This window comes from Escherichia sp. WS1368 (genome assembly GCF_046487485.1).
In the GTDB taxonomy this organism is placed as follows: domain Bacteria; phylum Pseudomonadota; class Gammaproteobacteria; order Enterobacterales; family Enterobacteriaceae; genus Escherichia; species Escherichia coli.
Genome location: NZ_JBJQJI010000001.1, coordinates 519,044 through 573,620 on the forward strand (window position 1 = coordinate 519,044; position 54,577 = coordinate 573,620).

The 54,577-nt window shown below is 49.9% G+C and carries 67 protein-coding genes and 1 riboswitch (2 of these 68 cut by a window edge); of the genes, 55 read left to right on the forward strand and 12 right to left on the reverse strand.

What is annotated here, in order from left to right; all coding sequences use genetic code 11:
* The 3 genes in view from ACJHYD_RS02325 to ACJHYD_RS02335 are tightly spaced (at most 15 nt apart) and all read left to right on the forward strand, a layout consistent with a single transcriptional unit that may run on beyond the window.
* Window positions 1-441 carry the 3' portion of a fimbria/pilus periplasmic chaperone gene (locus tag ACJHYD_RS02325; protein WP_001551341.1) on the forward strand. The gene continues 234 nt to the left of window position 1, outside the view, so the window shows 441 of its 675 coding nt (coding positions 235-675); the start codon falls outside the window, past its left edge; the stop codon is at window positions 439-441.
* A gap of 15 nt (window positions 442-456) precedes the next feature.
* Window positions 457-2,937, forward strand: coding sequence for a fimbrial biogenesis outer membrane usher protein (locus tag ACJHYD_RS02330; RefSeq protein ID WP_001551340.1), 2,481 nt, complete (start codon window positions 457-459; stop codon window positions 2,935-2,937).
* 10 nt (window positions 2,938-2,947) lie between these two features.
* On the forward strand, window positions 2,948-3,982 hold the full coding sequence (locus tag ACJHYD_RS02335) for a fimbrial protein (protein WP_001551339.1): 1,035 nt from the start codon (window positions 2,948-2,950) through the stop codon (window positions 3,980-3,982).
* A gap of 81 nt (window positions 3,983-4,063) precedes the next feature.
* Here the strand turns inward: ACJHYD_RS02335 and rcnB are convergent, their stop codons facing one another.
* Entirely contained in the window at window positions 4,064-4,402 is a 339-nt protein-coding gene (gene rcnB, locus ACJHYD_RS02340; RefSeq protein ID WP_000153073.1) for a Ni(II)/Co(II) efflux transporter accessory subunit RcnB, read from the reverse strand.
* A 218-nt stretch (window positions 4,403-4,620) separates the two neighbouring features.
* The gene (rcnA, locus tag ACJHYD_RS02345) at window positions 4,621-5,445 is read right to left on the reverse strand and encodes a nickel/cobalt efflux protein RcnA (protein ID WP_000134572.1); all 825 of its coding nucleotides are present in this window, start codon (window positions 5,443-5,445) and stop codon (window positions 4,621-4,623) included.
* Window positions 5,446-5,565: 120 nt separating this feature from the next.
* Between rcnA and rcnR the strand changes: the two genes are divergently transcribed.
* From rcnR to ACJHYD_RS02370, 5 genes are all read left to right on the forward strand, one after another.
* A complete protein-coding gene (rcnR, locus tag ACJHYD_RS02350) occupies window positions 5,566-5,838 on the forward strand; it encodes a Ni(II)/Co(II)-binding transcriptional repressor RcnR (protein WP_000019944.1) in 273 nt (90 codons plus the stop codon).
* A 91-nt stretch (window positions 5,839-5,929) separates the two neighbouring features.
* Window positions 5,930-6,026, forward strand: a riboswitch (TPP riboswitch).
* Window positions 6,027-6,060: 34 nt separating this feature from the next.
* The gene (gene thiM / locus ACJHYD_RS02355) at window positions 6,061-6,849 is read left to right on the forward strand and encodes a hydroxyethylthiazole kinase (protein WP_001551337.1); all 789 of its coding nucleotides are present in this window, start codon (window positions 6,061-6,063) and stop codon (window positions 6,847-6,849) included.
* A complete protein-coding gene (thiD, locus tag ACJHYD_RS02360) occupies window positions 6,846-7,646 on the forward strand; it encodes a bifunctional hydroxymethylpyrimidine kinase/phosphomethylpyrimidine kinase (RefSeq protein WP_000822274.1) in 801 nt (266 codons plus the stop codon). The genes thiM and thiD overlap by 4 nt, the downstream gene beginning before the upstream one ends.
* A 64-nt stretch (window positions 7,647-7,710) precedes the next feature.
* Window positions 7,711-8,529 (forward strand): glycoside hydrolase family 25 protein, encoded by an 819-nt coding sequence (locus ACJHYD_RS02365; RefSeq protein WP_001551336.1) that lies wholly within the window; start codon window positions 7,711-7,713, stop codon window positions 8,527-8,529.
* Window positions 8,530-8,580: 51 nt separating this feature from the next.
* Entirely contained in the window at window positions 8,581-9,327 is a 747-nt protein-coding gene (locus tag ACJHYD_RS02370) for a GntR family transcriptional regulator (RefSeq protein ID WP_000434044.1), read from the forward strand.
* On the opposite strand, the gene ACJHYD_RS02375 is transcribed toward ACJHYD_RS02370, so the two are convergent.
* The 3 genes from ACJHYD_RS02375 to ACJHYD_RS02385 are packed head-to-tail and all read right to left on the reverse strand — an operon-like array spanning window position 9,301 to window position 12,541.
* The gene (locus ACJHYD_RS02375; protein ID WP_001551335.1) at window positions 9,301-10,266 is read right to left on the reverse strand and encodes a carbohydrate kinase family protein; all 966 of its coding nucleotides are present in this window, start codon (window positions 10,264-10,266) and stop codon (window positions 9,301-9,303) included. The genes ACJHYD_RS02370 and ACJHYD_RS02375 overlap by 27 nt on opposite strands.
* A complete protein-coding gene (locus ACJHYD_RS02380) occupies window positions 10,263-11,267 on the reverse strand; it encodes an ADP-ribosylglycohydrolase family protein (protein ID WP_000846217.1) in 1,005 nt (334 codons plus the stop codon). The genes ACJHYD_RS02375 and ACJHYD_RS02380 overlap by 4 nt, the downstream gene beginning before the upstream one ends.
* Window positions 11,264-12,541 carry a nucleoside permease gene (locus ACJHYD_RS02385; RefSeq protein WP_001551334.1) on the reverse strand — a complete coding sequence of 426 codons (1,278 nt, stop codon included), beginning with the start codon at window positions 12,539-12,541 and terminating at the stop codon, window positions 11,264-11,266. Before ACJHYD_RS02385 ends, ACJHYD_RS02380 begins: the two co-directional genes overlap by 4 nt.
* Window positions 12,542-12,797: 256 nt before the next feature.
* Here ACJHYD_RS02385 and fbaB point away from each other — a divergent pair, with 256 nt between their 5' ends.
* The 8 genes from fbaB to ACJHYD_RS02425 all read left to right on the forward strand — a co-directional run bounded on the left by fbaB (window position 12,798) and on the right by ACJHYD_RS02425 (window position 20,329).
* A complete protein-coding gene (gene fbaB / locus ACJHYD_RS02390; RefSeq protein WP_000129551.1) occupies window positions 12,798-13,850 on the forward strand; it encodes a class I fructose-bisphosphate aldolase in 1,053 nt (350 codons plus the stop codon).
* A gap of 230 nt (window positions 13,851-14,080) precedes the next feature.
* A complete protein-coding gene (gatY, locus tag ACJHYD_RS02395; RefSeq protein WP_001551333.1) occupies window positions 14,081-14,935 on the forward strand; it encodes a tagatose-bisphosphate aldolase subunit GatY in 855 nt (284 codons plus the stop codon).
* Between the two features lie 28 nt (window positions 14,936-14,963).
* Window positions 14,964-16,226, forward strand: a complete 1,263-nt coding sequence (gene gatZ / locus ACJHYD_RS02400; RefSeq protein ID WP_001551332.1) for a tagatose-bisphosphate aldolase subunit GatZ — start codon at window positions 14,964-14,966, stop codon at window positions 16,224-16,226.
* A 9-nt stretch (window positions 16,227-16,235) separates the two neighbouring features.
* On the forward strand, window positions 16,236-16,688 hold the full coding sequence (gene gatA, locus ACJHYD_RS02405; protein WP_001551331.1) for a PTS galactitol transporter subunit IIA: 453 nt from the start codon (window positions 16,236-16,238) through the stop codon (window positions 16,686-16,688).
* Window positions 16,689-16,718: 30 nt separating this feature from the next.
* Window positions 16,719-17,003: a PTS galactitol transporter subunit IIB gene (gatB, locus tag ACJHYD_RS02410; RefSeq protein WP_000823282.1), complete on the forward strand. Its 285-nt coding sequence runs from the start codon at window positions 16,719-16,721 to the stop codon at window positions 17,001-17,003.
* Window positions 17,004-17,006: 3 nt separating this feature from the next.
* Entirely contained in the window at window positions 17,007-18,362 is a 1,356-nt protein-coding gene (locus ACJHYD_RS02415) for a PTS galactitol transporter subunit IIC (RefSeq protein WP_000490663.1), read from the forward strand.
* Window positions 18,363-18,409: 47 nt separating this feature from the next.
* A complete protein-coding gene (gene gatD / locus ACJHYD_RS02420; RefSeq protein WP_001551330.1) occupies window positions 18,410-19,450 on the forward strand; it encodes a galactitol-1-phosphate 5-dehydrogenase in 1,041 nt (346 codons plus the stop codon).
* Window positions 19,451-19,555: 105 nt separating this feature from the next.
* A complete protein-coding gene (locus tag ACJHYD_RS02425; RefSeq protein WP_001295426.1) occupies window positions 19,556-20,329 on the forward strand; it encodes a DeoR/GlpR family DNA-binding transcription regulator in 774 nt (257 codons plus the stop codon).
* 81 nt (window positions 20,330-20,410) lie between these two features.
* On the opposite strand, the gene yegS is transcribed toward ACJHYD_RS02425, so the two are convergent.
* A complete protein-coding gene (gene yegS / locus ACJHYD_RS02430; RefSeq protein ID WP_000807371.1) occupies window positions 20,411-21,310 on the reverse strand; it encodes a lipid kinase YegS in 900 nt (299 codons plus the stop codon).
* A 413-nt stretch (window positions 21,311-21,723) separates the two neighbouring features.
* Between yegS and yegR the strand changes: the two genes are divergently transcribed.
* Window positions 21,724-22,041 carry a protein YegR gene (gene yegR / locus ACJHYD_RS02435; protein WP_001303579.1) on the forward strand — a complete coding sequence of 106 codons (318 nt, stop codon included), beginning with the start codon at window positions 21,724-21,726 and terminating at the stop codon, window positions 22,039-22,041.
* Window positions 22,042-22,305: 264 nt separating this feature from the next.
* On the opposite strand, the gene ACJHYD_RS02440 is transcribed toward yegR, so the two are convergent.
* The gene (locus tag ACJHYD_RS02440) at window positions 22,306-23,319 is read right to left on the reverse strand and encodes a site-specific integrase (RefSeq protein WP_000985262.1); all 1,014 of its coding nucleotides are present in this window, start codon (window positions 23,317-23,319) and stop codon (window positions 22,306-22,308) included.
* Between the two features lie 115 nt (window positions 23,320-23,434).
* A complete protein-coding gene (locus ACJHYD_RS02445) occupies window positions 23,435-23,734 on the reverse strand; it encodes a helix-turn-helix domain-containing protein (protein WP_001306384.1) in 300 nt (99 codons plus the stop codon).
* Window positions 23,735-23,848: 114 nt separating this feature from the next.
* On the opposite strand from ACJHYD_RS02445, the gene ACJHYD_RS02450 reads away from it, so the two are divergent.
* The 12 genes from ACJHYD_RS02450 to ACJHYD_RS02505 all read left to right on the forward strand — a co-directional run bounded on the left by ACJHYD_RS02450 (window position 23,849) and on the right by ACJHYD_RS02505 (window position 31,828).
* On the forward strand, window positions 23,849-24,124 hold the full coding sequence (locus tag ACJHYD_RS02450; RefSeq protein WP_000043869.1) for a regulatory phage cox family protein: 276 nt from the start codon (window positions 23,849-23,851) through the stop codon (window positions 24,122-24,124).
* A 10-nt stretch (window positions 24,125-24,134) separates the two neighbouring features.
* A complete protein-coding gene (locus ACJHYD_RS02455) occupies window positions 24,135-24,305 on the forward strand; it encodes a hypothetical protein (protein ID WP_001005162.1) in 171 nt (56 codons plus the stop codon).
* Window positions 24,302-24,802: a replication protein B gene (locus tag ACJHYD_RS02460; RefSeq protein WP_137484449.1), complete on the forward strand. Its 501-nt coding sequence runs from the start codon at window positions 24,302-24,304 to the stop codon at window positions 24,800-24,802. The genes ACJHYD_RS02455 and ACJHYD_RS02460 overlap by 4 nt, the downstream gene beginning before the upstream one ends.
* 63 nt (window positions 24,803-24,865) lie before the next feature.
* A complete protein-coding gene (locus ACJHYD_RS02465; protein ID WP_000557703.1) occupies window positions 24,866-25,090 on the forward strand; it encodes a DUF2732 family protein in 225 nt (74 codons plus the stop codon).
* Window positions 25,090-25,392, forward strand: coding sequence for a DUF5405 family protein (locus ACJHYD_RS02470; protein ID WP_001515551.1), 303 nt, complete (start codon window positions 25,090-25,092; stop codon window positions 25,390-25,392). Before ACJHYD_RS02465 ends, ACJHYD_RS02470 begins: the two co-directional genes overlap by 1 nt.
* Window positions 25,392-25,616 (forward strand): TraR/DksA family transcriptional regulator, encoded by a 225-nt coding sequence (locus ACJHYD_RS02475; RefSeq protein WP_001113273.1) that lies wholly within the window; start codon window positions 25,392-25,394, stop codon window positions 25,614-25,616. Before ACJHYD_RS02470 ends, ACJHYD_RS02475 begins: the two co-directional genes overlap by 1 nt.
* Window positions 25,613-25,888, forward strand: coding sequence for a DUF5405 family protein (locus ACJHYD_RS02480; RefSeq protein ID WP_000027672.1), 276 nt, complete (start codon window positions 25,613-25,615; stop codon window positions 25,886-25,888). The genes ACJHYD_RS02475 and ACJHYD_RS02480 overlap by 4 nt, the downstream gene beginning before the upstream one ends.
* Window positions 25,878-28,142, forward strand: a complete 2,265-nt coding sequence (locus ACJHYD_RS02485; protein ID WP_137484448.1) for a replication endonuclease — start codon at window positions 25,878-25,880, stop codon at window positions 28,140-28,142. The genes ACJHYD_RS02480 and ACJHYD_RS02485 overlap by 11 nt, the downstream gene beginning before the upstream one ends.
* Window positions 28,143-28,643: 501 nt before the next feature.
* Window positions 28,644-28,835, forward strand: coding sequence for a hypothetical protein (locus ACJHYD_RS02490; protein ID WP_001403151.1), 192 nt, complete (start codon window positions 28,644-28,646; stop codon window positions 28,833-28,835).
* Between the two features lie 11 nt (window positions 28,836-28,846).
* Entirely contained in the window at window positions 28,847-29,410 is a 564-nt protein-coding gene (locus ACJHYD_RS02495) for an ABC-three component system protein (RefSeq protein WP_001403150.1), read from the forward strand.
* Entirely contained in the window at window positions 29,404-29,904 is a 501-nt protein-coding gene (locus ACJHYD_RS02500) for an ABC-three component system middle component 5 (protein ID WP_001610015.1), read from the forward strand. The genes ACJHYD_RS02495 and ACJHYD_RS02500 overlap by 7 nt, the downstream gene beginning before the upstream one ends.
* Complete coding sequence (locus tag ACJHYD_RS02505; protein ID WP_001403148.1) at window positions 29,891-31,828, forward strand: AAA family ATPase; 1,938 nt, start codon at window positions 29,891-29,893, stop codon at window positions 31,826-31,828. The genes ACJHYD_RS02500 and ACJHYD_RS02505 overlap by 14 nt, the downstream gene beginning before the upstream one ends.
* Before the next feature lie 321 nt (window positions 31,829-32,149).
* Here ACJHYD_RS02505 and ACJHYD_RS02510 read toward each other — a convergent pair whose 3' ends face one another.
* Together ACJHYD_RS02510 and ACJHYD_RS02515 are read right to left on the reverse strand one after the other, a co-directional pair.
* Window positions 32,150-33,184, reverse strand: coding sequence for a phage portal protein (locus ACJHYD_RS02510; protein WP_072647742.1), 1,035 nt, complete (start codon window positions 33,182-33,184; stop codon window positions 32,150-32,152).
* Window positions 33,184-34,956 (reverse strand): terminase ATPase subunit family protein, encoded by a 1,773-nt coding sequence (locus tag ACJHYD_RS02515; protein ID WP_410228797.1) that lies wholly within the window; start codon window positions 34,954-34,956, stop codon window positions 33,184-33,186. The genes ACJHYD_RS02510 and ACJHYD_RS02515 overlap by 1 nt, the downstream gene beginning before the upstream one ends.
* A 173-nt stretch (window positions 34,957-35,129) precedes the next feature.
* Here ACJHYD_RS02515 and ACJHYD_RS02520 point away from each other — a divergent pair, with 173 nt between their 5' ends.
* The 18 genes from ACJHYD_RS02520 to ACJHYD_RS02605 all read left to right on the forward strand — a co-directional run bounded on the left by ACJHYD_RS02520 (window position 35,130) and on the right by ACJHYD_RS02605 (window position 46,603).
* Window positions 35,130-35,984, forward strand: coding sequence for a GPO family capsid scaffolding protein (locus tag ACJHYD_RS02520; protein WP_001085948.1), 855 nt, complete (start codon window positions 35,130-35,132; stop codon window positions 35,982-35,984).
* A gap of 58 nt (window positions 35,985-36,042) precedes the next feature.
* Window positions 36,043-37,116 (forward strand): phage major capsid protein, P2 family, encoded by a 1,074-nt coding sequence (locus ACJHYD_RS02525; protein ID WP_001774099.1) that lies wholly within the window; start codon window positions 36,043-36,045, stop codon window positions 37,114-37,116.
* A 3-nt stretch (window positions 37,117-37,119) separates the two neighbouring features.
* Window positions 37,120-37,863, forward strand: coding sequence for a terminase endonuclease subunit (locus ACJHYD_RS02530; protein ID WP_001593490.1), 744 nt, complete (start codon window positions 37,120-37,122; stop codon window positions 37,861-37,863).
* A 99-nt stretch (window positions 37,864-37,962) separates the two neighbouring features.
* Window positions 37,963-38,472: a head completion/stabilization protein gene (locus ACJHYD_RS02535; protein ID WP_000988633.1), complete on the forward strand. Its 510-nt coding sequence runs from the start codon at window positions 37,963-37,965 to the stop codon at window positions 38,470-38,472.
* Window positions 38,472-38,675 carry a tail protein X gene (locus tag ACJHYD_RS02540; RefSeq protein WP_000846409.1) on the forward strand — a complete coding sequence of 68 codons (204 nt, stop codon included), beginning with the start codon at window positions 38,472-38,474 and terminating at the stop codon, window positions 38,673-38,675. Before ACJHYD_RS02535 ends, ACJHYD_RS02540 begins: the two co-directional genes overlap by 1 nt.
* Window positions 38,676-38,678: 3 nt before the next feature.
* Window positions 38,679-38,960, forward strand: a complete 282-nt coding sequence (locus tag ACJHYD_RS02545; protein WP_000123124.1) for a phage holin family protein — start codon at window positions 38,679-38,681, stop codon at window positions 38,958-38,960.
* On the forward strand, window positions 38,960-39,457 hold the full coding sequence (locus ACJHYD_RS02550) for a glycoside hydrolase family 104 protein (protein ID WP_001144101.1): 498 nt from the start codon (window positions 38,960-38,962) through the stop codon (window positions 39,455-39,457). Before ACJHYD_RS02545 ends, ACJHYD_RS02550 begins: the two co-directional genes overlap by 1 nt.
* Before the next feature lie 14 nt (window positions 39,458-39,471).
* Window positions 39,472-39,897: a DNZ54_00345 family protein gene (locus tag ACJHYD_RS02555; protein ID WP_087605436.1), complete on the forward strand. Its 426-nt coding sequence runs from the start codon at window positions 39,472-39,474 to the stop codon at window positions 39,895-39,897.
* Complete coding sequence (lysB, locus tag ACJHYD_RS02560) at window positions 39,885-40,310, forward strand: Rz-like lysis system protein LysB (protein ID WP_001374011.1); 426 nt, start codon at window positions 39,885-39,887, stop codon at window positions 40,308-40,310. The genes ACJHYD_RS02555 and lysB overlap by 13 nt, the downstream gene beginning before the upstream one ends.
* Window positions 40,192-40,455, forward strand: coding sequence for an Rz1-like lysis system protein LysC (lysC, locus tag ACJHYD_RS02565; protein WP_225089389.1), 264 nt, complete (start codon window positions 40,192-40,194; stop codon window positions 40,453-40,455). Before lysB ends, lysC begins: the two co-directional genes overlap by 119 nt.
* Window positions 40,418-40,885, forward strand: coding sequence for a phage tail protein (locus ACJHYD_RS02570; protein ID WP_001461852.1), 468 nt, complete (start codon window positions 40,418-40,420; stop codon window positions 40,883-40,885). Before lysC ends, ACJHYD_RS02570 begins: the two co-directional genes overlap by 38 nt.
* Window positions 40,878-41,330: a phage virion morphogenesis protein gene (locus tag ACJHYD_RS02575; protein WP_001001795.1), complete on the forward strand. Its 453-nt coding sequence runs from the start codon at window positions 40,878-40,880 to the stop codon at window positions 41,328-41,330. Before ACJHYD_RS02570 ends, ACJHYD_RS02575 begins: the two co-directional genes overlap by 8 nt.
* A gap of 66 nt (window positions 41,331-41,396) precedes the next feature.
* Window positions 41,397-42,032: a phage baseplate assembly protein V gene (locus ACJHYD_RS02580; protein WP_064503032.1), complete on the forward strand. Its 636-nt coding sequence runs from the start codon at window positions 41,397-41,399 to the stop codon at window positions 42,030-42,032.
* Window positions 42,029-42,376, forward strand: a complete 348-nt coding sequence (locus ACJHYD_RS02585) for a GPW/gp25 family protein (protein ID WP_000127164.1) — start codon at window positions 42,029-42,031, stop codon at window positions 42,374-42,376. Before ACJHYD_RS02580 ends, ACJHYD_RS02585 begins: the two co-directional genes overlap by 4 nt.
* A 4-nt stretch (window positions 42,377-42,380) precedes the next feature.
* Window positions 42,381-43,289, forward strand: a complete 909-nt coding sequence (locus ACJHYD_RS02590; protein ID WP_001121497.1) for a baseplate assembly protein — start codon at window positions 42,381-42,383, stop codon at window positions 43,287-43,289.
* Window positions 43,282-43,812, forward strand: a complete 531-nt coding sequence (locus ACJHYD_RS02595) for a phage tail protein I (RefSeq protein WP_001285325.1) — start codon at window positions 43,282-43,284, stop codon at window positions 43,810-43,812. Before ACJHYD_RS02590 ends, ACJHYD_RS02595 begins: the two co-directional genes overlap by 8 nt.
* Before the next feature lie 10 nt (window positions 43,813-43,822).
* The gene (locus ACJHYD_RS02600; RefSeq protein ID WP_047656958.1) at window positions 43,823-46,072 is read left to right on the forward strand and encodes a tail fiber protein; all 2,250 of its coding nucleotides are present in this window, start codon (window positions 43,823-43,825) and stop codon (window positions 46,070-46,072) included.
* A gap of 3 nt (window positions 46,073-46,075) precedes the next feature.
* Complete coding sequence (locus tag ACJHYD_RS02605) at window positions 46,076-46,603, forward strand: tail fiber assembly protein (RefSeq protein WP_042036472.1); 528 nt, start codon at window positions 46,076-46,078, stop codon at window positions 46,601-46,603.
* Between the two features lie 220 nt (window positions 46,604-46,823).
* Here ACJHYD_RS02605 and ACJHYD_RS02610 read toward each other — a convergent pair whose 3' ends face one another.
* A complete protein-coding gene (locus tag ACJHYD_RS02610) occupies window positions 46,824-47,102 on the reverse strand; it encodes a hypothetical protein (RefSeq protein ID WP_000002748.1) in 279 nt (92 codons plus the stop codon).
* Between the two features lie 52 nt (window positions 47,103-47,154).
* A complete protein-coding gene (locus tag ACJHYD_RS02615) occupies window positions 47,155-47,334 on the reverse strand; it encodes a DUF3606 domain-containing protein (RefSeq protein ID WP_042036469.1) in 180 nt (59 codons plus the stop codon).
* A 491-nt stretch (window positions 47,335-47,825) separates the two neighbouring features.
* Here ACJHYD_RS02615 and ACJHYD_RS02620 point away from each other — a divergent pair, with 491 nt between their 5' ends.
* The 8 genes from ACJHYD_RS02620 to ACJHYD_RS02655 form a co-directional block, all read left to right on the forward strand.
* Complete coding sequence (locus tag ACJHYD_RS02620; RefSeq protein ID WP_001695640.1) at window positions 47,826-48,422, forward strand: hypothetical protein; 597 nt, start codon at window positions 47,826-47,828, stop codon at window positions 48,420-48,422.
* 355 nt (window positions 48,423-48,777) lie between these two features.
* The gene (locus ACJHYD_RS02625; protein WP_040090665.1) at window positions 48,778-49,968 is read left to right on the forward strand and encodes a phage tail sheath protein; all 1,191 of its coding nucleotides are present in this window, start codon (window positions 48,778-48,780) and stop codon (window positions 49,966-49,968) included.
* Window positions 49,969-49,980: 12 nt separating this feature from the next.
* On the forward strand, window positions 49,981-50,499 hold the full coding sequence (locus ACJHYD_RS02630; protein ID WP_001251408.1) for a phage major tail tube protein: 519 nt from the start codon (window positions 49,981-49,983) through the stop codon (window positions 50,497-50,499).
* Window positions 50,500-50,555: 56 nt separating this feature from the next.
* On the forward strand, window positions 50,556-50,831 hold the full coding sequence (locus ACJHYD_RS02635; RefSeq protein WP_001031303.1) for a phage tail assembly protein: 276 nt from the start codon (window positions 50,556-50,558) through the stop codon (window positions 50,829-50,831).
* Window positions 50,828-50,983, forward strand: coding sequence for a GpE family phage tail protein (locus tag ACJHYD_RS02640; RefSeq protein WP_000143830.1), 156 nt, complete (start codon window positions 50,828-50,830; stop codon window positions 50,981-50,983). The genes ACJHYD_RS02635 and ACJHYD_RS02640 overlap by 4 nt, the downstream gene beginning before the upstream one ends.
* Window positions 50,976-53,423: a phage tail tape measure protein gene (locus ACJHYD_RS02645; RefSeq protein WP_072661844.1), complete on the forward strand. Its 2,448-nt coding sequence runs from the start codon at window positions 50,976-50,978 to the stop codon at window positions 53,421-53,423. The genes ACJHYD_RS02640 and ACJHYD_RS02645 overlap by 8 nt, the downstream gene beginning before the upstream one ends.
* A gap of 14 nt (window positions 53,424-53,437) precedes the next feature.
* Entirely contained in the window at window positions 53,438-53,917 is a 480-nt protein-coding gene (locus ACJHYD_RS02650; protein ID WP_053276583.1) for a phage tail protein, read from the forward strand.
* Window positions 53,917-54,577 carry the 5' portion of a phage late control D family protein gene (locus tag ACJHYD_RS02655; RefSeq protein ID WP_000882969.1) on the forward strand. Its footprint extends 503 nt past the window's final position, so the window shows 661 of its 1,164 coding nt (coding positions 1-661); its start codon is at window positions 53,917-53,919; the stop codon falls past the right edge of the window. The genes ACJHYD_RS02650 and ACJHYD_RS02655 overlap by 1 nt, the downstream gene beginning before the upstream one ends.

The window sequence follows — 54,577 nt, forward strand, 5'->3', positions numbered from 1 at the left end:
ATAGGGGCAAATTCCGGGCAGCAAGTAAAAATCAAAATTATGCCGAATAAACTGCCCACTAATAAAGAGAGCATTTTTTATCTGAATGTTCTGGATATTCCACCAAATAGTCCAGAGCAAGAGGGCAAGAATGCACTGAAATTTGCAATGCAAAACAGAATCAAATTGTTTTACCGGCCTGCGGGTATTGCACCGGTAAATAAAGCGACATTTAAAAAGTTACTGGTAAATCGCAGTGGCAATGGATTGGTGATAAAAAATGACTCAGCAAATTGGGTAACGATTTCGGATGTCAAAGCTAATAATGTCAAAGTCAATTATGAAACTATTATGATTGCCCCCTTAGAAAGTCAGAGTATTAATGTCAAAAGTAATAATGCGAATAACTGGTATCTGACCATTATCGATGACCATGGCAACTATATTAGTGACAAAATTTAATTGCAGGAGCTGCCTATGTTGAGAATGACCCCACTTGCATCAGCAATCGTAGCGTTATTGCTCGGCATTGAAGCTTATGCAGCTGAAGAAACCTTTGATACCCATTTTATGATAGGTGGAATGAAAGACCAGCAGGTTGCAAATATTCGTCTTGATGATAATCAACCCTTGCCGGGGCAGTATGACATCGATATTTATGTCAATAAGCAATGGCGCGGGAAATATGAGATCATTGTTAAAGACAACCCGCAAGAAACATGTTTATCAAGGGAAATTATCAAGCGGTTAGGCATTAATACCGATAACTTTGCCAGCGGTAAGCAATGTTTAACATTTGAGCAACTTGTTCAGGGTGGGAGCTATACCTGGGATATCGGAGTTTTTCGTCTCGATTTCAGTGTCCCGCAGGCGTGGGTGGAAGAACTGGAAAGTGGCTATGTTCCACCGGAAAACTGGGAGCGGGGTATTAATGCGTTTTATACCTCTTATTATGTGAGTCAGTATTACAGCGACTATAAAGCGTCGGGTAATAGCAAGAGTACATATGTACGTTTTAACAGCGGGTTAAACTTACTGGGGTGGCAACTGCATTCTGATGCCAGTTTCAGTAAAACAAATAGCAATCCAGGGGTGTGGAAAAGCAATACCCTGTATCTGGAACGTGGATTTGCCCAACTTCTCGGCACGCTTCGCGTGGGTGATATGTACACATCAAGCGATATTTTTGATTCTGTTCGCTTCAGCGGTGTGCGGTTGTTTCGTGATATGCAGATGTTGCCTAACTCGAAACAGAATTTTACTCCACGGGTGCAGGGGATTGCTCAGAGTAACGCGCTGGTAACTATTGAACAGAACGGTTTTGTGGTTTATCAGAAAGAGGTTCCTCCTGGCCCGTTTGCGATTACAGATTTGCAGTTGGCCGGTGGTGGAGCAGATCTTGATGTCAGCGTGAAAGAGGCGGACGGTTCGGTAACCACCTATCTGGTGCCTTATGCAGCGGTGCCGAATATGCTGCAACCTGGCGTGTCGAAATATGATTTTGCGGCGGGTCGTAGCCATATTGAAGGGGCGAGCAAACAAAGTGATTTTGTCCAGGCGGGTTATCAGTATGGTTTTAATAACTTATTGACGCTGTATGGCGGATCGATGGTCGCGAATAATTATTACGCGTTCACTTTGGGGACTAGCTGGAATACACGCATTGGTGCCATTTCCGTCGATGCCACGAAGTCGCATAGTAAACAAGACAACGGCGATGTGTTTGACGGGCAAAGTTATCAAATTGCCTACAACAAATTTGTGAGCCAAACGTCGACGCGTTTTGGTCTGGCGGCCTGGCGTTATTCGTCGCGTGATTACCGGACATTTAACGATCACGTTTGGGCAAACAATAAAGATAATTATCGCCGTGATGAAAACGATATCTATGACATTGCCGATTATTACCAGAACGATTTTGGCCGTAAAAATAGCTTTTCTGCCAATATGAGCCAGTCATTGCCAGAAGGCTGGGGTTCTGTGTCCTTAAGTACGTTATGGCGAGATTACTGGGGGCGTAGCGGCAGCAGTAAGGATTATCAGTTGAGTTATTCCAACAACCTGCGACGGATAAGCTATACCCTCGCGGCAAGCCAGGCTTATGACGAGAATCATCATGAAGAGAAACGTTTTAATATTTTTATATCGATTCCCTTTGATTGGGGTGATGACGTTACGACGCCTCGTCGGCAAATATATATGTCTAACTCAACGACGTTTGATGATCAGGGTTTTGCCTCAAATAATACGGGATTATCGGGAACCGTTGGAAACCGGGATCAATTTAACTATGGGGTCAACCTGAGTCATCAGCATCAGGGAAATGAAACGACAGCTGGAGCGAATTTAACCTGGAACGCGCCGGTTGCGACAGTGAATGGCAGTTATAGTAAGTCGAGTACTTATCGACAGGCTGGAGCCAGTGTTTCAGGGGGCATTGTCGCCTGGTCGGGTGGCGTTAATCTGGCGAACCGTCTTTCCGAAACGTTTGCTGTGATGAATGCGCCAGGAATTAAAGATGCTTATGTCAATGGGCAAAAATATCGCACAACAAACCGTAATGGAGTGGTGGTATACGACGGAATGACACCTTATCGGGAAAATCACCTGATGCTGGATGTGTCGCAAAGCGATAGCGAAGCAGAATTGCGCGGTAACCGGAAAATTGCCGCCCCTTTTCGCGGCGCGGTTGTACTGGTTAATTTTGATACCGATCAGCGCAAGCCCTGGTTTATAAAAGCGTTAAGAGCGGATGGGCAACCATTAACGTTTGGTTATGAAGTCAATGATATCCACGGTCATAATATTGGCGTTGTCGGCCAGGGAAGTCAGTTATTTATTCGCACCAATGAAGTACCGCCATCGGTTAATGTAGCAATTGATAAGCAACAAGGACTTTCATGCACAATCACCTTCGGTAAAGAGATTGATGAAAGTAGAAATTATATCTGTCGGTGAGAGGTGGAATATGATGTTCAGAAATGGAATGTTACTAATATTTATTTTATGGGTTAATTTTACCTGGGCTGGATGTCGTACCACTGCATCATTAAATATTACTGATAGTATTAATGTGGGGGAGATTTTAGCGAATGAGGTTTCCTTTAGTAAAAGTGTTGTGTTTACCGGGATATCTTGTGATACGAGCACGGATAAAATAGTCTATAAAAATATCCAAAGTGATTGGGTTGAAGTCGGGCCTTTTGGTAATGGCGAAAAGTTAAAGGTTAAAATAGAGTCTTTAGGTAAAACCAGTGACACGATTGGGAAATCCAGCAATGCGCAGGCAGTATTACCCTATGTGGTTAAAATATCTAAAGGCACACCTGATTTTACTGGAGAAAGAAAACCTACCTGGTTTCTTTCAGATACTGTGATTGCAAATATTGGCGGTGAGTCATCTTCATCCATTGACTTTTGGTTGAGCATTTGTAAGACATTGAAGATTAACTGGTGTGTAAGTTATCTCACCAGTAAACTGGCGGGGGATACATTTACGCTTGGATTAAGTATTTCCTATTATCCTAAAAATACGACCTGTAAGCCTGAAAACACAATAATAAAAGTAGATGATATTGCCTTGTCCCAACTCAGAAGTCAGGGAAAGATTACGGCGAATAGTAAGGAAGGAATAATTACGTTGAAATGTGATAATCTTTTCGGCGACACAAAACAAGCATCGCGGAATATGGTCGTATATCTTTCCAGCAGTGACTTAGTTACAGGAAGCAATACAATTTTGCGCGGCAACATAGATAATGGTGTAGGATTTGTGTTGGATCTAAAAGAACCACCCAAAGGGACTGAAGCAGCCATCAAAATTTCTGCTAGCGGCGATCAGGGCGCGGCGACATCATTATGGAAAACAGATAAAACCGGGGCTTCTTTAAATAGTAATATTATTAATATACCTGTCCTGGCCAGTTACTACGTCTACGATACAAACAAAGTTAAATCTGGCGCACTACAGGCAACCGCATTAATCAACGTGAAATACGACTAATAACAAGCAAGACGAGCAAGTGGCTAATAATAAAAATAATAAGGTGTCTGCATTTCCCCCTCTCTTCGAGGGGGCTTTTTTTCAGCGATGATAAAAAATCTCACCGTCGTAGGCTTTAATGATTTTACCGTCGGTGTCGTTGATCAACACGTACGCGCCACCCATATAGGTCCAGTGTGTCCCGGCATCAGGCGCGGGCAGGTTACGTAACTGCCACTGCTTAATGTTGTACTCATCGGTGCGGTACATCTCTGGGACGGTATCGCCTGGTTTGAAATGCTTAAAGTCAGCAATGAAACTGCTTAACTCATACTTAGAAATTCCCGAGGTATTGGTCGAACCCGCGGTGGCTGGTGCGGCCCAGGCGGCACTGGTAACCAGCAAAAGCACACCCAGCAACATCTTATTTTTAATGGTCATAAACTCTCCACTTTGGGGATCTGTAATATCAGTCGCATATCTTTCCTGCCATACAATATAACTGACAAGCGATATTTTGTTAGTGATCCCATGATTTCGTAAAAAGTGTAAATGAAAGGATGCCCTAAAAGCATCCTTAGCGAGCAGAGAGTCAGCGGAAATAGCTGATTTAAGAATCATCCTGGGCTGAAGATAACATGCAAGCCTAAAGGATTGAGTTATCGCATTATGCCCATGAAGCCATGTACGCCCATATACACACCAACTAAGCCAATCAACAGACTGGAAAAATAGGGGGCGCGTTTAGCGAGAGTGTTAAATCCGCTCCAGCGTTTTGCGACCTGCTGAACGCTGATTGCTGCGCCAACGCCTACGGTGACCAGCGTTAACGCCAGGCCAATGCTGAAACTGACGACCAGTGTTGCGCCCAGTGTCAGGGCTTTCAACTGAATGCAAATCAACAGCACGGTAATTGCTGCCGGGCAGGGGATAAGGCCACCGGTTAAGCCAAATAACAAAATTTGCCAGTTGGTGACCTCTCTACCATCAAAGCGTCGTTTAATGTCATTGGCATGGGCTCGTGCATGGGCATCCTGATACTCGCCATGTTCGTGATGGTGATGATGTCCATGGTCGTGGTGATCTTCGTGATCGTGGTGATGATGCTCATGATCATGCTCGTGCATATTCTCCAGCCAGTTGCGTTCGCCGCGCCAGGTACGCCAGAACATCCAGAACGCGGTGCCAATAATGATCACTGCGGAAATCAACTGGAGCCACGGTTCTGCTGATTGAGCAGTAAAGCGCTTGCTGATCACCATCCCGCCAAAGGCAATCAACCAGACCACTGCGGTATGCGAAATGGTTGCTGCCAGTCCGAGCATCACCGCCTGTTTAATGGTGCCTTTGATGGCGATGATAAACGCCGCCATCATCGTTTTTGAGTGCCCTGGTTCCAGGCCATGAAGCGCACCAAGTAAGATGGCGCTGGGGATGAAGAACCAGGCGTTTCCTTGCTGAAGAAGAGTGGTAAATTCGGTCATGATAATAATTCTTAGTATTAATTCGGCAATCTTATTCTACTCCCCCCCAGTACCTGATACTACCCCCCAGTAGATTAATAGTGCTATGATTTTTCATATTCTTGTTAACCAGGTGTTGCCATGTCTCATACCATCCGTGATAAACAGAAACTGAAAGCGCGTGCCAGTAAGATTCAGGGCCAGGTCGTGGCGCTCAAGAAAATGCTCGACGAGCCGCACGAATGCGCTGCAGTTTTACAACAGATTGCTGCTATCCGTGGCGCGGTAAACGGTCTGATGCGGGAAGTGATTAAAGGTCATCTGACGGAACACATCGTTCACCAGGGGGATGAGCTAAAACGTGAAGAAGATCTGGATGTCGTTCTGAAGGTGCTGGATTCTTATATCAAATAATTTATTAACGCGATTGTAAAACTGCCGTTTTTCCCCGTTTACAACGCGTGCGCTGGACATTACCATCCTCCTCTGCGATTTATCATCGCAATCAAACGACTCGGGGTGCCCTTCTGCGTGAAGGCTGAGAAATACCCGTATCACCTGATCTGGATAATGCCAGCGTAGGGAAGTCACGGACCACCAGGTCATTGCTTCTTCACGTTATGGCAGGAGCAAACTATGCAAGTCGACCTGCTGAGTTCCGCGCAATCTGCGCACGCGTTACACCTTTTTCACCAACATTCCCCTCTTGTGCACTGCATGACCAACGATGTGGTGCAAACCTTTACTGCCAATACCTTGCTGGCGCTCGGTGCATCGCCAGCGATGGTTATCGAAACCGAAGAGGCCAGTCAGTTTGCGGCTATCGCCAGTGCGTTGCTGATTAACGTTGGCACACTGACGCAGCCACGCGCACAGGCGATGCGTGCCGCCGTTGAGCAAGCAAAACGCTCTCAAACACCCTGGACGCTTGATCCGGTTGCGGTTGGTGCACTCGACTATCGCCGCCGTTTTTGTCTGGAACTTCTGTCTCATAAGCCAACCGCCATACGTGGTAATGCTTCGGAAATCATGGCATTAGCTGGCATTGCTAATGGCGGACGGGGAGTGGATACCACTGACGCCGCAGCTAATGCGATACCCGCTGCACAAACACTGGCACGGGAAACTGGCGCAATCGTCGTGGTCACTGGCGAGGTGGATTATGTTACCGATGGTCGTCGCACCGTTGGCATTCACGGCGGCGATCCGTTAATGACCAAAGTGGTAGGAACTGGCTGTGCATTATCGGCGGTTGTCGCTGCCTGTTGTGCGCTACCAGGCGATACGCTGGAAAATATCGCATCTGCCTGTCACTGGATGAAACAAGCCGGAGAACGCGCAGTCGCCAGTAGCGAGGGGCCAGGCAGTTTTGTTCCACATTTCCTTGATGCGCTCTGGCAATTGACGCAGGAGGTGCAAGCGTGAAACGAATTAACGCTCTGACGATTGCCGGTACTGATCCGAGTGGTGGTGCGGGGATTCAGGCCGATCTTAAAACCTTCTCGGCACTTGGCGCTTATGGTTGCTCAGTTATTACTGCACTGGTGGCGCAAAATACCCGTGGTGTACAGTCGGTGTATCGCATTGAGCCTGATTTTGTCGCCGCCCAGCTCGATTCGGTGTTCAGCGATGTGCGAATCGACACCACTAAAATCGGTATGTTGGCGGAAACCGATATTGTTGAAGCGGTGGCAGAACGGTTGCAACGTTATCAGATCCAAAACGTGGTACTCGACACCGTTATGCTGGCAAAAAGCGGCGACCCGCTGCTTTCACCTTCGGCGGTTGCTACGCTGCGCAGTCGATTATTGCCACAGGTTTCATTAATAACGCCAAACTTGCCCGAAGCTGCTGCCTTGCTCGACGCGCCACACGCGCGCACCGAACAGGAAATGCTGGAACAAGGGCGATCGCTGTTGGCGATGGGCTGTGGCGCAGTGCTAATGAAAGGTGGTCATCTGGATGATGAACAAAGCCCGGACTGGCTGTTTACTCGTGAGGGAGAACAACGATTTACTGCACCGCGCATTATGACCAAAAACACCCACGGCACTGGTTGTACGCTCTCTGCGGCGTTGGCTGCACTACGCCCGCGCCATACAAACTGGGCTGACACCGTACAGGAGGCAAAAAGCTGGCTTTCATCGGCGTTAGCCCAGGCCGACACGCTGGAAGTTGGTCACGGTATTGGTCCGGTTCACCACTTCCACGCGTGGTGGTGAGCACCTTACTATAGCTGCTTTGGTTATTGTCAGTCTTTGGCGCTGACATTCAGGGATGAAACCAATGCAACTGAGAATCACCAGTCGAAAAAAATTCACCGCTTTATTATGCGCTCTTGGGCTAATTTCCATCGTTGCAATTTATCCGCGTCAGACGGTGAATTTTTTCTACTCGACAGCAATTCAGATTAAAGACTACATCCACTTCTACGGTTATCGTCCGGTCAAATCTTTTGCTATTCGCATTCCTGCCAGTTACACCATTCATGGTATTGATGTTTCACGCTGGCAGGAGCGAATCGACTGGCAGCAGGTGGCAAAAATGCGCGATAACGGTATTCGCTTGCAGTTTGCCTTTATCAAGGCGACGGAAGGCGAAAAGCTGGTGGACCCCTATTTTTCGCGTAACTGGCAACTAAGCCGCGAAAATGGCCTGCTGCGCGGGGCGTATCATTATTTCTCCCCGTCGGTATCCGCTTCAGTTCAGGCGCGATTATTTCTGCAAACGGTGGATTTTGCCCACGGCGATCTCCCTGCCGTGCTGGACGTAGAAGAACGGGGAAAATTATCGGCAAAAGAATTACGCAAGCGGGTAAGTCAGTGGCTAAAAATGGTCGAAAAACGCACGGGAAAAAAGCCAATTATTTACTCAGGAGCCGTTTTTTATCACACCAATCTGGCGGGCTATTTCAATGAATATCCGTGGTGGGTGGCTCACTATTATCAACGTCGCCCGGACAATGACGGCATGGCCTGGCGCTTCTGGCAGCATTCCGACCGTGGACAGGTAGATGGCATTAATGGTCCGGTGGATTTTAATGTGTTTAATGGCACGGTGGAGGAGTTGCAGGCATTCGTTGATGGGATTAAAGAAACGCCTTAAATAAGAAGCAGTGATATACTCCCACCAGACTCCCTGGCAGGAAAAAGACAAATGGAACAAGCGCATACCCAGCTGATTGCCCAACTGAACGAACGTATTTTAGCGGCGGATAACACGCCGCTTTATATTAAGTTTGCCGAAACGGTAAAAAATGCCGTGCGCAGCGGGGTGCTGGAGCATGGCAATATTTTGCCCGGTGAGCGTGATTTAAGTCAGTTAACCGGCGTTTCGCGCATTACGGTGCGCAAGGCGATGCAGGCGCTGGAAGAAGAGGGCGTGGTGACGCGTTCGCGTGGTTACGGTACGCAGATCAACAACATCTTCGAATACTCGTTGAAAGAAGCGCGAGGTTTTTCTCAGCAGGTGGTATTGCGCGGGAAAAAGCCCGATACACTATGGGTTAACAAGCGTGTCGTGAAATGTCCCGAAGAAGTCGCGCAGCAGCTAGCGGTCGAAGCAGGAAGTAATGTCTTTTTGCTTAAGCGTATTCGCTATGTCGATGAAGAAGCGGTATCAATTGAGGAATCGTGGGTTCCTGCGCATTTAATTCATGATGTTGATGCCATCGGAATTTCTCTTTATGACTACTTCCGCAGCCAGCACATTTACCCACAACGTACGCGTTCCCGCGTTAGCGCCCGGATGCCGGATGCCGAGTTTCAGTCACATATTCAGTTAGATAGCAAAATACCGGTGCTGGTGATCAAGCAAGTGGCGCTTGACCAACAGCAACGGCCTATTGAGTACAGCATCAGCCACTGTCGCAGCGATCTATACGTTTTTGTGTGCGAGGAGTAGTTCCTCGCGCGTTGGCGCACAATCACCGCCCCGATGCCCGACAACCCACGACGCCACTGCATTGCCCAGTAATACGGCATCCGCCAGTGGCAGACCAGAGGCTAGCCCGGCAAGTACGCCACCTGCATGACTGTCGCCCGCCCCAATGGTGTCTACAACTTGCGTTGGAAATGCCGGAATGCAGCCAGAAGCGTCGTTGCTGAAATACCATGCGCCCTCTTTATCGAGACGAATGATCAACGGCGCGGCAAATTTCTCCTGCCATTGCTTGCCAAGTGTTGTTATCTCTGCGGATAAAGCAAAACGTTCGGCGGCAATCTCAGCCTCCTGACGATTGAGTGACACTAAAGGTCGACAGGCCATGATCCGCGCCAGCAATGCATCCGGGATATCGCCAATACGTGGGCCAAAATCGATAAACGGCGTCACGTCTTGCAGCTTTTCCAGCCATTCCACTAATAATTCGCCGCAGGGCGAGGCCAGTTGATAACCGGAAAAATAGAGCAGGCTGCCAGGCGCAACGGTTAATCGCGCCAGCCACTGGCGATTCCACTGATTTTCCACACCGCTGAATGACATAAAAGTGCGTTCGCCATCCGGCTCAACCAGCGCCAGACACCAGCCGTTATCACCTTCGGCGTTATCGATCAGGCTGATTAAGCCCTCTTTTGCCATCCGGTTGCGAATAATCTCCGCCCAAACCCCCTGACCGAGCGGCAAGGCATTACCCGCTTCGATGCCGAGGCGCTTTAACGCCACGGCAATATTCAGTGCGCAGCCGCCAACGTTAACGCTCTGCTGTTTCAGTTCGATATCGCACCCACGCCAGGGGAGGGCATAAGCGTCGGCGATCACATCAATGACCGCCGCGCCAATCACCATAACTGGCTGACGCGTGGCTAATTCAGGCAGCAGCGTGTGTAATCGAGCGCCGCTCATACCGCCTCCCGTTGTTGACGATATTTCGCCAGCGCTGTGGCATAGCGGTTGAAATCAAGCTGATTTACCGCATCCAGTTCCGCCTTTAACGCAGGATCGATAGCGTTAACGCCATGCAACGCGCCACAAATTGCTGTCGCCATAGCACCGATGGTGTCTGTGTCGCCGCCAAGGTTAGCGCACAGGACGGCGCAACGGTTCGGGTCGGTTTGTGCCAGTTCAACCAGCGCAATGGCGCACGGAACGGACTCAATAGTGCTGGTACCTGCGCCAACGACCTGGTAAAGCTGTTCGCTGGCGGATTCGGTGCCGTCGGCATTGCGCACAATTTTCAGCGCAATCTCCAGACGTGCTGCCAGTGAGGCGCTGAAGGTAGTGATGCGTTTTTGTTGAGCATGTCGCGCAATCGAGGGTAGTGAATCAACAATCGCTGACCAGCTTTCTCCGTCAATGGCACGAGAAATCGCCCATGCGATGACTACCGCCCCCGCAACCGCCAGATCGGATTTATGTGTCGGGCTGGAGGCCAGCGCCACATCATCAATAAAGGAATCAACATCACGCGCCGGAAGCAAACAACCTAATGGCGAGACGCGCATCGCTGCGCCGTTGGTCACGCCGTTATTTTCCAGTTCAGCAACGGGTTTACCGTCGCGAATGGCGTTAAGCGCAATCTTCGAGGTCGGACCTAGTACGTTTTTGTTAAAGGCGTCGAAACGCAGCGCCCAGTCGAGAATATTACGCCCAATCAGATCCGGATCGATCTTGCCTTCACGTTCCAGTAACGCATCCGCCAGACACAGCGCCATCGAGGTATCGTCGGTGAATTCGGCGCGGTTAAAATAACAGGCTGCGTTATTCTCCTTTGGCCCAGGCAGAAAACGGTCAATCCAGCCAAAGTGCGCTTTGACGCGACTGCGCGGCCAAAGCTCGGAGGGCATCCCCATCGCATCCCCTAACGCCTGCCCATAAAGAGCACCGAGAATACGTTCTGTTTTCATTTAACTTCCCCTTGTGTCAACGTAATATCGCGATCATCGACCTTGATAGCCGTAATTTCGTTGTCGGATTCGCGGAAAAAAATCATGAACAGCACGGCGATAATGGCAATCATCACCGCGCCAAAAGTCCACATCCCGGCCCAGTTGAAAGTCAGTCCGTTTACCGGTTCCTGATAAGCGAACATCTTTTCCATCATCACACCGCCAAGACGATAGCCGAGCAAACTGCCGAAGCCCTGGCAGCAGAGCGTGATCAGCCCCTGCGCGGCGGTACGCATATGCACGGGGGCTTTTTTATCGACATAGATGTAAGCGGTAACGTAGTAAAAATCGTAACTTACGCCGTGAAGCAAAATGCCGAGGAACAGTAACGCGTAGGTGAAATATTCATCCGCACTACCGTAAATAAAGAAGCCATAGCGGATCGCAGCGGTGACCAGACCAAGTAATAATACCTTTTTGATACCAAAGCGTTTGGTAAAAAACGGCAATGCCAGCATAAAGAAGATTTCAGAGAACTGGCCGAGCGTCATCCAGCCAGTGGCGTTTTTCATGCCAACTTCGGTCAGATAACCGTTGGCAAAGATGTAATAGAACGCCAGTGGCATCGCAAACAGGAATGAACAGAAGAAAAAGACGAGGAAGTTTTTATCGCGCAGCAGGATCAGCGCATCCAGGCCGAGCATGACTTTAATGTCCATTTTGCCGGTGCTTTTTGGCGGCGTGTCGGGCAGGAAAAACGCAAACACACCGAGCAGAGCAGAACTTCCGGCGGTAATCAGTAGCGGGATGTTAGTCGGAGAGATATCGGCATAACCCAGCATTTGCGGCAAAAATCCACATGCCAGACCGGAGGCAATCCAGCCGATAGTGCCCATCACACGAATGCGTGGGAAATCACGCTCCACATCCGGCACGTTGGCAAAAGCGATACTGTTAGTCAGCGCAATGGTCGGCATATAGGTTAGCGAGTAGGCCAGCAGTAACGGGAAGAACCCGGCAAAAGTGGTCTGTTGCGCAGCGAAATACATCAGCGCCGCACCAGCGAACATCAATACCGCCAGCACTTTCTGCGCCGAGAAAAAGCGGTCAGTGATGGAGCCAACCAGAATTGGCGACAGGATCGCCGCAATGGCGGTACAGGCATACGACCAGCCAATTTCTCCGGCACTAAAACCGCTTTTACTTAACCACAACCACAATGGCACAAACCACGCGCCCCAGATAAACCATTCAACAAACATCATGAACGACAGCTTTGCTGTTGTTTTCATCTTTTAATTCCTTCATGACAGGTAATGTAAGGTACGCGATGACAATACCATTTAATAATACCTTTTAAATACCTTTGCGGTGAAAACTTGACCGCGGTAACATTTTTTCTGATGAATCGAGCCAACAGAAAACGCTGAAAAAACATCCAAAAGATGGAAAAACTCGCCTGTAACGACCAGGATTATGATTGCCCGCAAAAGGCGGGCCAGGACAATCCATAGCCGATATCCAATCGGAATTTACGGGAGCATAGTAATGACAGATATTGCGCAGTTGCTTGGCAAAGACGCCGACAACCTTTTACAGCACCGTTGTATGACTATTCCTTCTGACCAGCTTTATCTCCCCGGGCATGATTACGTAGACCGCGTGATGATTGACAATAATCGCCCGCCAGCGGTGTTACGTAATATGCAGACGTTGTACAACACCGGGCGTCTGGCTGGCACAGGATATCTTTCTATTCTGCCGGTTGACCAGGGCGTTGAGCACTCTGCTGGAGCTTCATTTGCTGCTAACCCGCTCTACTTTGACCCGAAAAACATTGTTGAACTGGCGATCGAAGCGGGCTGTAACTGTGTGGCGTCAACTTACGGCGTGCTGGCATCGGTATCGCGGCGTTACGCGCATCGCATTCCATTCCTCGTCAAACTTAATCACAACGAGACGCTAAGTTACCCGAATACCTACGATCAAACGCTGTATGCCAGCGTGGAGCAGGCCTTCAACATGGGCGCGGTGGCGGTTGGTGCGACTATCTATTTTGGTTCGGAAGAGTCACGTCGCCAGATTGAAGAAATTTCTGCGGCTTTTGAACGTGCGCACGAGCTGGGCATGGTGACAGTGCTGTGGGCCTATTTGCGTAACTCCGCCTTTAAGAAAGATGGCGTTGATTACCATGTTTCCGCCGACCTGACCGGTCAGGCAAACCATCTGGCGGCGACCATAGGTGCAGATATCGTTAAACAAAAAATGGCGGAAAATAACGGCGGCTATAAAGCGATTAATTACGGTTATACCGACGATCGCGTGTACAGCAAGTTGACCAGCGAAAACCCGATTGATCTGGTGCGTTATCAGTTAGCTAACTGCTATATGGGCCGCGCAGGGTTGATAAACTCCGGCGGTGCTGCAGGCGGTGAAACTGACCTCAGCGATGCAGTGCGTACTGCGGTTATCAACAAACGCGCAGGCGGAATGGGGCTGATTCTTGGACGTAAGGCGTTCAAGAAATCGATGGCTGACGGCGTGAAACTGATTAACGCCGTGCAGGACGTTTATCTCGATAGCAAAATTACTATCGCCTGATGTGCTTTGTACGACCAGCACTGCCACGTATGACGGATAAGGCGTTTACACTGCATCCGGCATAAAATAACGCGCACTTTGCTACGGCTTCCCTATCGGGAGGCCGTTTTTTTTGCCTTTCACTCCTCGAACAATTTTCATATTGTCGTTTTTGTGATCGTTATCTCGACATTTAAAAACAAATAATTTCATTATATTTTGAAATCGAAAGCAAACGACAGGATATGAAAATGTACGTGGTATCGACAAAGCAGATGCTGAACAACGCGCAGCGCGGCGGTTATGCGGTTCCGGCATTCAATATTCACAATCTCGAAACGATGCAAGTGGTGGTAGAAACCGCTGCCAGCATGCATGCGCCGGTCATCATCGCCGGAACGCCCGGCACATTTACTCATGCAGGTACAGAAAATTTGTTGGCGCTGGTCAGCGCGATGGCGAAGCAATATCACCATCCACTGGCGATTCATCTCGACCATCACACGAAATTTGACGATATCGCTCAGAAGGTTCGTTCTGGCGTGCGCTCAGTCATGATTGACGCCTCGCATTTGCCTTTTGCGCAAAATATTTCACGGGTCAAAGAGGTGGTGGATTTTTGCCATGGCTTTGATGTCAGCGTCGAAGCGGAGCTGGGGCAACTTGGCGGCCAGGAAGATGATGTGCAAGTCAATGAAGCCGATGCGTTGTACACCAACCCCATTCAGGCGCGTGAATTTGCCGAGGCAACCGGAATTGATTCCCTGGCGGTCGCCATCGGCACGGCTCATGGTATGTATGCCAGCGCACCGGCGCTTGATTTTTCTCGGCTGGAGAACATTCGCCAGTGGGTGAACTTACCGCTGGTGCTGCATGGCGCGTCAGGGTTATCGACTAAGGATATTCAGCAAACCATCAAACTGGGGATATGCAAAATCAACGTTGCAACGGAGCTGAAAAATGCCTTCTCGCAGGCGTTGAAAAATTACCTGACCGAGCACCCCGAAGCGACCGATCCCCGGGATTATTTGCAGTCGGCTAAATCCGCAATGCGCGATGTGGTGAGCAAAGTGATTGCCGATTGTGGCTGCGAGGGCAGGGCATAACGCACCTGCCATTTAACAAGGAAAAAACATGAAAACGTTAATTGCCCGGCATAAAGCTGGTGAACATATCGGCATATGCTCAGTCTGTTCTGCCCATCCGTTGGTTATCGAAGCGGCGCTGGCATTTGATCGCAACAGCACGCGCAAAGTGCTGATTGAAGCAACGTCAAACCAGGTCAATCAATTTGGCGGTTATACCGGAATGACACCGGCAGACTTTCGCGAATTTGTTTTTACGATTGCCGATAAAGTGGGATTTGCGCGCGAGCGCATTATTCTCGGCGGCGATCATCTGGGGCCAAACTGCTGGCAGCAAGAAAATGCGAATGCGGCGATGGAAAAATCCGTCGAGCTGGTAAAGGCATATGTTCGTGCTGGCTTCAGTAAAATTCATCTTGATGCGTCAATATCCTGCGCGGGGGATCCCATACCGTTAGCACCAGAAACGGTTGCGGAACGAGCTGCTGTGCTTTGCTTTGCTGCGGAAAGTGTGGCGACAGATTGCCAGCGTGAGCAACTGAGCTATGTCATTGGCACCGAAGTGCCGGTTCCGGGCGGTGAGGCCAGCGCCATTCAGTCAGTACACATTACCCGGGTTGAAGATGCCGCCAATACTTTACGTACGCATCAAAAGGCCTTTATTGCTCGTGGGCTGACAGAGGCGTTAACACGCGTGATTGCCATCGTGGTGCAGCCGGGTGTGGAATTTGATCACAGCAATATTATCCATTATCAGCCGCAAGAAGCGCAGGCGCTGGCGCAATGGATAGAAAACACCCGAATGGTTTATGAAGCACATTCTACCGATTACCAGACCCGGACGGCTTATTGGGAATTAGTCCGCGATCACTTTGCAATTTTGAAAGTCGGGCCAGCATTAACCTTTGCTCTACGTGAGGCGATATTTGCGTTAGCACAAATTGAGCAGGAAATTATCGCCCCCGAAAATCGCAGCGGTTGCCTGGCTGTAATTGAAGAAGTGATGCTCGACGAACCGCAATACTGGAAAAAATATTATCGTACGGGTTTTAACGATTCATTACTGGATATTCGTTACAGCCTGTCGGATCGTATTCGTTATTACTGGCCGCATAGTCGGATTAAAAATAGCGTCGAAACGATGATGTTGAATCTGCAAGGCGTGGACATCCCACTGGGCATGATTAGTCAGTATCTCCCCAAACAATTTGAACGCATTCAGTCCGGGGAATTATCAGCAATACCGCATCAGCTGATTATGGATAAAATTTATGATGTTTTGCGCGCCTATCGCTACGGCTGTGCGGAATAAGGACGGTATATGACTAACCTGTTTGTTCGTAGCGGAATTTCTTTTGTCGATCGTAGCGAAGTTTTAACCCATATCGGTAATGAGATGCTCGCGAAAGGTGTGGTTCATGATACCTGGCCACAGGCATTAATTGCCAGAGAAGCAGAATTCCCTACCGGGATAATGCTTGAGCAGCACGCCATCGCAATACCGCATTGTGAGGCGATTCATGCTAAGTCGTCAGCCATTTATCTGTTAAGGCCAACAAATAAAGTTCATTTTCAGCAAGCGGATGATGATAAGGACGTGGCGGTATCGTTGGTTATCGCGTTGATTGTGGAAAATCCGCAGCAGCAATTGAAACTTTTACGCTGTTTATTTGGCAAGTTACAACAGCCCGATATCGTCGAGACACTAATCACTCTTCCTGAAACCCAGTTAAAGGAATACTTCACAAAGTATGTTTTAGATTCAGACGAATAAATCCCTCTGTAACAATAAAAAGGACTATTTATGAAACGCAAGATTATTGTCGCTTGCGGAGGCGCGGTTGCGACCTCTACGATGGCGGCGGAAGAAATTAAAGAGTTGTGTCAGAGTCATAATATTCCTGTTGAATTAATCCAGTGTCGGGTTAATGAAATAGAAACCTATATGGATGGTGTGCATTTGATATGTACTACCGCCAAAGTTGACCGTAGTTTTGGCGATATTCCGTTAGTTCACGGCATGCCTTTTGTTTCTGGTGTCGGTATCGAAGCATTACAAAATAAAATTCTGACTATCTTACAGGGGTGACCTATGTTTTCAGAAGTCATGCGTTATATTCTCGACCTCGGCCCTACGGTGATGCTGCCGATTGTCATCATTATTTTTTCTAAAATATTAGGCATGAAGGCAGGCGATTGCTTTAAAGCGGGTCTGCATATCGGGATTGGCTTTGTTGGCATTGGCCTTGTGATTGGCTTAATGCTGGATTCCATTGGTCCGGCGGCGAAAGCGATGGCGGAAAATTTCGACCTGAATCTGCATGTGGTCGATGTCGGTTGGCCGGGCTCTTCACCAATGACCTGGGCGTCGCAAATTGCGCTGGTGGCGATTCCGATTGCGATTCTGGTTAACGTGGCGATGCTACTGACCCGTATGACGCGGGTGGTAAATGTTGATATCTGGAATATCTGGCATATGACCTTCACCGGCGCATTGCTGCATCTGGCAACCGGTTCATGGATGATAGGGATGGCGGGTGTGGTAATTCACGCGGCGTTTGTTTATAAGCTCGGCGACTGGTTTGCCCGCGATACCCGAAATTTCTTTGAGCTGGAAGGCATTGCTATTCCGCACGGTACGTCGGCGTATCTGGGGCCAATTGCGGTGCTGGTGGATGCTATCATCGAGAAAATCCCAGGCGTTAACCGTATTAAATTTAGCGCCGACGATATTCAGCGCAAATTTGGTCCGTTTGGCGAGCCTGTCACCGTGGGTTTTGTGATGGGGCTGATTATCGGCATCCTCGCGGGTTACGATGTCAAAGGTGTATTGCAGCTGGCGGTAAAAACGGCGGCAGTTATGCTGCTGATGCCAAGAGTGATTAAACCCATCATGGATGGTTTAACGCCTATCGCTAAGCAGGCCCGTAGTCGTTTACAGGCGAAGTTCGGCGGTCAGGAGTTCCTGATTGGCCTTGATCCGGCGTTGCTGCTGGGGCATACGGCGGTGGTATCGGCAAGCCTGATTTTTATCCCTCTCACCATTTTAATTGCTGTTTGTGTTCCGGGTAATCAGGTGCTGCCGTTTGGCGATCTTGCAACTATCGGCTTCTTCGTGGCGATGGCGGTTGCCGTGCATCGTGGAAATCTGTTCCGCACCTTAATCTCGGGTGTCATCATTATGAGCATCACCCTGTGGATCGCGACGCAAACTATTGGTTTGCACACCCAACTGGCGGCTAATGCTGGGGCGTTAAAAGCCGGGGGTATGGTGGCTTCAATGGATCAGGGCGGTTCTCCCATTACCTGGTTACTGATTCAGGTTTTCTCCCCGCAAAATATTCCCGGTTTCATTATTATCGGCGCAATTTATCTGACCGGTATTTTCATGACCTGGCGTAGAGCGCGTGGTTTTATTAAACAAGAGAAAGCCGTTCTCGCAGAATAATTTTTACCTGAGGGGGAGGTAATCCCCCTTAACAATCAGGAGTTTTTATGAAATCAGTGGTGAATGATACTGATGGTATCGTGCGCGTTGCAGAAAGCGTCATTCCTGAAATTAAACATCAGGATGAGGTGCGGGTCAAAATTGCCAGCTCGGGATTATGTGGTTCCGATTTACCCAGAATTTTTAAAAATGGTGCACATTATTATCCAATAACGTTAGGCCATGAATTTAGCGGCTATATTGATGCTGTGGGATCCGGTGTTGATGATTTACATCCTGGCGATGCGGTTGCCTGTGTGCCGTTATTACCCTGTTTTACTTGTCCAGAGTGTTTGAAAGGGTTTTATTCCCAGTGCGCAAAATATGATTTTATTGGCTCGCGGCGTGATGGTGGATTTGCTGAATATATTGTCGTTAAGCGAAAAAATGTCTTTGCTCTACCCACGGATATGCCTATTGAGGATGGGGCTTTTATTGAGCCGATTACCGTTGGCCTGCATGCTTTTCATTTAGCGCAAGGTTGTGAGAATAAAAACGTTATTATTATTGGTGCCGGAACCATTGGCCTGCTGGCTATTCAGTGCGCTGTCGCGCTGGGAGCAAAGAGTGTGACGGCTATCGACATTAGCTCAGAAAAACTGGCACTGGCAAAATTTTTCGGTGCGATGCAAACATTTAACAGCCTTGAAATGAGCGCGCCGCAAATGCAGGGCGTTTTACGCGAGCTGCGCTTTAATCAGCTTATCCTCGAGACGGCTGGTGTCCCGAAAACCGTCGAACTGGCGGTAGAGATTGCCGGGCCTCATGCCCAGCTGGCGCTGGTGGGCATGTTGCATCAGGATCTGCATTTAACATCGACAACGTTTGGCAAAATATTACGTAAAGAGCTGACGGTTATCGGCAGCTGGATGAACTACTCCAGCCCTTGGCCGGGGCAGGAGTGGGAAACGGCGAGCCGGTTGCTGACAGAACGTAAGTTAAGCCTGGAGCCATTAATCGCTCACCGTGGAAGCTTTGAAAGCTTCGCCCAGGCGGTGCGTGACATCGCTCGTAATGCTATGCCGGGCAAAGTGTTGCTCATTCCCTGAAACCGCGGGCCAGCGTGATGCTGGCCCGGTATTGTGCAAAACAGATCATTCACCAATGGTCCCCCTTCGTTTACACTAGCCACAATTGAATATGGGTAAATGACGATGAATTCATTCGAGCGAAGGAATAAGATCATCCAATTAGTGAATGAACAGGGAACCGTGCTTGTTCAGGATCTGGCGGGAGTATTTGCTGCCTCGGAAGCGACAATCCGTGCCGATTTGCGCTTTCTCGAACAAAAAGGCGTGGTTACGCGCTTTCATGGCGGTGCGGCGAAAATAATGTCCGGTAATAGTGAAACCGAGACCCAGGAAGTTGGGTTTAAAGAGCGATTTCAGCTCGCCAGCGCGCCAAAAAACAGAATAGCGCAGGCGGCAGTCAAAATGATCCACGAAGGGATGACCGTTATTCTCGACAGCGGAAGTACGACAATGCTTATCGCCGAAGGATTAATGACCGCCAAAAATATCACGGTGATTACCAACAGTCTCCCGGCAGCATTTGCCCTTTCCGAAAATAAAGACATTACTCTGGTCGTCTGTGGTGGGACCGTCCGCCATAAAACACGCTCGATGCATGGTTCCATTGCCGAGCGTTCATTGCAGGATATTAATGCCGATTTAATGTTTGTCGGTGCTGATGGTATTGATGCGGTTAATGGTATTACGACCTTTAATGAAGGTTATTCGATTAGCGGGGCGATGGTTACAGCCGCAAATAAAGTGATTGCCGTTCTCGATTCATCGAAATTTAATCGTCGCGGTTTTAATCAGGTACTGCCAATCGAAAAAATTGACATTATTATTACCGATGATGCCGTGTCAGAGGTGGATAAACTGGCATTGCAGAAGACACGGGTGAAATTAATTACGGTGTAGTATTGCTCTGTATGCCGGATAAAGTTTTTACACCGCATCCGGCATTACGGATTCTCCCTGGTTCAAGAGAGAATAGTGTGATTAACGCAACAATGGGCAATCTGGTGGTAATCGACAACGCAACGCCGCCGGAAGTATTTCAATATGAAAGTTTTGTCCGCTCAACGGTTCGCCATCAAGATTAAAAGTGATTTCGTGTGGGGCTTGTATATCAAACCACGACGAAGCGCCTTCGATAATATTCGGGTTATCTTCGTCAGATTTTAATGTTGATACGAGAGCCGGAAGAATTTCATCGCCGGTAAAAATGCGCAGTTGCAGCAAGCCATCGTTAATTAACGCGTTCGGGCACAATTGCTGACCGCCACCGGCCTGACGCCCGTTACCAATACCAATGACCAGGGCGTCACCTTGCCAGTGAAAGTTTTCACCGCGGATCTCACAACGGTCCGGTTGCAGAGTATCCATGCGCATTAAGCCATGAATGATGTAAGAGACGCCACCCAGCGCGGCTTTTAATTTTTCCGGCGTTTCTGTGGTAATACGCGTCCCAAATCCGCCTGTCGCCATATTAATAAAACAGGTTTGTTTGTTGACCTGCGCCATATCTATCGCAATGGCGTCACCGGCAATTGCCAGTTTCAGCGCCTTATCCAGTGCCTCAGGAATCCTTACACTGGTGGCAAAATCATTGGCGGTTCCTAATGGCAAAATTCCTAGCGCGGGTATGTCATCCCCCTCACACTGAATCAACGCCGTAGAAACTTCATTAATGGTGCCATCGCCACCACCGGCAATCACCGTTGCGACGCCCAACTTCCGGGCCTCCTCTACATATCGTGCGGCATCGCCTTTCTCCCAGGTGACCCGCACATGGATCGTCATTCCTTCCTCACGCAACAGCATAATTGCTTCGCGCAATGGTAAATTGTCAGTACTTTTGCCATTAAGAATCAGTAAGCTGGCGGGAAATTCTGCCATGATCGTATGTGCCTTTATGATTGGTCTGTAGATAGTGTAGAGCAGAAAAGAAAAGGTGGAGTCAGAACAGGATGAAAGTCGGAGGATAAAAAGTCAGTTCAAGTATAGAGGATTCAGTGGTTACCACCAGGAGCTTGCAATGGGGACAGTGAATGTTAACGGTAGCCACCGGTAAATTTCAAAAAAGAGCATATACCTAATATTCAACTAAACAGTGGCATCTTCAATATACTATTAAAAATATATTAACCCCCCATGGGGTTATCCGGAAGGGCATCCGTGTATGTAATTCCTACTTATGTAGGAAATGTTGTACAGAACATTTATTATAATCCTATTCAATTATAATAATCATGCCATTATTATATTTTAACACCAAAGCGTGTCGTTGGTATTTAATGGGGGAAGGTAAGATGAAAAAGATAGCTGCTATATCATTAATTAGTGTTTTTCTTATGTCTGGGTGTGCTGTGCATAATGATGAGACAAGTATCGGTAAATTTGGTCTTGCATATAAAAGTAATATTCAGCGTAAACTCGATAACCAATACTACACCGAAGCCGAAGCTTCTTTAGCCAGGGGCAGAATTTCTGGTGCAGAAAATATAGTAAAAAATGATGCAGCTCATTTCTGTGTTACTCAGGGCAAAAAAATGCAGATAGTTGACCTGAAGACAGAAGGTGCAGGATTACATGGCGTCGCTCGTCTGACATTCAAATGTGGAGAGTGAGAATATTTTTTGGTAAGCGTCAAACATGCGCGTTCTGGTTGTGCTTAGCCGGAACCTGTGCGAGCACGATGCCGTTACGTGAAAGGCATCGTGCTATGAAGGGAGATTCTATCGATGTGGTCAATGGAAGACGGTGACCAGGGATAGGGCTTACGCGTAAAAAATAAGCCCGTGTAAGGGAGATTTAGGGTGTCATCAGTAGGGGCTTTCAACGGTACAATGCGGGTTTGAGCGGCATAAATGACCACTGAAAGCCCTTAAACGTTACTCTACTGTGGACACTGTGTGGACACTCTCGGCCTCAGTACCACCTCTCAGCGGATTAAGAGAAATGGCGTCCTGAAGGTACTCTGGAGCAAAATGAGCGTAAACCATAGTTTGCTCAATCCGCGTGTGACCTAGTATCCGTTGTAGCGTGATAATACTTCCTCCATTAATCATGAAATGAGTGGCAAAGCTGTGCCTTAGTGCATGTGTGGCTTGCCCCATTGGCAAATCCGGTTTTATTGCTTTCATTGTTCGTCTGAAGCGAGGGTAATCAGCATCAGGGAATAAAAAACCTCGTTTGTTATCCGCGATCATTTTGGCAACAGCCTCTGAGATCGGGACGGTGCGTGGTTTGTTTGTTTTCGTTTTAACAAACGTGACGCGGTTATGAATGATATTTTCTGCTTTCAAACGAGCTGCTTCTCCCCAACGTGCTCCAGTACTCAGGCAAAGAATCGCAATCTTTTTGTTGTCGCCGTCAAGAGCTGCGAGCAGTAAGGCAATTTCTTCCTGCGTGAGATAGCCTGTGTCTGGTTTTTCCTCCTTAAGCCTTTTTGTCCCTCTGATAGGGTGCTCACCAAAGTATAACTCCGCTTCAATCAGGGCTGTAAACATGCCGCTAATACATGTTAAATCACGATTGATACTCGAAGGTTTAATACCCTGACTTCTTCGGGTGGCGCAGTATTGGCTGATAAGCGATTTCGTAATTTGAAATGCGCATGGGTCATTCGTTATTTTTGTGAAGATTTCAATTTTTCCAAGATTAGATTTCCCATGCTCTTCGTGTTTACCCTTTAAATCCCACCAGATCTGTGTCAGCTCCGACAGACGTCGCTTGTCTGTTGGTTTTGATAGCCATTCTTTATTGTGGTGGTTGTACAACGTGTATTTCTCGAAAGCGACAGCTTCGCTTTTCTTATCAAACTTCCTACGGATGCGTTTTCCATTACGTCCAGTAGGGCGGATGTCCACTTCATATCGACCATCATCGAGTTTTTTGATTGCCATCAGAAAACCCTCCGAGTGGTGTGTTTTTTTGCGACTACTAATCGTTTTTTTCGTGGTGGCTGAAATTTAGCCACCAATAGTAGGCACTTGTGATGAATATATTCACGATGAATTGTTAACCAGTCTTTTGACCGGAGTGGGGCGACGTTGTTTCGTTTTGCCCAAAGTGTGCGAGAGCGGGCGCAATTTGCCCGGACTCAGGAGCGATCTGATTTGTCATGAACCATAAAGTGTATTTGGTGAATTGTGGGGTCTGCAGGATGTTCATCATGACATCTGTTGGAGGTGTTGAACGACCACTTTCATAGTAACTCAGCGTGCCATACGGAACCCCTGTTAAATCAGCAAGTTGTTGTCTGCTCAAATACTCAGATTTTCGCATTAAGACTATCTTCTCGCTTATCGTGTTTGACATAGTGTTTAGATCTCAATAGTATTTAGTTTAGATATAGATTGTTTAGTGCTTGGATGTGGGCACTAAAAGGCATTATAAGGCATTAAACGCAATTCATGAGGGCTGGAGGACGACATGAGCAAGCAAGTAACACTCATGACTGATGCGATTCCTTATCAGGAGTTCGCAAAACTAATAGGAAAATCGACAGGAGCGGTTCGTCGGATGATCGATAAAGGAAAGCTGCCTGTAATTGATATGACCGATCCACAATCAGCTTCAGGTCGTGCAGGTGAATATTGGGTATACCTTCCGGCATGGAATAACGGACTAAAACTGGCTTATGAAAGCCGCCCTAAAGAGATTCGTGACGGCTGGTTGATGTGGTTAGGTCTCGGTGAACCACGTTAAGGAGAACCGTATGAATGAGCCTCGTTGTATTGCTCAGTTACTGCGTAACGAAAGCCCCAGGGCGATTGACTTCACCATTACCCACGGTAAGGGACGCAAGGGAATCATTATCCGCACCAAAAAACAGAGTCCGTTAAAGAAGGCTCTGACCTTTCTGAAAAGTCGGAGGGTCTGGAAATGACAGTGATGACGCTCAATCTTGTTGAAAAACAGCCAGCAGCTATGCGCCGGATAATTGGTAAGCATCTGGCCGTCCCTCGCTGGCAGGAGACATGCGATTATTATAATCAGATGATGGAACGTGAACGGCTAACGGTTTGCTTCCATGCGCAGTTAAAACAGCGTCACGCAACGATGCGTTTTGAAGAAATGAATGATGTCGAACGTGAACGACTGGTATGTGCAATTGATGAATTGCGTGAGGCATTCTCAAAACGCCGTCAGGTTGGCGCAAGTGAGTATGCATATATTAGTTTTTTAACAGTCAGTCAGCGTCGTACTTTATTTATGCATGCCGGATTGACTGAAAAAGAATTCAACCAGCCATACTGGCGAATTAATGAAGAGTCATGTTACTGGCGTGATGCTTTATTCCGTGCATTACGTGAATTATTCAGCCTGTTTGAGTATGCACCGACAATTCTGACGTCGGTAAAACCAGAGCAATATCTGCATTAAGTAATTAACCAGAGTTTTTAACGCACTTAATCGTGCGGGGCTTCTTTTTGCCTGGAGAAAGTTATGCATACAGTTTCTGAAAATCAGTGCGGTAAATACGCATTACTGCTGCAACAGGCCAGAACCGAAGCACAGGCCGACGCTGCGACGCGCTTTTCTTCTCATCTTGATGCCATGATTCGCCACATCACAAAGGCGGAGTTATCCCGCGTGGAGATAGTCGAGCTGCTCAGTCAGGAGTCGGAAAAATTTCACAATATCGGATTGTCTCGCGGGGAGGTGCTTTGATGTCCTGTTCTCGTTCAGTTGTATTACTGAATAACGCCTTAAAAATCGCCGTTATGAAAAATGGCGATTTGTCTCTTATTCAACTTGGTCTTGATAAAGAAAAACGCGAAATAACTGAGTCTGTTATCGCGATTTATCAGAACGAATTAAACCTCCTGTCTGATGTGGTCAATTTACTTGTTAAACGCGCTGTGTTTCACAAGCAAATCTCCTCCGTGGATGAACTGACGAAATTAACGACAGAAATCGCCAGCTATTGCGCTGATGAATTTAAAAAACTGAACGACAAAAGGAACTGGTAATGCCGGACAACGTAGATTTTATTCAGGAACAACAGGCTGAATTACTGGAGCGCCAGATTAACGCGGCAAGGGTAAAACATTGCGGTGTTTCTTCGCTGGTTTGCGAAGAGTGTGATGCGCCAATACCTGCTGCCCGTCGTGCGGCTTATCCGTCAGCCACGCGTTGTGTTTCCTGTCAGTCAGTCTTTGAAGCAAAAAACAAACATTACCGGAGAACGGCATGAGTATTCGTATTGAAATTGGCGAACGTTATGTCGTTACCAGTGACAGCTTTCAGTTTATTCTCCACGAGAAAAAGAGAGCGGAAAGCGGTAAAAACGCCGGTCAGGAATGGCTGTCGGTGGTTGGTTATTACCCGAAATTAAGCCAGCTCGTTTCCGGCCTGATGCATCACGATATTCTGACCGGAAGCGCAAAGTCTTTTGCTGATTTAAACGCGCAGGTTGAGCAACTCAGCAAGCGTTGTTCAGAGGCTTTTGGCTCATATGGCCGTTAAAGCCTCCGGGCGTTTTGTCCCTCCGTCAGCATTTGCCGCAGGCACCGGTGAGACGTTTACCGGTGCTTATGCATGGAACGCGCCACGCGAGGCCGTCGGGCGAGAAAGACCTCTTACACGTGACGAGATGCGTCAGGTGCAAGGTGTTTTATCCACGATTAACCGCCTGCCTTACTTTTTGCGCTCGCTGTTTACTTCACGCTATGACTACATCCGGAGCAATAAAAGTCCGGTACACGGGTTTTATTTCCTCACATCCACTTTTCAGCGTCGTTTATGGCCGCGTATTGAGCGTGTGAATCAGCGCCATGAAATGAACACCGACGCGTCGTTGCTGTTTCTGGCAGAGCGTGACCACTATGCGCGCCTGCCAGGAATGAATGATAAGGAGCTAAAAAAGTTTGCTGCCCGTATCTCATCGCAGCTTTTCATGATGTATGAGGAACTCAGCGATGCCTGGGTGGATGCGCATGGCGAAAAAGAATCGCTGTTTACGGATGAGGCGCAGGCTCACCTCTATGGTCATGTTGCTGGCGCTGCACGTGCTTTCAATATTTCCCCGCTCTACTGGAAAAAATACCGTAAAGGGCAGATGACCACGAGGCAGGCATATTCTGCCATTGCCCGTCTGTTTAACGATGAGTGGTGGACTCATCAGCTTAAAGGCCAGCGTATGCGCTGGCATGAGGCGTTACTGATTGCTGTCGGGGAGGTCAATAAAGACCGTTCTCCTTATGCCAGTAAACATGCCATTCGTGATGTGCGTGCACGCCGCCAGGCAAATCTGGAGTTTCTTAAATCGTGTGACCTTGAAAACAGGGAAACCGGCGAGCGCATCGACCTTATCAGTAAGGTGATGGGCAGTATTTCTAATCCTGAAATTCGCCGGATGGAGCTGATGAACACCATTGCCGGTATTGAGCGTTACGCCGCCGCAGAGGGTGATGTGGGGATGTTTATCACGCTGACCGCGCCGTCAAAGTATCACCCGACACGTCAGGTCAGAAAAGGCGAAAGTAAAACCGTTCAGCTTAATCACGGCTGGAACGATGAGGCATTTAATCCAAAGGATGCGCAGCGTTATCTCTGCCGCATCTGGAGCCTGATGCGCACGGCATTCAAGGATAATGATTTACAGGTCTACGGTTTGCGTGTCGTCGAGCCACACCACGACGGAACGCCGCACTGGCATATGATGCTTTTTTGTAATCCACGCCAGCGTAACCAGATTATCGAAATCATGCGTCGCTACGCGCTCAAAGAGGATGGAGACGAAAGAGGAGCTGCGCGAAACCGTTTTCAGGCAAAACACCTTAACCGGGGCGGTGCTGCGGGATATATCGCGAAATACATTTCAAAAAACATCGACGGCTATGCACTGGATGGTCAGCTCGATAACGATACCGGCAGGCCGCTGAAAGACACAGCGGCGGCTGTTACCGCATGGGCGTCAACGTGGCGCATCCCGCAATTTAAAACGGTTGGCCTGCCGACAATGGGGGCTTACCGTGAACTACGCAAATTGCCTCGCGGCGTCAGCATTGCTGATGAGTTTGACGAACGCGTCGAGGCTGCACGCGCCGCCGCAGACAGTGGTGATTTTGCGTTGTATATCAGCGCGCAGGGCGGGGCAAATGTCCCGCGCGATTGTCAGACTGTCAGGGTTGCCCGTAGCCCGTCGGATGACGTTAACGAGTACGAGGAAGAAGTCGAGAGAGTGGTCGGCATTTACGCGCCGCATCTCGGCGCGCGTCATATTCATATCACCAGAACGACGGACTGGCGCATTGTGCCGAAAGTGCCGGTCGTTGAGCCTTTGACTTTAAAAAGCGGCATCGCCGCGCCTCGGAGTCCTGTCAATAACTGTGGAAAGCTCACCGGTGGTGATACTTCGTTACCGGCTCCCACACCTTCTGAGCACGCCGCCGCAGTGCTTAATCTGGTTGATGACGGTGTTATTGAATGGAATGAACCGGAGGTCGTGAGGGCGCTCAGGGGCGCATTAAAACACGGACTGAGAACACCACATTGTCAGCCAAGAAACGGAAGCCCGTTAAAACCGCATGAAATAGCGCCATCAGCTAGACTGACCAGGTCGGAACGAATGCAAATCACCCGTATCCGCGTTGACCTTGCTCAGAACGGTATCAGGCCGCAGCGATGGGAACTTGAGGCGCTGGCGCGTGGAGCGACATTGGTATATGGCGAAAAAAAATTCACATATCAGCTTGTTGATAAGCAGTTTTGTTTTTAATCAAATAGTGTATTAAATGTACTAAAATGTATCTTTTTATATAAAAAACAAAGTGTTGAATCAATTCTCGGCTTTTGTATTTTTTAGATCGTAAACCGATTAGTGTTACCAAGAGTATTCAGTTAATAGGGCTTTAATTTTTTGCTTCCCTGTTTTGGTGGTTATGTGGTACTGTGTTTTTATACAGTTTTTGAGGTTGCTGAGAAATAGAGAATGATAGAGTTATATGCGAGCCTTAGTTTAATTCGTTGTAATTAGGATCGGGTATATCATTCGTGCTGTCAGTGGTCCTATACCACTAAGCAAAGCAATAGAATCCTACGAATTATTGTTTAAATAGTAACATTGGCAATTATAACGGCAGTATCTGTGTTTTGTCTGTCAGTGGTTACATCGAGAGTATGTGATTTGCATTACATAACTAGTTGATGTTCCTTAGTTGTAGATAGAAAGTATTCGATTTATTATAAGAGTACAAAAATTTATGCTAAGGATACTAGAATGGAGTGGATTACACATATCATCACTTTCTTTGTCGGACTGGGAGCGGGTTGGTCGATTCGTGTCGTGTTTTCATCTAGAAAGCAAATTGGTAATTCCAGCGTGAACTCAAACAATCATACAGTTACTCAAACTGGTAACAGTGTTACAAATGGAAGTATTGTTGGCGGTAATCAGGATAGGTCACATTAAGAGGTGTTGGTGTGTCTATCGAACAGTCAGGAAATACCGTAACAAATGGCAACATAATTTCTGGTGATCAGACTAATCATATATTCAATTATCCTGTTAAAGGAACTAACCGGGAGATACAGAAACTTTATGAGTGTTTGAAGAGAGGTGATATAGGGGAAGCGGTTCCGGGGTTTTGTGCTGAACTAGAGCATTATATGTCCCTTCAGCCTGATATTGATGTTCGGGGGTTAGACGCTAAATTACTCGAGAGTAATAGAAAAGATTTGTTGTTTTTAGCTAAGCAGATGAAGGAAAAAGCGACAAAAGCCATAATGCGTCGCCAGACGTCAAAAACTGCACAAAGAATATTTGTAATAATTTTAGATCAAATTCATTTTGATTTTATAACGAAAGTAACACCACTTATAGAAGCGGATAGCTCCAGAGTGATTGTTGATGAGAAAATCGCTTCAATAATTGATGAATTATATTCGTCTTTGGGAGAGAACTTGCTAGAGCTAACAGCAAAAGATCTCTTGGGATTACTATTTTTTCTGGGTGGCAATTGCCATATAAGGTGGGATAAATGCTAATTTACCATCCAGCATATGATGCATATCATTGTTTATTCAGAATGATTGCTCTTATAGACCATGTAAATGAAATTGAGGTAGATAAGGCCAGAATTTTGGACTTCTATCTGCTATTTCCTGCTTTGGTATCTGAAATTAGAATGCCTCATAATTATTCTTCAATGAAGAAAGAAGCGAAGAAGTATTCTAATATATATCGGGATCCTATTAATGTTAGATCTACATTCAGAGATATGTATGAAATTCAAATGGCAGCAATAAGATGTCTTGCAGCTACTGGGTTGGTTGAGATGGATTGTCTTGAGAAAAACATTATAAAGAGAACAGATAAGTCTGTTCCAGATGGCTTATTACTTTCTATTAATAATTTTATTAATACGAATAAAACTATTAATACATTTATCATAGATACACTATCTAAATTCCATTTGGTTGGAAAAGATGGTTTAAAAGATAGAACGAAGTTAATGGAGTTTAGATATGACTATTCTTAATCCATCTTTTTTTGTTAGTAAATTAAAAGTTTTCCAAGCTGGGCATGAAGCATTTAGCTGTGTTTTCCATAAAGGGGTAAATGTAATAAGGGGGCGAAATAGCTCTGGCAAAACTACTGTTATGGATCTTTTAGCATTTTCACTTGGTGCTGAAAATATTAGCTTGAAACCAACAGCTCTTTTATGTTCATTTACCATGGTTGAAGTGCTTTTGAATAATAATCTTGCCTGTTTTAAGCGGGAGATAAGTTCAGAATCCATGCGGCCGTTGAGTATTTTTTGGGGCTCGATGGATAAAGCTCTTAACTCATCACCGAGTCAGTGGCAAACTTATCCTTTTAAGCGTTCAGAAAAATCACTGAGTTTTTCTCAGGTAATTCTAAATGCTTTGGATATGCCTCTAGCTCAAGGAGAGGGTGCTTCAATTTTAACAATGCATCAAATCCTACGTGTATTATATGCAGATCAGCCATCTCTTCATAGTCCTATATTTAGGAACGATAATTTTGATAGAGCTCTAACACGAGAGACTATTGGTGATTATTTATGTGGTATATTTGATGACAAACTTTATAGCTCTTTGATTAGGCTTAAACAGGTTGATGCTGAACTTTCGACAAAAATTGTTGAGCTGAAAAGCATATTTAAAGTTCTTGGACGCTCTGGGCAATCGCAGCATGTAAGTTTTATTGACGATAAAATAAAAGAGCTAAGAGAGAAGAAAGAAAAGATCAATGGAGAGCTTATCTCTCTCAAAGAGAGTAATAACTCTTCTGTTAATGATAAAAATGCTGATAAAACTAAAACTAACAACCTTCGAAAAAATTTAAATAAAGCGAAGGAAGAAGAAGTAAAAAATATTGACAGTATCCATATGTTAGAAATGGAGATAGCTGACTCTGAAATGTTCATTAATGAGTTAGAATCCAGATTGCGCTCTCTTAATGAATCAAGTATTGCCAGAGACTATTTTAGCAACGTTAAATTTCAATTTTGTCCCAGTTGTTTAAGTGAGTTGAATATTTCCTCTGAAAATGAGTGCTCATTATGTAAAAATCACGCGCCAGAGGGTAGTGATGCTCCTCAATTATTAAGGATGAAAAATGAGATTTCTATCCAATTAAAAGAATCCAGAGATCTTCTTGAGCATAATTATGTAAAACTGAGAGAGCTTAAGAGCCAATCTCCTGCTTTAAAGCAAAAAGTGCGAGATTTAATTCGTGAATATGAAGAAGTCTCTAAGGTTTGGGAAAATGCCTATGAAATAGAGTTTGAAACTCTTACTAAGGCTCTGGGACGTGTTGAAGAAGAAATTAAACAGGCTTGTGAATTACAAAAACTTAGTGATGTAATATCTGATTTGCAAAAAGATCGTGATAGTCTGCAGTCAGAGAAGGAGAGATTGTCCTCTTTAATTGAATCTTTGGAGAGTAAAGAGGAATATAGGAAGAAGGATATTTCTAAAACTATAGAAAACATTATGAAAAGACTTCTTAAAAAAGATCTTCCATTGCAGACTGAATTTATTGATCCTAGAAAAGTTAATTTTAGCTTTGCCGATAATACTGTTTATGTAAATGGGTCTAAGTATTTTTCAGAAAGTTCAGCAGTTGTATTAAGACATCTCTTTCATTTAGCATTGTTAACTGCAAGTATTGAAAAAAAATACATGAGATTACCTCGTTTCCTAATGCTTGATGGAATTGACGATGGTGGAATGGAGAAAGAGCGCAGTCACAATCTGCAGAAAATAATAGTACAAGAAACTCAATCGTATCAATATGATTTTCAAATAATTTATGCTACATCGGAGATTAATCCAGAATATGAAAATACCGATTTGATTGTTGGTCGATATTTTAATCCAGATGATAAATCATTAAAGATAAATTATACCGCTCTTGATAAAGATTTATTGAACTAACAACCAAAACCATGCATAACCATGCATGGTTTTGCATTTATATCAGCTTGTTTTTGAATCGGGGCAAGTCCAGGGGTGGTAAGCTGTTTGGAGAAAACTGCAACTGCATTAAAACCGCCCCGTGAAGCGGGCGGGCGAGGCGGGGAAAGCACTGCGCGCTGGCGGTGGTGCTGATTTTATTTTTTCAGCGTCTCAGCGCGTCGTGACGGCGCTTAGTCTGCCCGTTGAGGCGTTGGTGTGTCTGCGGGGTGTTTTGTGCGGTGGTGAGCGTGTGAGGGCGTGATGACGGGGTGTAAAAAAGCCGCCCGCAGGCGGCGATGTTCAGCCGTTGTCAGTGTCCAGTGAGTAGTTTTTAAATCGGATGACCTCCTGACCGAGCCAGCCGTTTATCTCGCGGATCCTGTCCTGTAACGGGATAAGCTCATTGCGGACAAAGACCTTTGCCACTTTCTCAATATCACCCAGCGACCCGACGTTTTCCGGCTTGCCACCCATCAACTGAAAGGGGATGCGGTGCGCGTCAAGCAGGTCAGCGGCGCTGGCTTTTTTGATATTAAAAAAATCGTCCTTCGTTGCCACTTCACTGAGCGGGATAATTTTAATGCCGTCGGCTTTCCCCTGAGGGGCATAGAGAAACAGATTTTTAAAGTTATTGCGGCCTTTCGACTTAACCATGTTTTCGCGAAGCATTTCGATATCGTTGCGATCCTGCACGGCATCGGTGACGTACATGATGTATCCGGCATGTGCGCCGTTTTCGTAATACTTGCGGCGGAACAGCGTGGCCGACTCATTCAGCCAGGCAGAGTTAAGGGCGCTGAGATATTCCGGCAGGCCGTACAGCTCCTGATTAATATCGGGCTCCAGCAGGTGAAACACGGAGCCGGGCGCGAAGGCTGTCGGCTCGTTGAAGGACGGCACCCACCAGTAAACATCCTCTTCCACGCCACGACGGGTATATTTCGCCGGTGAGGTTTCCAGTCTGATGACCTTACTGGTGGTGCTGTAGCGCTTTTCCAGAAACGCATTACCGAACACCAGAAAATCCAGCACAAAGCGGCTGAAATCCTGCTGAGAAAGCCACGGATGCGGGATAAATGTCGAGGCCAGAATATTACGTTTGACGTAAATCGGTGAGCTGTGATGCACGGCAGCACGCAGGCTTTTTGCCAGACCGGTAAAGCTGACCGGTGGCTCATACCATCTGCCGTTACTGATGCACTCGACGTAATCCAGAATGTCACGGCGGTCGAGTACCGGCACCGGCTCACCAAAGGTGAATGCCTCCATTTTCGGGGCGCTGGCGGTGATTGTTTTTGCCGCAGGTTGCGGTGTTTTCCCTTTTTTCTTGCTCATCAGTAAAACTCCAGAATGGTGGATGTCAGCGGGGTGCTGATACCGGCGGTGAGTGGCTCATTTAACAGGGCGTGCATGGTCGCCCAGGCGATGTCGGCGTGGCTGGCTTCCTCGCTGCGGCTGGCCTCATAGGTGGCGCTGCGTCCGCTGCTGGTCATGGTCTTGCGGATAGCCATAAACGAGCTGGTGATGTCGGTGGCGCTGACGTCATATTCCAGACAGCCACGGCGGATGACGTCTTTTGCCTTGAGCACCATTGCGGTTTTCATTTCCGGCGTGTAGCGGATGTCGCGCGCGGCGGGATAGAACGAGCGCACGAGCTGGAACACGCCGACACCGAGGCCGGTGGCATCAATACCGATGTATTCGACGTTGTATTTTTCGGTGAGTTTGCGGATGGATTCAGCCTGGGTGGCAAAGTCCATGCCTTTCCACTGGTGACGCTCAAGTATTCTGAATTTACCACCGGCCACCACCGGCGGTGCCAGCACCACGCATCCGGCGCTGTCGCCACGGTGTGACGGGTCGTAACCAATCCATACCGGGCGGGAGCCGAACGGATTTGCGGCAAACGGCGCATAGTCTTCCCATTCTTCCAGCGTGTCGACCATGCAGCGTTGCAGCTCCTCGAACGGGAACACCGACGCCTTGTCGTCAACAAATTCACACATGAACAGGTTTTTAAAATCGTCGGCGCTGTTTTCACGTTTGAGCTGCTCAATGTCGAACAGCGTGCAGCCACCTTTCAGGGCGTCCTCAATGGTGACAATCTGCCGCCACTGGCCGTCCGCACAGAGAAGCTCACCGGCAAGGGCGTTATGACTGACGTCGATTTCCACGCGTTCGGCGGCGCTGGCGCGTCCCCGGTTGAACAGTTCACCTGACCAGAACGGGTAGGCGTCGTGCGCCAGCGTGGACGGGGTGGAGAAATAGGTCGAGCGCAGGTGACTCTGTGAGGCCATACCTGATGCCACCTTACGCAGTACCTGAAAATTCGGGATCCAGAAAATCTCGTCGACGTACAGGTCGCCGTTATGGCTCTGTGCGGTGTTGGAGTTGGTGCCGAGAAAAATCAGTTTTGCGCCGTTATTGCCCAGGACAATCGGGTCACCGGTCAGGTCAACGTCAACCAGACGGGCAAAGGCGATGATGTATTCGCGGAACACATACGCCTGCGTTTTACTGGCCGACAGAAAAATCTGGTTATGGCCGGTTTTCAGGGCGCGCAGCAGCGCCTCGCGGGAAAAATAAAACGTCGCGCCAATCTGGCGGGATTTCAGGATATCGCGGATGCGGTGCTCAAGCCCGGCGCGATACCAGTGCAACTGATAGTCGAAAGACTGCTCAAAGAAAATCTGCTCCAGCTTTTCGATGGCCTCGTCACTGAAAAAATTCTTTTTCGGTTTGCGACGCCCGCCTTTGTTGCGGTTAGCGACGTTCGGATTAAGGTCTGCCTCGTTGCCGGTCTGACTGTAGCGGTTGACCCGTGCCAGTCGTTCAATCTGGCGTCCCAGCAGGTCAATTTCCTTGAAGTCACCGCCGGTTTTCTGCGGTTTGATGATGAGCTGGGTCAGCCGCGCTTCCAGACTCATTTCGACACGGCTGATGGGGGCAACGCTGTCCCAGCCGTCGCGCTGTTTCCAGCTCTGCACCGTCGGGCGTTTCATCTGCAACATGGCGGCAATCTGCGGCACGGAAAATCCCTGCCAGTACAGCAGCGCCGCCTGACGACGCGGGTCGTGTAAAAGAGTGGTGTCTGTGGTGATGGTCATGAATACCTCGCCGTGATGAATACACGGCAAGGCTACTGAGTCGCGCCCCGCGATTCGCTAAGGTGCTGTTGTATCAGTGATAAGCCATCCGGGACTGATGGCGGAGGATGCGCATCGTCGGGAAACTGATGCCGACATGTGACTCCTCTAATCACTATTCAGGACTCCTGACAATGGCAAAAAAAGTCTCAAAATTCTTTCGTATCGGCGTTGAGGGTGACACCTGTGACGGGCGTGTCATCAGTGCGCAGGATATTCAGGAAATGGCCGAAACCTTTGACCCGCGAGTCTATGGTTGCCGCATTAACCTGGAACATCTGCGCGGCATCCTGCCTGACGGTATTTTTAAGCGTTATGGTGATGTGGCCGAACTGAAGGCCGAAAAGATTGACGATGATTCGGCGCTGAAAGGCAAATGGGCGCTGTTTGCGAAAATCACCCCGACCGATGACCTTATCGCGATGAACAAGGCAGCGCAGAAGGTCTATACCTCAATGGAAATTCAGCCGAACTTTGCCAATACAGGCAAATGTTATCTGGTGGGTCTGGCCGTCACCGATGACCCGGCAAGCCTCGGCACGGAATACCTGGAATTCTGCCGCACGGCAAAACACAACCCTCTGAACCGCTTCAAATTAAGCCCTGAAAACCTGATTTCAGTGGCAACGCCTGTTGAGCTGGAATTTGAAGACCTGCCTGAAACCGTGTTCACCGCCCTGACCGAAAAGGTGAAATCCATTTTTGGCCGCAAACAGGCCAGCGATGACGCCCGTCTGAATGACGTGCATGAAGCGGTGACCGCTGTCGCTGAGCATGTGCAGGAAAAACTGAGCGCCACTGAGCAGCGCCTTGCTGAGATGGAAACCGCCTTTTCCGCACTTAAGCAGGATGTGACTGACAGGGCGGATGAAACCAGTCAGGCATTCACCCGCCTGAAAAACAGTCTCGACCACACCGAAAGTCTGACCCAGCAGCGCCGCAGCAAAGCCACCGGCGGTGGCGGTGACGCCCTGATGACGAACTGCTGACCGGCGTCAGTCAGTCCGGGAAAACCTTCACGATTAACTCTTAATTTCAGGAAAAACTATGCGCCAGGAAACCCGCTTTAAATTTAATGCCTACCTGTCCCGTGTTGCCGAACTGAACGGCATCGACGCCGGTGATGTGTCGAAAAAATTCACCGTTGAACCGTCGGTCACCCAGACCCTGATGAACACCATGCAGGAGTCCTCTGACTTTCTGACCCGTATCAACATTGTGCCGGTCAGCGAAATGAAAGGGGAAAAAATTGGCATCGGTGTCACCGGCTCCATCGCCAGCACCACCGACACCGCCGGTGGCACTGAGCGTCAGCCGAAGGACTTCTCGAAGCTGGCGTCAAACAAGTACGAATGCGACCAGATTAACTTCGATTTTTATATCCGCTACAAAACGCTGGACCTGTGGGCGCGTTATCAGGATTTCCAGCTCCGTATCCGTAACGCCATTATCAAACGCCAGTCCCTTGATTTCATCATGGCCGGTTTTAACGGCGTGAAGCGTGCCGAAACCTCTGACCGCAACAGCAATCCGATGCTGCAGGATGTGGCGGTCGGCTGGCTGCAGAAATACCGCAATGAAGCCCCGGCGCGCGTGATGAGCAAGGTTACTGACGAGGAAGGTCACACGACCTCTGAGGTCATCCGCGTGGGTAAGGGCGGTGATTATGCCAGCCTCGATGCACTGGTGATGGATGCGACCAACAACCTGATTGAGCCGTGGTATCAGGAAGACCCTGACCTTGTGGTGATTGTGGGGCGTCAGCTACTGGCGGACAAGTATTTCCCCATCGTCAACAAAGAGCAGGACAACAGCGAAATGCTGGCCGCTGACGTCATCATCAGTCAGAAACGCATCGGTAACCTGCCGGCGGTACGCGTCCCGTACTTCCCGGCGGATGCGATGCTCATCACGAAGCTGGAAAACCTGTCCATCTACTACATGGATGACAGCCATCGCCGCGTGATTGAGGAAAACCCGAAACTCGACCGCGTGGAGAACTACGAGTCAATGAACATTGATTACGTGGTGGAGGACTACGCCGCCGGTTGTCTGGTGGAAAAAATTAAAGTCGGTGATTTCTCCACACCGGCTAAAGCGACCGCAGAGCCGGGAGCGTAACCGATGACGAGTCCCGCACAGCGCCACATGATGCGGGTCTCGGCAGCGATGACCGCGCAGCGGGAAGCCGCCCCGCTGCGACATGCAACTGTCTATGAGCAGATGCTGGTCAAGCTGGCCGCAGACCAGCGCACACTGAAAGCGATTTATTCAAAAGAGCTGAAGGCCGCGAAAAAACGCGAACTGCTGCCGTTCTGGTTGCCGTGGGTGAACGGCGTGCTGGAGCAGGGCAAAGGTGCACAGGATGACATTCTGATGACGGTCATGCTGTGGCGTCTGGATACCGGCGATATTGCCGGTGCGCTGGAGATTGCCCGTTATGCCCTGAAGTACGGTCTGACCATGCCGGGTAAACACCGCCGCACCCCGCCGTACATGTTCACCGAGGAGGTGGCGCTCGCGGCCATGCGCGCTCACGCTGCCGGTGAGTCTGTGGATACCCGCCTGCTGACGGAGACCCTTGAACTGACCGCCACGGCTGACATGCCTGATGAAGTGCGCGCAAAGCTGCACAAAATCACCGGTCTGTTTCTGCGTGACGGTGGTGATGCCGCCGGTGCGCTGGCTCACCTGCAACGTGCGACACAGCTCGACTGTCAGGCAGGTGTCAAAAAAGAGATTGAACGACTGGAGCGGGAGCTGAAACCGAAGCCGGAGCCGCAGCCCAAAGCGGCCACCCGCGCCCCGCGTAAGACCCGGAGCGTGACACCGGCAAAACGTGGACGCCCGAAAAAGAAAGCCAGTTAACAACCGAATGCGCCCCGCGCCAGGGCGGCACGCCGGTCAGTGTGGGTGAATCACCTGACACTGTACCGGCGTCCACCGCCCGACTTTTCTGAGGTAGTCATGATGACGCTGATTATTCCGCGAAAGGAGGCTCCCGTGTCCGGTGAGGGTACGGTGGTCATCCCGCAACCGGCAGGCGACGAGCCGGTGATTAAAAACACGTTCTTTTTTCCCGATATCGACCCGAAGCGCGTCCGGGAACGTATGCGCCTTGAGCAGACCGTCGCCCCCGCCCGTCTGCGAGAGGCCATCAAGTCAGGCATGGCGGAGACGAATGCGGAGCTGTACGAGTACCGCGAACAGAAAATTGCCGCCGGTTTTACGCGTCTGGCGGACGTCCCGGCGGACGACATCGACGGTGAAAGCATCAAGGTTTTTTACTACGAGCGCGCCGTGTGTGCGATGGCGACCGCGTCGCTTTATGAGCGTTATCGCGGCGTGGATGCCAGTGCGAAAGGCGACAAAAAGGCCGACAGCATAGACAGCACCATTGATGAGTTGTGGCGGGATATGCGCTGGGCGGTGGCGCGTATCCAGGACAAGCCGCGCTGCATCGTGAGTCAAATCTGATGAAGACCTTTGCGCTACAGGGCGACACGCTCGACGCCATTTGTGTCCGGTATTACGGGCGCACTGAGGGCGTGGTTGAGACCGTGCTCGCCGCAAATCCGGGACTGGCTGAACTGGGTGCGGTGCTGCCACACGGCACCGCCGTCGAACTGCCCGACGTTCAGACCGCGCCCGTGGCTGAAACTGTCAATCTGTGGGAGTAACGCATGACAGCAGAAGAAAAAAGCGTCCTGTCGCTTTTCATGATTGGGGTGCTGATTGTTGTCGGCAAGGTGCTTGCCGGTGGTGAACCAATCACCCCGCGTCTGTTTATCGGGCGCATGTTGCTCGGTGGTTTTGTCTCGATGGTTGCCGGTGTTGTTCTGGTGCAGTTTCCTGACCTGTCACTGCCTGCGGTGTGCGGTATCGGCTCCATGCTGGGTATCGCCGGTTATCAGGTGATTGAGATTGCCATTCAGCGCCGTTTTAAGGGCAGGGGGAAACAGTAATGCCGGTAATTAACACGCATCAGAATATCGCGGCCTTTCTCGACATGCTGGCCGTGTCCGAAGGGACGGCGAATCATCCGCTGACGAAAAACCGGGGCTATGACGTGATAGTCACCGGACTGGACGGGAAGCCGGAAATTTTCACTGACTACAGTGACCACCCGTTTGCGCATGGCCGACCGGCGAAGGTGTTTAACCGTCGCGGTGAAAAATCCACGGCCTCCGGTCGCTATCAGCAGCTTTACCTGTTCTGGCCGCACTACCGCAAACAGCTTGCCCTGCCGGATTTCAGTCCGTTGTCACAGGACAGGCTCGCCATTCAGTTGATCCGCGAACGCGGTGCACTGGATGACATCCGGGCGGGACGCATTGAGCGCGCCATTTCACGCTGTCGCAATATCTGGGCGTCCCTGCCGGGTGCCGGTTACGGTCAGCGTGAGCATTCACTGGAAAAACTGGTCACCGTCTGGCGTACCGCTGGCGGCGTACCGGCTTAAACGGAGTAAACACCATGAAGAAATTATCCCTTTCACTGATGCTGAATGTGTCGCTGGCGCTGATGCTGGCACTGTCCCTGATTTACCCGCAGAGCGTGGCCGTCAATTTTGTCGCCACCTGGGCGATTCTGGCGACGGTTATCTGTGTGGTTGCCGGTGGTGTCGGTGTGTATGCCACTGAGTATGTACTGGAACGCTACGGACGGGAGCTGCCGCCGGAATCGCTGGCCGTGAAGATTGTCACGTCGCTGTTTTTGCAGCCGGTGCCGTGGCGCAGACGGGCAGTAGCTCTGGTGGTGATGGTGGCGACATTTATCTCGCTGGTCGCTGCCGGGTGGATTTTTACCGCGCTGATTTATCTCGTGGCATCGGTGTTCTTCCGGCTGATACGTACGGCCTGCCGTCAGCGTTTTGAGGGGCGGGAACCATGTCAAGGCTGATGATTGTGCTGGTCGTGTTGTTATCGCTGGCGGTGGCGGGTCTGTTTCTGGCGAAGCATAAAAACGCCAGCCTGCGCACCTCACTGGACAGGGCAAACAACGTAGCCAGCGAGCAACAGGCGACCATCACCATGCTGAAAAATCAGCTTCATGTTGCGCTCACCAGGGCAGACAAAAACGAGCTGGCGCAGGTGGCACTGCGTCAGGAACTGGAAAACGCCGCGAAGCGTGAAGCTCAGCGCGAGAAAACCATCACGAGATTACTCAATGAAAACGAAGATTTCCGCCGCTGGTATGGCGCTGACCTGCCTGATGCTGTGCGCCGGTTGCACCAGCGCCCCGCCTGCACCGACGCCAGTGATTGTCCACAACGCCTGCCCGAAAGTGAGTCTTTGCCCGATGCCGGGCAGTGACCCGCAGACGAACGGCGATTTAAGTGCCGATATCCGGCAGCTTGAGAACGCGCTGGCACGCTGTGCCAGCCAGGTAAAAATGATTAAACACTGTCAGGACGAAAACGATGCTCAAACCCGACAGCCTGCGCAGGGCGCTGACTGATGCCGTCACGGTGCTGAAAACTAACCCCGATATGCTTCGGATATTCGTGGATAACGGGAGTATTGCCTCCACACTGGCGGCGTCGCTGTCATTCGAAAAGCGTTACACGCTCAATGTGATTGTGACCGACTTTACCGGTGATTTTGACCTGCTCATCGTGCCGGTGCTGGCGTGGCTGCGGGAAAATCAGCCCGACATCATGACCACCGACGCAGGCCAGAAAAAGGGCTTCACGTTTTATGCAGACATCAACAATGACAGCAGCTTTGATATCAGTATCAGCCTGATGCTGACCGAGCGCACGCTGGTCAGTGAGGTTGACGGTGCGCTGCATGTGAAGAATATCCCGGAACCCACGCCGCCGGAGCCGGTCACCCGCCCGATGGAGCTTTATATCAATGGCGAACTGGTGAGCAAGTGGGATGAATGAGTTTAAGCGTTTTGAAGACCGGCTGACCGGACTGATTGAGTCGCTGTCACCGTCAGGGCGTCGACGACTGAGTGCCGAACTGGCGAAACGTCTGCGGCAGAGTCAGCAGCGTCGGGTGATGGCACAGAAAGCCCCGGACGGTACACCCTACGTGCCACGCCAGCAGCAGAGCGCCAGAAAAAAGACCGGTCGCGTTAAGCGAAAAATGTTTGCGAAACTTATTACCAGTCGTTTTTTGCATATCCGCGCCAGCCCGGAGCAGGCATCAATGGAATTTTACGGCGGGAAGTCGCCGAAAATCGCCAGTGTGCATCAGTTCGGTCTGTCGGAAGAAAACCGGAAAGACGGTAAGAAAATTGATTATCCGGCGCGTCCTCTGCTCGGCTTTACCGGTGAGGATGTGCAGATGATTGAAGAGATTATCCTGGCTCACCTCGACCGTTAGTTGTGCCATTCCCGACACCTCATCGTCACATTGCCGCCGGTATGACCCGGCGGCATCCTTCCCGTTATGAACACTCTCGCAAATATTCAGGAACTCGCGCGCGCACTGCGCAACATGATCCGCACCGGCATTATCGTCGAAACCGACCTTAACGCCGGTCGCTGCCGTGTGCAGACCGGCGGCATGTGCACCGACTGGCTTCAGTGGCTGACCCATCGCGCCGGACGTTCGCGCACATGGTGGGCACCTTCCGTGGGGGAACAGGTGCTGATTCTGGCCGTGGGCGGTGAACTCGACACGGCGTTCGTTCTGCCGGGGATTTATTCCGGCGATAACCCCGCGCCGTCTGCGTCGGCGGATGCCCTGCATATCCGTTTCCCTGACGGGGCGGTGATTGAGTATGAACCTGAAACCAGTGCACTGACGGTAAGCGGAATTAAAACGGCCAGCGTGACGGCTTCTGATTCTGTTACCGCCACGGTGCCGGTGGTCACGGTGAAAGCGTCAACCCGTGTCACCCTGGACACACCGGAAGTGGTCTGCACTAACAAACTGACTACCGGCACGCTGGAAGTGCAGAAGGGCGGGACGATGCGCGGCAACATTGAACACACCGGCGGTGAACTCTCATCAAACGGTAAGGTACTGCATACCCATAAACACCCCGGCGACAGTGGCGGCACAACAGGGGGACCTCTATGACTGCGCGTTATCTCGGAATGAATCGCAGTGATGGCCTGACGGTCACTGACCTTGAGCATATCAGCCAGAGTATCGGCGATATCCTGCGCACACCGGTCGGCTCACGGGTGATGCGTCGTGATTACGGCTCGTTGCTGGCGTCAATGATTGACCAGCCGCAGACCCCGGCGCTTGAGTTGCAGATTAAGGTCGCCTGTTACATGGCGGTGCTGAAATGGGAACCCCGCGTCACCCTGTCATCCGTCACCACTGAGCGCAGTTTTGACGGGCGAATGACTGTCACTTTGACCGGCCAGCACAACGACACCGGCCAGCCACTTTCGTTAACCATCCCTGTGAGTTGAAACCATGCCGATTATCGACCTGAACCAGCTACCCGCACCGGATGTGGTCGAGGAGCTGGACTTTGAAACCATTCTCGCTGAACGCAAGGCGACACTGATTTCCCTTTACCCGGAAGACCAGCAGGAGGCGGTCGCCCGTACCCTGACGCTGGAATCCGAGCCTCTCGTCAAACTGCTGGAGGAAAATGCTTATCGTGAGCTTATCTGGCGTCAGCGTGTGAATGAGGCCGCACGGGCGGTGATGCTGGCCTGTGCTGCCGGTAATGACCTTGATGTGATTGGTGCCAATTACAACACCACGCGCCTGACTATCACCCCGGCAGATGATTCGACCATCCCGCCGACACCGGCAGTAATGGAATCTGACACTGATTATCGTCTGCGTATTCAGCAGGCGTTTGAAGGTTTAAGCGTCGCCGGGTCGGTGGGTGCCTATCAGTATCATGGCCGCAGTGCCGACGGGCGTGTCGCGGATATCTCTGTCACCAGTCCGTCTCCGGCCTGTGTCACCATCTCTGTGCTGTCACGTGAAAATAACGGTGTCGCTTCCGAAGACCTGCTGGCGGTGGTGCGTAACGCCCTTAATGGCGAGGACGTCAGACCGGTGGCCGACCGCGTGACCGTGCAGTCTGCCGCCATCGTTGAATACCAGATAAACGCCACACTGTATCTTTACCCTGGTCCCGAAAGCGAACCCATCCGCGCTGCTGCCGTGAAAAAACTGGAAGCGTACATCACGGCACAGCACCGGCTGGGGCGCGACATCCGTTTGTCTGCCATTTATGCCGCCTTGCATGTGGAAGGCGTGCAGCGTGTCGAACTGGCTGCACCGCTGGCCGATATCGTGCTTAACAGCACGCAGGCGTCTTTCTGTACCGAATACCGCGTCGTGACCGGAGGCTCGGATGAGTGATTCGCGCCTGCTGCCGACCGGCTCATCACCGCTTGAAGTCGCTGCCGCGAAAGCCTGTGCGGAAATTGAAAAAACGCCGGTCAGTATTCGTGAGTTGTGGAACCCGGACACCTGCCCGGCAAATCTGCTGCCGTGGCTGGCGTGGGCGTTTTCGGTCGACAGGTGGGATGAAAAGTGGCCGGAAGCGACAAAACGCGCCGTTATCCGCGATGCCTATTTCATCCACTGTCATAAAGGCACTATAGGCGCAATCCGACGCGTGGTGGAGCCGCTCGGCTATCTCATCAACGTGACGGAGTGGTGGGAAAACAGTGACCCGCCCGGCACCTTCCGGCTTGATATTGGTGTACTGGAAAGCGGTATCACAGAGGCAATGTATCAGGAAATGGAACGGCTGATTGCTGATGCCAAACCTGCAAGCCGCCACCTTATCGGCCTGAACATTACCCGGGACATTCCCGGCTACCTGTTCGCCGGTGGTGTGGCTTACGACGGCGATGTAATTACGGTTTACCCCGGATAAGTGAGGAATAATGAGCACAAAATTCAGAACCGTTATCACCACTGCCGGTGCAGCAAAGCTGGCAGCGGCAACCGCACCGGGAGGGCGGAAGGTCAACATTACCACGATGGCCGTCGGGGATGGCGGTGGTAAATTGCCTGTCCCGGATGCCGGACAGACCGGGCTTATCCATGAAGTCTGGCGACATGCGCTGAACAAAATCAGCCAGGACAAACGAAACAGTAATTATATTATCGCAGAGCTGGTTATTCCGCCGGAGGTGGGCGGTTTCTGGATGCGTGAGCTTGGCCTGTACGATGATGCTGGAACGTTAATTGCTGTGGCGAACATGGCCGAAAGTTATAAGCCTGCCCTTGCCGAAGGCTCAGGGCGTTCGCAGACCTGCCGCATGGTCATCATCGTCAGCAGTGTGGCCTCAGTGGCGCTGACCATTGACACCACAACGGTGATGGCGACGCAGGATTACGTTGATGACAAAATTGCAGAGCACGAACAGTCACGACGTCACCCGGACGCCTCGCTGACCGCAAAAGGTTTTACTCAGTTAAGCAGTGCGACCAACAGCACGTCTGAAACACTGGCCGCAACGCCGAAAGCGGTAAAGGCCGCTTATGATCTTGCTAACGGGAAATATACCGCGCAGGATGCCACCACAGCGCGAAAAGGCCTTGTCCAGCTCAGTAGCGCCACCAATAGCGATTCTGAAACGCTTGCGGCAACGCCAAAGGCGGTAAAGGCAGCATATGACCTCGCTAACGGGAAATATACCGCACAGGATGCCACCACCGCGCGAAAAGGTCTTGTCCAGCTAAGTAGCGCCACCAACAGCGATTCTGAAACGCTGGCTGCAACGCCAAAGGCGGTTAAGACAGCGTATGACCTTGCTAACGGGAAATACACTGCACAGGATGCCACCACCGCGCGGAAAGGCCTTGTCCAGCTCAGTAGCGCCACCAACAGTGATTCTGAAACGCAGGCCGCAACACCAAAAGCGGTGAAGTCTGCCTATGACAATGCTGAAAAACGTCTTCAGAAAGATCAGAACGGTGCGGATATTCCTGATAAAGGACGCTTCCTGAGTAACATTAATGTTTACAGCAAAGGTGAAGTGGATAAGAAAAAGGGAATGCGAAAGTATTCGTTTGCAGCCCCTGCAAATGTCGTTGCCGGGAAGTGGTATCCCGTTATCTTTCGCCGTGCTGCCAGCCTTTCAGGAGAAATGGCATCCCGCGTCGTTATTTCCACTGGTTGTTATAACAGCGATTATGTAATGAATAACTGCGAGTTTAATGGCATGGTTATGCCCGGAGGCTGGACTGATCGTGGTTCATATGCGGCAGGTTATTTCTGGACGTATCAGACTAATGAGCGTTCAATCCATTCCATTGTTACAAGCCTGAAAGATGATGATGTATGTAGTGTTTTTTATGTTGAAGCCAGAGCTTTCCCTGTGCAAATTCTTGCAGAGGAAGGGCTAACGGTTATTGTTCCGACAGAGGATTATGTCGTCGGTCAAACGACATATAAGTGGGGGGCAACTAATCCTGCTACAGAAAGCACGAACGCACAGGCTATTCTGGATTTTAAAAATGGGCGCGGTTATTACTGCTCACATCCATTTATTTCCAGCCTTTCGGGAAATGCTGCAACAGCAACGAAGTTAGCGAACGCAAGAAATATTAATGGTGTCAGATTTGATGGCTCTGCTGATATAAATATTAATACACTGGTATCCAGAAACCGTGTTACTGCATTAGGTGGGAGCGTAAAGGGGACACCAGGTATTCAGATGTATGAGGCATACAACAATGGCTACCCAACAGCCTATGGTAATGTGCTTCATCTCACTGGCGTAACCGCAGTAGGAGAGGGTGAGTTACTTATTGGCTGGAGTGGAACCAGCGGTGCTCATGCTCCGGCATATATTCGCTCCCGACGAGATACCACAGATGCTAACTGGTCTGGATGGGCGCAACTATATACAACTGCTCATAAACCCTCAGCGGGAGATGTTGGTGCATACACCAAAGCTGAATCAGATTCACGTTATGTGAGAGACATGCGGCTGGGCGGTGCATCTACATATAAACCAGCAAATAATGGTACTACATGGACGCATCAGGCTCCGCCAGGTTGCGTATATACCGGCATTATTGTTCAGGATACCGGCTCAAACTCTGCCGATAACATTGGTGGCGTATATTACAGACCGGTTCAGAAATACATTAACGGGACATGGTACAACGTGGCGCAGGTATAATTTATGCAGCATTTGATAAATATAACGGCAGGTAATCCAAAAACGGTTGAACAATATCAATTGACAAAGAACTTTGATGTCGTCTGGTTTTTTACAGAAGATGGTAAGAACTGGTACGAAGAACAAAAGTATTTTGCTGATGACACGATAAAAATAGCGTACGACAAAGATAATATCATCCGCTATGTGGAAAAGGATGTGACAGCTATCAGACCGGATGGATTAAGTGTGGTTGAAGTGGCGGATATTACTGCTAACCGACGGGCGGACATTTCAGGGAACTGGATGTTTAAGGACGGCAAAGTGATTAAACGCATTTATACGGCAGAGGAATTGCAGCAGCAGGCAGAAAATCGGAAAGCCAGACTTCTTGCAGATGCTGAATCCGTGATTTTGCCGCTGGAGCGCGCTGTCAGGCTGAACATGGCAACAGAGGAGGAGCGCACACGGCTGGAGGCTTGGGAACGCTACAGCGTTTTGGTCAGTCGTGTGGATCCTGCAAATCCTGAATGGCCGGAAATGCCGCAATAAGTTGTATAAGCTCTGGTGTGAGATTACATATCTATGGCACAGAGTAAAGCCTAATCTGGCAGTCCGCTCTGTGCCATTACCGGACATACTGAGCAGAAGGCTAAAAAGGACGCTTTCAGGACATATAGCAAGGGAGCAAGGATGAAAGAATTAACCCAGTATATTTAATGTTTCAATCATGATAGTTTCTGAATTAAAGGGGGCTACCCACCCCCTTTAATTACTTGTTCCACTCAGTCAGAATTTGGTTACTAACTTCATCTGAGAGATTGTACCAATAAGCTGAGTTATTGGTTGCGTCTACAACAATAAGCTTATCATCACTATCCATGACCGCCCTCACAATTTTGGCTGCATCCTCGGCAGAGTAACTACAGTTAACATACCAGTTCGATTCAGTTGTTAAAGCCCAATTTCCTAAAGATTTAATTGCATCATACACAGCCGCATAATCTTTCGTTTTAATGAGGTCGTAAGTAATAAATAAATTATTAGCCATAAATCATCCCCCAAAGGACAAAGAAAAAAGCGCCTAGAAAGGCGCTCATATATTAATGGTCTTTAAGCCATGCCTGTACTTTCTTAGCCGAATGACCTACAGCCTGTACGGCTTGAACAAGTTTGGTCTCGCTAACTCCAAACTTTTCAGCCCAATCACGTCTCTCGTAATCCTGTTTGATACTTATTAAATCATTGTCAGGGGTACCGATTTTGGTCTTATCATCAGCCATTTTACTGATTCCTCGTGATACAGGCTTATACCTGCCCATTAGTTATATGGCTCCCGTGCTGCTTCGTAAACGTTCAATAATCAAACAATTGACACTGATCATAAAACCAGTTAGAGGATTTGACTCTAGCTTGGATATATGATGATGCCACCCCCTTTATATTGTTGTCGGTAACTCACAGACATTGAACTCATGCTGGTGAGTGAAAGGCTACATAAACGCCCAACATTTAAACTGCCCTCAGCAGCGTTCGCGGAGCAATATACAGGCTTCGTATTCAATCCTTGCCCTACGAGAAACCCTAGCCGTTGCCTCGTTTTCAAGTGTCAGGAAGTTCTTTGTCAGACCTCATACAGTCTTGGGCTGGGTGAGGTGCATGGGGGAAGTTGAAGCCTTAACTGTTGAGGTAAATCGAACCATAAGTGTGCAATTTTTCAAGCCCGGCGCTATTTTAGTATTGAAAACAATTAGTACGCCCCCAAGGACAACTCATGATCGAATTTATCGCAGAGCATATAAACACAGTAAGTACACTTATCTCCGCTTTGGCAGCATTGCTAACAGCAGTTGCTACATTTTTCTTGTGGAGAGTAACAAGGCTATTAGCAGACGAGACAAAAAGGATGGTTGACGCATCAGTTCAACCTCATGTCGTTGTGACTCTTGAACCAAATTCTTGGGCTGCTTTTTATTTTGATATCAATATTGCTAATACCGGAAATGCCCCAGCCTATGATATTGAAGTCGGATTTAATCCCCCACTGGTTAATGCAGAACATAGAAAAAATAAAGGTATACCATTTAGCAAGGTTAGCGTATTGAAAAACGGCCATTCCCTCAACAGCAGTCTTTGTAAGTATGACCAGATTAAAGATCAAGTTTATTCTGTTAGTATTAGCTGGTCTAAACAGCCGGGCTCAACTGAAAGAGAGCGGAATGAGTATTCTTATGATATGGCTTCTTTCGAGGGGGTTAGCTACTTAGGTGCAAGGAGTCCAATGACACAGATAGCTGAGCAGATGAAAAATATTAGAGAAGACTGGAGGCCGATTTCCCAGGGAAGCAAAAAAATTAAAACAGACAACTAAAATTCAAGTGACAGAGCAGAGGAATAACGAACACGTGAAGAGTGGTATCAGACCACTGTAAAGAAATGGGATAAAGAAAGGCAAAAAGATAACTAATACAATTGACCTGCTCCCCATAAATTAGCATACCACAATCTCAGGTTCCTCTTCGCTCAAAACAGGCTGTCAGATTTGATAGCATTTTGGCTATGTAAATTGTCAGTCGGAAAATGAGTGTGTACAAATCAGGACAGGCGGGCAGATTGCCCGCCTTTTCTTTATCTGATGTTTCATCCACTGACCAGCCAGGTCAAATAGCGTCTCATGTACTACCCAACGGATAATAGTTGCACCCATTAACCACGGAGTTAAACGGATGAGTGACTATCATCACGGCGTGCAGGTGCTGGAGATTAACGACGGCACCCGCGTCATTTCCACCGTATCCACGGCCATTGTCGGCATGGTCTGCACGGCCAGCGATGCGGATGCGGAAACCTTCCCCATCAATAAACCGGTGCTGATTACCAATGTGCAGAGCGCAATTGCAAAGGCTGGTAAAAAAGGCACGCTGGCGGCATCGTTGCAGGCCATCGCCGACCAGTCAAAACCGGTCACCGTTGTCGTGCGTGTGGAAGACGGCACCGGCGACGACGAGGAAACGAAACTCGCGCAGACCGTTTCCAATATCATCGGCACCACCGACGAAAACGGTCAGTACACCGGACTGAAAGCCCTGCTGGCGGCGGAGTCGGTAACCGGTGTTAAACCGCGTATTCTCGGCGTGCCGGGACTGGACACCAAAGAGGTGGCTGTTGCACTGGCATCAGTCTGTCAGAAGCTGCGCGCTTTCGGGTATATCAGCGCATGGGGCTGTAAAACCATTTCCGAGGTGAAAGCCTACCGTCAGAATTTCAGCCAGCGTGAGCTGATGGTCATCTGGCCGGATTTCCTCGCATGGGATACGGTTGCCAGTACCACCGCCACCGCGTATGCCACCGCTCGTGCGCTGGGTCTGCGCGCTAAAATCGACCAGGAGCAGGGCTGGCATAAAACGCTGTCCAATGTCGGGGTGAACGGTGTTACTGGCATCAGCGCCTCTGTATTCTGGGATTTGCAGGAGTCCGGCACCGATGCTGACCTGCTGAACGAGGCAGGCGTCACTACGCTGATTCGCCGCGACGGTTTCCGCTTCTGGGGGAACCGTACCTGCTCTGATGACCCGCTGTTCCTCTTTGAAAACTACACCCGCACCGCGCAGGTGCTGGCCGACACGATGGCTGAGGCGCACATGTGGGCGGTGGACAAGCCCATCACCGCAACACTGATTCGCGACATCGTTGACGGCATCAATGCCAAATTCCGTGAGCTGAAAACAAACGGCTATATCGTGGATGCGACCTGCTGGTTCAGCGAAGAATCCAACGATGCGGAAACCCTCAAGGCCGGAAAACTGTATATCGACTATGACTATACCCCGGTGCCTCCTCTCGAAAACCTGACCCTGCGCCAGCGTATTACTGATAAATACCTGGCAAATCTGGTCACCTCGGTTAACAGCAATTAAGGAGCCTGACCGATGGCAATGCCGCGCAAACTCAAGTTAATGAACGTCTTTCTGAACGGCTACAGCTATCAGGGCGTTGCAAAGTCCGTCACGCTACCAAAACTGACCCGTAAGCTCGAAAACTATCGCGGTGCGGGGATGAACGGCAGCGCACCGGTAGACCTCGGCCTTGATGACGATGCGCTGTCAATGGAGTGGTCGCTCGGTGGCTTCCCGGATTCGGTTATCTGGGAGCTTTACGCCGCAACCGGTGTGGATGCCGTACCGATTCGTTTTGCAGGCTCTTACCAGCGCGACGATACCGGCGAAACGGTGGCCGTCGAGGTGGTCATGCGTGGACGTCAGAAAGAAATCGACACCGGCGAGGGCAAACAGGGAGAAGACACCGAGTCGAAAATCTCCGTGGTCTGCACCTATTTCCGGCTGACGATGGACGGTAAGGAGCTGGTCGAAATCGACACCATCAACATGATTGAGAAGGTGAACGGCGTCGACCGGCTGGAGCAACACCGCCGCAATATCGGCCTGTGATTTTCATCCGGTCAGCCTGGCTGACCGGTTAACCCCGATTCAGAAGTGAGAAAACCATGAACAAAGAAAATGTGATTACCCTGGACAATCCGGTCAAGCGTGGTGAGCAGGTTATCGAACAGGTCACGCTGATGAAACCTAATGCCGGGACGCTGCGCGGTGTCAGTCTGGCTGCGGTCGCAAACTCCGAAGTCGATGCACTGATTAAAGTGCTGCCGCGCATGACGGCACCGATGCTGACCGAGCAGGAGGTCGCCGCACTGGAACTGCCTGACCTTGTGGCGCTGGCCGGTAAGGTGGTCGGTTTTTTGTCGCCGAACTCGGTGCAGTGACGTTCCCGAAAAATCTCTCGGTCGATGACCTGATGGCGGATGTGGCAGTGATATTTCACTGGCCGCCATCAGAACTGTATCCCATGAGCCTGACCGAACTCATCACATGGCGCGAAAAGGCGCTCCGGCGAAGCGGAAACACGAATGAGTAACAATGTAAAATTACAGGTATTGCTCAGGGCTGTTGACCAGGCATCCCGCCCGTTTAAATCCATCCGCACAGCGAGTAAGTCGCTGTCGGGGGATATCCGGGAAACACAAAAATCACTGCGCGAGCTGAACGGTCAGGCATCCCGTATTGAGGGGTTTCGCAAGACCAGTGCACAGCTCGCCGTGACTGGTCATGCACTTGAAAAGGCACGGCAGGAGGCCGAAGCACTTGCCACACAGTTTAAAAACACTGAACGTCCGACCCGTGCTCAGGCGAAAGTGCTGGAATCCGCAAAGCGTGCGGCGGAGGACTTACAGGCGAAATATAACCGCCTGACGGATTCCGTTAAACGCCAGCAGCGGGAACTGGCCGCTGTGGGAATTAATACCCGCAATCTTGCACATGATGAGCAGGGGCTGAAAAACCGTATCAGTGAAACCACCGCACAGCTTAACCGGCAGCGTGACGCGCTGGAGCGTGTCAGTGCACAACAGGCAAAACTTAACGCAGTCAAACAGCGTTATCAGGCAGGAAAAGAACTTGCCGGAAATATGGCCTCAGTGGGCGCTGCCGGTGTGGGGATTGCGGCGGCGGGAACGATGGCCGGAGTTAAGCTGCTGATGCCCGGTTATGAGTTTGCGCAGAAAAACTCAGAATTGCAGGCTGTGCTCGGTGTGGCAAAAGATTCCGCCGAAATGGCCGCGCTCCGCAAACAGGCGCGCCAGCTCGGCGACAATACTGCCGCCTCGGCGGATGATGCTGCCGGTGCGCAGATTATCATTGCGAAAGCCGGTGGGGATGTTGATGCCATTCAGGCGGCAACGCCGGTCACGCTGAATATGGCGCTGGCGAACCGCCGCACGATGGAAGAAAACGCCGCCCTGCTGATGGGGATGAAATCCGCCTTTCAGCTTTCAAACGATAAGGTCGCTCATATCGGGGATGTTCTCTCCATGACGATGAACAAAACCGCCGCCGATTTTGACGGTATGAGCGATGCGCTGACCTATGCCGCACCAGTGGCAAAAAATGCCGGTGTCAGCATTGAAGAAACCGCCGCAATGGTCGGGGCGCTGCATGACGCAAAAATTACCGGTTCAATGGCGGGGACGGGAAGCCGTGCCGTGTTAAGCCGCCTGCAGGCACCGACGGGAAAAGCATGGGATGCACTGAAAGAGCTTGGTGTGAAAACCTCAGACAGCAAGGGAAACACCCGACCAGTATTTACCATTCTGAAAGAAATGCAGGCCAGTTTTGAGAAAAACCGGCTCGGTACTGCCCAGCAGGCTGAATACATGAAAACCATTTTCGGGGAGGAGGCCAGCTCAGCCGCCGCTGTGCTGATGACTGCCGCCTCAACCGGAAAGCTGGACAAACTGACCGCTGCGTTTAAAGCCTCAGACGGGAAGACCGCAGAGCTGGTAAATATCATGCAGGACAACCTCGGCGGTGACTTTAAGGAGTTTCAGTCCGCTTATGAGGCGGTGGGGACTGACCTGTTTGACCAGCAGGAAGGCGCACTGCGTAAGCTCACGCAGACGGCCACAAAGTATGTGTTAAAACTCGACGGCTGGATCCAGAAAAACAAATCACTGGCGTCAACCATTGGCCTCATTGCCGGTGGCGCGCTGGCACTTACTGGCATCATCGGTGCCATTGGTCTTGTAGCCTGGCCGGTTATCACCGGCATCAATGCCATCATCGCGGCAGCAGGCGCAATGGGGGCAATCTTCACGACGGTTGGCAGTGCTGTTATGACGGCCATCGGGGCGATTAGCTGGCCGGTTGTGGCCGTGGTGGCCGCCATTGTCGCCGGGGCGTTGCTTATCCGTAAATACTGGGAGCCTGTCAGCGCATTCTTTGGCGGTGTGGTGGAAGGGCTGAAAGCGGCATTTGCGCCGGTGGGGGAACTGTTCACGCCACTTAAACCGGTGTTTGACTGGCTGGGTGAAAAGTTACAGGCCGCGTGGCAGTGGTTTAAAAACCTGATTGCCCCGGTCAAAGCCACCCAGGACACCCTGAATCGTTGCCGTGACACGGGCGTCATGTTCGGGCAGGCACTGGCTGACGCGTTGATGCTGCCGCTTAGTGCGTTCAACAAACTGCGCAGTGGTATTGACTGGGTACTGGAAAAACTCGGTGTTATCAACAAAGAGTCTGACGCACTTGACCAGACTGCCGCCAGAACTCATGCCGCCACGTATGGCACCGGTGGTTATATTCCGGCGACCAGCTCTTATGCAGGCTATCAGGCTTATCAGCCGGTTACGGCACCGGCTGGCCGCTCTTATGTGGACCAGAGTAAAAACGAATATCACATCAGTCTGACGGGCGGTACTGCGCCGGGGACTCAGCTCGACCGCCAGTTACAGGATGCGCTCGAAAAATACGAGCGGGATAAACGTGCGCGCGCCCGTGCCAGCATGATGCATGACGGTTAAGGAGGTGACGAAAAATGATGCTCGCGTTAGGTATGTTTGTTTTTATGCGCCAGACGCTGCCACACCAGACCATGCAGCGCGAATCAGATTATCGCTGGCCGTCAAATTCCCGTATCGGTAAACGGGATGCCTTTCAGTTTCTCGGTGTGGGTGAGGAAAACATGACGCTTGCCGGCGTGCTTTATCCCGAACTGACCGGCGGGAAGCTGACGATGACCACGCTCAGGCTGATGGCAGAGGAAGGCCGGGCGTGGCCGTTGCTGGATGGCACCGGCATGATTTACGGCATGTATGTCATCAGCAGGGTGAGTGAAACAGGGAGTATTTTCTTTGCAGACGGCACACCCCGGAAAATTGATTTTACGCTGTCGCTCACCCGCGTTGATGAATCACTGGCCGCGCTTTATGGCGATATCGGTAAACAGGCGGAATCGCTCATCGGTAAGGCTGGCAGTATGGCGACCAGATTCACGGGGATGACGGGGGCGAGATAATGCTGGATGCGCTGACATTTGATGCAGGCAGTACGCTGACGCCGGATTACATGCTGATGCTCGACAGCAGGGATATTACCGGCAATATCAGTGACCGTCTGATGAGCATGACCCTGACGGATAACCGGGGCTTTGAGGCTGACCAGCTTGATATTGAACTGAACGATGCCGACGGGCAGGTCGGGCTGCCGGTTCGTGGCGCTGTCCTGACGGTGTATATCGGCTGGAAAGGTTTTGCCCTGGTATGCAAGGGGAAATTCACTGTTGATGAGGTTGAACACCGGGGCGCACCGGATGTGGTCACCATCCGCGCCCGGAGTGCAGATTTTCGTGGCACGCTCAATTCCCGCCGGGAAGGCTCCTGGCATGACACCACGCTCGGTGCGATTGTTGAGGCGATTGCCTCCCGTAACAGGCTGGAAGCCAGTGTCGCTCCGTCACTGGCCGGAATTAAAATCCCGCACATCGACCAGTCGCAGGAGTCCGATGCGAAATTCCTGACCCGTCTTGCTGAACGCAACGGCGGTGAGGTGTCGGTAAAAATGGGAAAACTGCTGTTTCTCAAAGCGGGGCAGGGGGTGACGGCCAGCGGTAAAAAAATCCCGCAGATTACCATCACCCGCAGCGACGGCGACCGTCATCATTTTGCGATTGCTGACC

Coding starts and splice junctions, on each gene's coding strand:
- ACJHYD_RS02330 (WP_001551340.1), top strand. CDS start 457: ATGTTGAGAATGACCCCACTTGCATCAGCAATCGTAGCGTTATTGCTC.
- ACJHYD_RS02335 (WP_001551339.1), top strand. CDS start 2,948: ATGATGTTCAGAAATGGAATGTTACTAATATTTATTTTATGGGTTAAT.
- rcnB (WP_000153073.1), bottom strand. CDS start 4,402: ATGACCATTAAAAATAAGATGTTGCTGGGTGTGCTTTTGCTGGTTACC.
- rcnA (WP_000134572.1), bottom strand. CDS start 5,445: ATGACCGAATTTACCACTCTTCTTCAGCAAGGAAACGCCTGGTTCTTC.
- rcnR (WP_000019944.1), top strand. CDS start 5,566: ATGTCTCATACCATCCGTGATAAACAGAAACTGAAAGCGCGTGCCAGT.
- thiM (WP_001551337.1), top strand. CDS start 6,061: ATGCAAGTCGACCTGCTGAGTTCCGCGCAATCTGCGCACGCGTTACAC.
- ACJHYD_RS02365 (WP_001551336.1), top strand. CDS start 7,711: ATGCAACTGAGAATCACCAGTCGAAAAAAATTCACCGCTTTATTATGC.
- ACJHYD_RS02370 (WP_000434044.1), top strand. CDS start 8,581: ATGGAACAAGCGCATACCCAGCTGATTGCCCAACTGAACGAACGTATT.
- ACJHYD_RS02375 (WP_001551335.1), bottom strand. CDS start 10,266: ATGAGCGGCGCTCGATTACACACGCTGCTGCCTGAATTAGCCACGCGT.
- ACJHYD_RS02380 (WP_000846217.1), bottom strand. CDS start 11,267: ATGAAAACAGAACGTATTCTCGGTGCTCTTTATGGGCAGGCGTTAGGG.
- ACJHYD_RS02385 (WP_001551334.1), bottom strand. CDS start 12,541: ATGAAAACAACAGCAAAGCTGTCGTTCATGATGTTTGTTGAATGGTTT.
- fbaB (WP_000129551.1), top strand. CDS start 12,798: ATGACAGATATTGCGCAGTTGCTTGGCAAAGACGCCGACAACCTTTTA.
- gatY (WP_001551333.1), top strand. CDS start 14,081: ATGTACGTGGTATCGACAAAGCAGATGCTGAACAACGCGCAGCGCGGC.
- gatZ (WP_001551332.1), top strand. CDS start 14,964: ATGAAAACGTTAATTGCCCGGCATAAAGCTGGTGAACATATCGGCATA.
- gatA (WP_001551331.1), top strand. CDS start 16,236: ATGACTAACCTGTTTGTTCGTAGCGGAATTTCTTTTGTCGATCGTAGC.
- gatB (WP_000823282.1), top strand. CDS start 16,719: ATGAAACGCAAGATTATTGTCGCTTGCGGAGGCGCGGTTGCGACCTCT.
- ACJHYD_RS02415 (WP_000490663.1), top strand. CDS start 17,007: ATGTTTTCAGAAGTCATGCGTTATATTCTCGACCTCGGCCCTACGGTG.
- gatD (WP_001551330.1), top strand. CDS start 18,410: ATGAAATCAGTGGTGAATGATACTGATGGTATCGTGCGCGTTGCAGAA.
- ACJHYD_RS02425 (WP_001295426.1), top strand. CDS start 19,556: ATGAATTCATTCGAGCGAAGGAATAAGATCATCCAATTAGTGAATGAA.
- yegS (WP_000807371.1), bottom strand. CDS start 21,310: ATGGCAGAATTTCCCGCCAGCTTACTGATTCTTAATGGCAAAAGTACT.
- yegR (WP_001303579.1), top strand. CDS start 21,724: ATGAAAAAGATAGCTGCTATATCATTAATTAGTGTTTTTCTTATGTCT.
- ACJHYD_RS02440 (WP_000985262.1), bottom strand. CDS start 23,319: ATGGCAATCAAAAAACTCGATGATGGTCGATATGAAGTGGACATCCGC.
- ACJHYD_RS02445 (WP_001306384.1), bottom strand. CDS start 23,734: ATGTCAAACACGATAAGCGAGAAGATAGTCTTAATGCGAAAATCTGAG.
- ACJHYD_RS02450 (WP_000043869.1), top strand. CDS start 23,849: ATGAGCAAGCAAGTAACACTCATGACTGATGCGATTCCTTATCAGGAG.
- ACJHYD_RS02455 (WP_001005162.1), top strand. CDS start 24,135: ATGAATGAGCCTCGTTGTATTGCTCAGTTACTGCGTAACGAAAGCCCC.
- ACJHYD_RS02460 (WP_137484449.1), top strand. CDS start 24,302: ATGACAGTGATGACGCTCAATCTTGTTGAAAAACAGCCAGCAGCTATG.
- ACJHYD_RS02465 (WP_000557703.1), top strand. CDS start 24,866: ATGCATACAGTTTCTGAAAATCAGTGCGGTAAATACGCATTACTGCTG.
- ACJHYD_RS02470 (WP_001515551.1), top strand. CDS start 25,090: ATGTCCTGTTCTCGTTCAGTTGTATTACTGAATAACGCCTTAAAAATC.
- ACJHYD_RS02475 (WP_001113273.1), top strand. CDS start 25,392: ATGCCGGACAACGTAGATTTTATTCAGGAACAACAGGCTGAATTACTG.
- ACJHYD_RS02480 (WP_000027672.1), top strand. CDS start 25,613: ATGAGTATTCGTATTGAAATTGGCGAACGTTATGTCGTTACCAGTGAC.
- ACJHYD_RS02485 (WP_137484448.1), top strand. CDS start 25,878: ATGGCCGTTAAAGCCTCCGGGCGTTTTGTCCCTCCGTCAGCATTTGCC.
- ACJHYD_RS02490 (WP_001403151.1), top strand. CDS start 28,644: ATGGAGTGGATTACACATATCATCACTTTCTTTGTCGGACTGGGAGCG.
- ACJHYD_RS02500 (WP_001610015.1), top strand. CDS start 29,404: ATGCTAATTTACCATCCAGCATATGATGCATATCATTGTTTATTCAGA.
- ACJHYD_RS02505 (WP_001403148.1), top strand. CDS start 29,891: ATGACTATTCTTAATCCATCTTTTTTTGTTAGTAAATTAAAAGTTTTC.
- ACJHYD_RS02510 (WP_072647742.1), bottom strand. CDS start 33,184: ATGAGCAAGAAAAAAGGGAAAACACCGCAACCTGCGGCAAAAACAATC.
- ACJHYD_RS02515 (WP_410228797.1), bottom strand. CDS start 34,956: ATGACCATCACCACAGACACCACTCTTTTACACGACCCGCGTCGTCAG.
- ACJHYD_RS02520 (WP_001085948.1), top strand. CDS start 35,130: ATGGCAAAAAAAGTCTCAAAATTCTTTCGTATCGGCGTTGAGGGTGAC.
- ACJHYD_RS02525 (WP_001774099.1), top strand. CDS start 36,043: ATGCGCCAGGAAACCCGCTTTAAATTTAATGCCTACCTGTCCCGTGTT.
- ACJHYD_RS02530 (WP_001593490.1), top strand. CDS start 37,120: ATGACGAGTCCCGCACAGCGCCACATGATGCGGGTCTCGGCAGCGATG.
- ACJHYD_RS02535 (WP_000988633.1), top strand. CDS start 37,963: ATGATGACGCTGATTATTCCGCGAAAGGAGGCTCCCGTGTCCGGTGAG.
- ACJHYD_RS02540 (WP_000846409.1), top strand. CDS start 38,472: ATGAAGACCTTTGCGCTACAGGGCGACACGCTCGACGCCATTTGTGTC.
- ACJHYD_RS02545 (WP_000123124.1), top strand. CDS start 38,679: ATGACAGCAGAAGAAAAAAGCGTCCTGTCGCTTTTCATGATTGGGGTG.
- ACJHYD_RS02550 (WP_001144101.1), top strand. CDS start 38,960: ATGCCGGTAATTAACACGCATCAGAATATCGCGGCCTTTCTCGACATG.
- ACJHYD_RS02555 (WP_087605436.1), top strand. CDS start 39,472: ATGAAGAAATTATCCCTTTCACTGATGCTGAATGTGTCGCTGGCGCTG.
- lysB (WP_001374011.1), top strand. CDS start 39,885: ATGTCAAGGCTGATGATTGTGCTGGTCGTGTTGTTATCGCTGGCGGTG.
- lysC (WP_225089389.1), top strand. CDS start 40,192: ATGGCGCTGACCTGCCTGATGCTGTGCGCCGGTTGCACCAGCGCCCCG.
- ACJHYD_RS02570 (WP_001461852.1), top strand. CDS start 40,418: ATGCTCAAACCCGACAGCCTGCGCAGGGCGCTGACTGATGCCGTCACG.
- ACJHYD_RS02575 (WP_001001795.1), top strand. CDS start 40,878: ATGAATGAGTTTAAGCGTTTTGAAGACCGGCTGACCGGACTGATTGAG.
- ACJHYD_RS02580 (WP_064503032.1), top strand. CDS start 41,397: ATGAACACTCTCGCAAATATTCAGGAACTCGCGCGCGCACTGCGCAAC.
- ACJHYD_RS02585 (WP_000127164.1), top strand. CDS start 42,029: ATGACTGCGCGTTATCTCGGAATGAATCGCAGTGATGGCCTGACGGTC.
- ACJHYD_RS02590 (WP_001121497.1), top strand. CDS start 42,381: ATGCCGATTATCGACCTGAACCAGCTACCCGCACCGGATGTGGTCGAG.
- ACJHYD_RS02595 (WP_001285325.1), top strand. CDS start 43,282: ATGAGTGATTCGCGCCTGCTGCCGACCGGCTCATCACCGCTTGAAGTC.
- ACJHYD_RS02600 (WP_047656958.1), top strand. CDS start 43,823: ATGAGCACAAAATTCAGAACCGTTATCACCACTGCCGGTGCAGCAAAG.
- ACJHYD_RS02605 (WP_042036472.1), top strand. CDS start 46,076: ATGCAGCATTTGATAAATATAACGGCAGGTAATCCAAAAACGGTTGAA.
- ACJHYD_RS02610 (WP_000002748.1), bottom strand. CDS start 47,102: ATGGCTAATAATTTATTTATTACTTACGACCTCATTAAAACGAAAGAT.
- ACJHYD_RS02615 (WP_042036469.1), bottom strand. CDS start 47,334: ATGGCTGATGATAAGACCAAAATCGGTACCCCTGACAATGATTTAATA.
- ACJHYD_RS02620 (WP_001695640.1), top strand. CDS start 47,826: ATGATCGAATTTATCGCAGAGCATATAAACACAGTAAGTACACTTATC.
- ACJHYD_RS02625 (WP_040090665.1), top strand. CDS start 48,778: ATGAGTGACTATCATCACGGCGTGCAGGTGCTGGAGATTAACGACGGC.
- ACJHYD_RS02630 (WP_001251408.1), top strand. CDS start 49,981: ATGGCAATGCCGCGCAAACTCAAGTTAATGAACGTCTTTCTGAACGGC.
- ACJHYD_RS02635 (WP_001031303.1), top strand. CDS start 50,556: ATGAACAAAGAAAATGTGATTACCCTGGACAATCCGGTCAAGCGTGGT.
- ACJHYD_RS02645 (WP_072661844.1), top strand. CDS start 50,976: ATGAGTAACAATGTAAAATTACAGGTATTGCTCAGGGCTGTTGACCAG.
- ACJHYD_RS02650 (WP_053276583.1), top strand. CDS start 53,438: ATGATGCTCGCGTTAGGTATGTTTGTTTTTATGCGCCAGACGCTGCCA.